We start from the raw sequence: 57,080 nt of genomic DNA on the forward strand, positions 1-57,080 counted from the left end.
ATGAGAACCAGTCTCGTGGGCTCGGAGATGTGTATAAGAGACAGATCAAGTCGCGACTAATAAACATTATTATCGAGTTCGGTGACCGCCTGAGCGATCACCTATAATACGTTGGCAGTTACACAGAATTATTTACAGGCTCTCAATTCCTACGCTTAGATAAATGAATCTTTTGAGGGTGTTTTCTGCTAACGATCTAAAGTTTTCCCGAGCTATCTCATTATCTACCTGGTCAGCATCGAATGCATAGTATTCCAGGATGGCCATACATACCGAGGCAGGATAAGCGCGGATGTCTGTTCCTTTTTTTTCAAGGTTCCAAAATAATTTTGTAAGCTTTAGTCCCTTTTTTCTTAGGATTGAATCTACTTTTTGTCCGCGAGGTTTTTGTCTGACATCAATCCAGTCAGTGCTTAATAAATCAATTGTTCGATGGCTTACTCCGCATAGCCGTTATAGACCCCGCATTGTTAGATATGGAGTTCCGTCATTCAAGACCCCCATTTGGATCCCATCAACTTCTTTTTCTTTTACTGGGAAAAGTGCAATTTCACCCTGGCGATAAGAAGGCATTGATTCTTGATTATCCATTTGATATTCCTGAGTATATAGGTGGCTACCAGCTACCAATTTCCCTTGAAATAATAATCGCCCCGATCTCTCGCCGGGTACGCGCTATAGTCCTTTATCGGCCTTGTCCGCCATACCTTTACCCATCACCGGAACGTCTCTTACGGCCACTAGCCAAAGAAGCAGCCATGTACATCTTCTTTAACCATGTCCAGCGCCTCTTGCAAGGTGGCTGTTTCCTGATAAAGCTCCCACTTCAACGTTCCGCGCATCCAGTACAGCTTCCATTTTTTCTGCGTGCGAAGGTAAGTGATTTTCGCAGACTCTAACTTGCATCGCTCCCCCGGTTCACCCTGCCAGACTGGCCGTTCTTCGGATATCGCGATGGTCTGATCTTTAATGGTGTATAAGATATCAAGCTCATTTCGTACATGCTCTGGTGGCCTGATGCTGGAAACAAATGCATCGACTTTCTTTTTGACTGCATGATATTCAAGATCGTTAAAGGCCATCCATATCTCCTGTTATCCGAACGTCTCTTCTGTCCACAGGATATTACTCAATAATACCCTGAGCTGATATGTTAGAGTTTCTGTGGATTTAATCAGGCTGGATGGGCGTACAGTTAGGCAGGTACAGCCTGGGCTAGCTCACTCTGAGTGTTTGCAAAGCATCCACATATCCACGTCATCGAAAAATTCTTCTATCTCAGCCGCCAGCTTAGCTTTATCGTTCTTGCTGGCATCAGTCTTGATGCGGCTGTATCCATCAGCAGATCTTCCACATTTCGTTTGTCATTGATGAGTTCGACAAACATTTTATACCTCTGATAGATGCTGTCTATATGTGGGTCTTCCCCTGTTGTGGTGGCGTACACTGCCAATCAAGTATAATCCTCTTGACTTGCACTTATCCTCAGGAGGTCTTAAATGCGCCCTACATCCCTTAATCTGACATTACCATCGTTACATCTACCTTCATCTTCGAATTCAGTCTCAGACATTCAATCTCTTGTAAAAATGTCGGGTGTGCGCTGGGTAAAAAACAATCAACAACTTTGTTTCCACGGGACTGACCATAAAATCTACCAGCATCTTGAAGCGGCTCTCGATAAGATCGAATCCACAGACACTGGACGTACTCTTTTGAACTGTATTGAATTAACATCCCGACTCAAATCAGAAAAACTGGCAATACATCTCAATTCAGCTGAGTTAGGGGTGATAGCACACTGCAATATGGATGCTGAAAACTCCCGGGGAACTGGCTCCGACTTTCACTGTAATCTGAATGCCGTTGAATATCCCTGTGGGCAAGGAATTAGCCTGGTAGACTTTCATGCGTGCATTGTTTTCCATGAACTTCTCCACGTTTTCCACAATTTAAATGGAGAGCGCCTGAAAGTTGAGAGCTCTCAACCAGAATCACAAACACACTCCCCACTTTTGCTCGAAGAAGCCAGGACTGTTGGGTTGGGTGCTTTTTCTGAAGAAGTTCTTTCAGAAAATAAATTTCGTGAAGAGATAGGGATACCCCGCAGAACATTCTACCCGCACGATTCATCTCTTATTCATGATGACAATACAGTGACTCTGGGATTCCAACGGAAAAAACTGCATCCATTACTTTAGCTACGTTGCTTATATGAGGACTCATCTGCATATATGGATGAAAAATCGCTATACGCCCACATTCTCAACCTGTCCGCCCCGTGGCAGGTTAAATCACTTTCCCTTGATGAAAACGCTGGCTCTGTCACCGTTGTTGTCGGGATCGCCAAAAATACACTGCTAATCTGCCCGACATGCGGGCAGCAATGCCCTGTTCACGAGCACCGCCACCGCAAATGGCGTCATCTTGATACCTGCCAATTCATGACTGTCGTTGAGGCGAATGTCCCCCGGGTCATGTGTCCGACCCATGGATGCCAGACGTTACCTGTTCCGTGGGCCGGAGCTGGTAGCCGGTATACGTTATTGTTCGAATCATTCGTCCTTTCCTGGCTGAAAATTAGCACGGTTGATGCAGTAAGAAAGCAACTTAAGCTTAGCTGGAATGCCGTTGACGGCATTATGACCCGGGCAGTTAAACGTGGTCTTGCGCGAATAAAAAAGCCGCTATCAGCCCGGCATATGAATGTGGACGAAGTCGCGTTCAAAAAAGGGCACCGGTACATTACAGTGATATCAGATCATGAGGGACGAGCGCTGGCATTAACGGATGATCGGGGAACAGAAAGTCTTGCCAGCTATCTTCGAACCCTCACCGACGGCCAGCTGGAGGCAATCAAAACGTTCTCAATGGATATGAATGCCGGATATATCAGAGCGGCACGCATCCATCTTCCGGGCGCTGTAGAAAAAATAGCCTTTGACCGCTTCCATGTGGCAAAACAACTGGGTGAAATCGTTGATAAGACGCGGCAGAACGAGCATCCCCAACTTCCGCTGGACAGTCGCCGCCAGGCAAAAGGAACCCGCTTCCTGTGGCAATACAGTGAAAAATGGATGACAGAATCCCGACATGAAAAACTGACATGGCCGAGAGAGCAGATGAAACTGACCAGTCAATGCTGGGTACTGAAAGAGCTGGCGAAAGATATCTGGAATCGCCCATGGAGTGACAAACGCCGCGCAGACTGGCAGCAATGGATAGCGCTTGCGAGAAGTAGCGATGTGCCGGTAATGAGAAACATGGCAGGAACCATCATGAAAAGGCTGTACGGAATACTTAACGCAATGCGGTACAGCGTCTCAAATGGTAATGCCGAAGCGCTGAACAGCAAAATAAGGCTGTTAAGAATAAAGGCCAGAGGCTATCGAAACCGGGAACGATTTAAACTGGGGGTAATGTTCCATTATGGGAAGCTGGATATGACGTTCTGAGTCTCCCAACATGATCGGGGAAGACCCCTATATGTACAGTGATTCATGTTGTGTGCCCGTCAATATCTTCATAATAAATGCCATCGTAGGCTTGCAACCCATTGATTTACATCAACAAGAAAGGTTTATGATATTAGGTTTTTTTCAACTATTCTTCTGTTTTTACTGAAAAAACGAGTGATTTAAAACCCCCCGGCTTATGGCTGTGCGGGTTCAAGTCCCGCCCCGGCACCATACTTTTACTACCGATTAAATGAATAAAATCAAAGCAATAAGCAGTGATGTCGTAACCGCTCAATTGAAGTGAACCCCATTTGTTGGACACTTTGTTATGTGGCGGTTTTTTTGTGCCTGAAATTTGGCAGGGGTAGGGTGAAATGACGCTGAGTTGGCAAAGATTCCCCTAAGGCCGACCTGAACTCAGCCCTGGACTGTACGCACAGCTTCAACACCCCCACTGACTCCAGGATATTGATCGTTGGTGACGATCAATACCGGTAAACCGATCGTTTTAAGTGATTGGACTATTAAGGGGCCAGGAAACAGGCTGAACGGCTCCCCGCAGCTGGGCATAGCACTAACCTGATGAAAATTTTGGCCATGAAATATTGTACGGATTGCAGAATAAGACGCCGTTTGACAGCACGCCCGCAGGCAATTAATGATGAACTTTGCGACGACCGCTACTTTGCATTGGTTCAATCAGTGCGTGAAAAGCACCACTGGTCAGCCCCATCAGAAAGCGCTAACTGCCTGTGAGCTAATGCTGTTCTCCCTTAAATGACCGGGTTTAGCCCCGTCCTGACTGATTAGCGTCACAATCTTCTCATCCAGGTTTGCAATCCTCTTTCCATCTTCTGCCATCCATGATTATAATTACCGTAACTGTATAGTTAGAACCCTAATCATCAGGCGTCTACATGTTGAATGTCTCAGAGTTTAACTTCTCCCGTTTGCTGCATATGACCGCCCATGCGTGGCGGCAGGCTATCGATCGCCGTATGAAAGATAGCGGTCTTAGCATGAGTAGCTGGCTGGCGGTGGCGGCAATTGCGGGTGAGGAGGCACCGATGAGCCAGAAGGAGCTGGCGCATCGGCTGGGGCTGGAAGATGCCAGCGTCGTTCCGCTGATCGACAGGCTGGTCAGGCAGCAGCTGGTTGAGCGCATCCAGCCTGAGGAGGATCGCCGCAAGCGGCTGCTGCACTTAACGTCCAGAGGCGCAAAGCTGTACGAAAAGTTGAAGATTGAGGCGGATAATCTGCGCAGTGAGCTGCTGATGGATATCAATCCGCAGGAACTGGCGATTACCGAGCACGTATTACAACGCCTGTTAATAGCTACCGAGGCGAAATAGCATGCGCGGTCCCTCCCACGACCCCTTCGCTCCACGGGAGTGGGCACCCGGCGAAAAACCAACCCTGCCGGGATCGCCCTCCACGCCGCTGCATCCCACTCACAAGCGTATTGCCTTCGGCATTATCGGCCTGCTGATCTCAATCACCGGTGCGCTGAGCAATGCGCTGGTGACCGCCAATTTAACCAATCTGCAGGGGGTGTTTGGCGCGTACAGTAATGAAATCGCCTGGCTTCCGGCGGTGTATGTGATGGGGAATATTTCCATCAACCTGCTGCTGGTTAAATTTCGCCAGCAGTTTGGACTGCGCGCCTTTACCGAGGCGTTTCTGGTGCTGTACGTGCTGGTCTCTTTTTTCCATTTACTGGTAAACGATTTAAGTTCTGCCATCGTGGTGCGTACCGCGCACGGAATGGTTGGCGCGGCGCTCAGCTCATTAGGCATCTATTATCAGATTCAGGCCTGGCCCGCTAAGCATCGGCTTAGGGCGATGGCCATCGGTATCGGCGCATCACAGCTGGCCATTCCGCTCGCCAGGCTTTTCTCAGATGAGCTGCTACAGCTGGAAGAGTGGCGGGGGCTTTACCTGTTTGAACTGGGCCTTGCCATGATTTGCCTGGGAGCCGTACTGATACTGAAGCTGCCGCCCGGCGAACGGATGAAGGTTTTCGAGAAAAAGGATTTCCTGACTTTCCTGCTAATGGCCCCGGGGATGGCGCTGTTTTGCGCGGTGCTGTCTCTGGGCAGGGTTGAGTGGTGGACCAGTACCCCCTGGCTGGGGATCTGTCTGGCTATCGGGCTGGTGCTGGTGATTGCCGCCGTCGTGCTTGAACATAATCGCAGCAATCCCTTAATTAATACCCGCTGGCTGCGCACTGGCGCAATACTCCGGCTGGGAATTGTGATGATAATGCTGCGCGTCACGCTGGCGGAGCAGAACACGGGCGCGATTGGCTATCTGCAACAGATGGGACTGCTTAACGATCAGATGCACGGACTGGCGCTGGCTATTCTGGCCGGGGTGGTCGCTGGCATCCTTATCAGCGCACTCACCATAAACGTTAAGCACCTTAGCTGGCCCATTGTCGTCTCTTTGCTGCTGATTATTGTGGCATCGCTAATGGATGCCCAGTCCAGTCCGCTGACGCGCGCCAACAATATGTACTTCAGCCAGTTTTTACTGGGATTCAGCAGCACCTTCTTTATTGCGCCCGCGCTGCTGATGAATATCGGCAGCGTGGTCACGCAGCCTAAAAATCTGGTGAGTCTGGTGGTCCTCTTCGGGATGAGCCAGAATCTTGGCGGATTGATGGGGTCTGCGATTCTGGGGACATTTCAGACCTGGCGAGAGAAATTTCACTCCAGCCAGCTGGGTGACCAGCTGTCGACCCTCGATCCAAACGTCACCGATCGGCTGAGCCAGTACTCTGGTTTGTTTAGCAGCCAGATTAGCGATAGCGCACTGCTGGCTGCGCAGAGTACCACTCAGCTCCAGAGCGTTGCCACGGTACAGGCGAACGTGCTGGCTTACAACGATACTTATTTGCTTACCGCTGGTATGGCCTTCGTCACCCTGATTTGGGTGCTTTGGCGACTGTCGCGTCAGCGGTACGTTAACTGGCAGCAGGCAAAACGTGAGGCGGAAGCTGAACGTCGGGCAATGCTACCGCCTACCACTTTAACCAGTCCGGGGAAAGAATGAGTCAGCAGGAACAGAACCCGCTTTCGGAACGCGAAAGAAATAATAAGCTGCGTATATTATCCATTGCTTTCGGCGCAGGGATTGCTGTCGTCGGCGTACTGGTTATCCTCTATGCGTGGCAGCTTCCGCCCTTCACCAGTCAAATCCAGTCGACGGAAAACGCCTACGTTCGTGGACAGGTGACGTTTATCAGCCCTCAGGTGAATGGCTATATTACCGCCGTGAAGGTACTGGACTATCAGCCGGTGCATCGGGGCGATGTGATCATGACCATTGACGATCGCATCTATAAACAGCGGGTTCACCAGGCGCAGGCGCAGGTGGCAATGAAAAAAGCCGCTCTGGCAAACAATATCCAGCAGCGTCGCAGCGCTGAAGCGGTGATTGAGCGTAACAAAGCGATGCTGGCCAACGCCCGGGCGCAGGCGGTAAAAAGCGCGCTGGATTTGAAGCGCGTGGAGAACCTGGTGTCGGACGGCTCCCTGTCGATCCGTGAACGGGATGCGTCCCGCGCCAGCAACAGTCAGACCCTGGCCGATGTGCAACAGACGCAGGCCACGCTGGATGTCTCCCGCCAGGATCTGCAAACCGCCATTGTTAATCGCGCGTCACTGGAAGCGGATGTGGCCAGTGCGGAAGCCGCGCTGGAGCTGGCGCAGATCGATCTCGATAACACGCGCATTATTGCCCCTCGTGACGGGCAGCTGGGGCAGATTGCCGTTCGTCAGGGTGCCTACGTTACGGCAGGCACGCGCCTGACGTCGCTGGTTCCCGAACAGATGTGGGTGGTGGCGAACATGAAGGAAACCCAGATGGCCCGCATCCAGCCTGGCCTGCCGGTAACCTTTACCGTCGATGCGCTCAATGAAGAGAAATTTCAGGGTACGGTGGAATATATCTCCCCGGCGGCGGGCTCAGAATTTAGCGCCATTTCACCCGACAACGCCACGGGGAATTTTGTCAAAATTGCCCAGCGCATTCCGGTGCGTATCAGGATCACCAGCGACAACTCGGGGCATTTGCGTCCCGGCATGTCCGTCGAAGTGAGCATTGATACCTCTGCGCCGTCGACCTCCCGGGAGAAGAAATGATGCGCTGGAATATATCGCTTTCGGCGCTACTGGTGGCTGCCACACTGACCGGATGTGCAACGCAGGTCGAAAAGGCGCCTGGCGCGCTTCCTATCCCTCAGCAGTGGCGTAACCAGGTGGGGCCTTCTTCCCCGGTGGAAGCGGGCTGGTGGCGCAACTTTAACGACGACAATCTCAACCGGCTGGTGAGCCAGGCGCTGCGTAACAACCTGGATATCCTGACGGCCCGCTCCCGCGTCGATCAATACCGTGCCCAGCTGCGCGGGGCAGAGGGCGATAATCTTCCCACGCTTAACGCTGGCGTCAGTGCCACCCATGCCCGCGCACTCTCCTCAGTAAGTGGTCAGCCCTATGAGTATGCCGTTTTCCAGGGGCTGCTGCAGGCCAGCTATGATGTGGATATCTGGGGCGCGCGCAGCAGCAGTATTGACGCCGCCACCGCTTCGCTTGCCGCTCAGCAGGCCGCCGCCTCGGCTGCCGAGCTGACGGTTGCCAGCTCAGTGGCCTCAGGCTATATGACGCTGGTCGCGCTGGACGAGCAGCTAAGGGTGACCGAATCCACGCTGGCCTCACGCGCTAACTCGCTTAAGCTCGCCCGGCGGCAATATGAGACAGGCTATACCTCAAAGCTGGAGTGGGTGCAGTCCGCGTCGGAGTATCAGACGGCAAAAGCACAGATCCCGGTGCTACAGCATCAGATTGCCCAACAGGAAAATGCGCTGAGTATTCTGGTGGGCATGAATCCCCGTGAAATTGCCCGACGGCGTGAGTTTGAGCAGGTTGCCCCGCAGACGCTGCCTTCGTTGCTCCCATCCGAGCTGTTACAGCGTCGCCCGGATATCGTCCAGGCTGAGAGGCTGCTGCTGGCGGCGGATAGCTCCCTTGCGGCATCCCGCGCGCGGCTGCTGCCTTCGCTGAATCTGACCGCATCCGGTACGATGCAGAGTTCTGCACTCCACCAGCTGCTGGATAACCCCTTCAGGTTATGGAGTATTGGTGGCAGCGTGCTGGCGCCGATACTCAACCGTGAGGCGCTAACGGCGCAGGTGGATGTATCCATGGCCAGCCGCAATCAGGCGTTGTACAGCTACGAAAAGGTGGTGCGTAATGCCTTCAGTGAAGTTAACAACGATCTCGACGCGATTGAACGCTACCAGCAGCAGCTGGTGGAGCTGCAAAAGCAGGCGCAGGTGGTGAGTGAAGCGCTGCGTATTGCCCGCAATCGCTATCAGAATGGCTATGCATCTTATCTGGATGAACTGGATGCCCAGCGGACGCTTTACAGCACCCAGCTTAACCTTGTGCAGGTTAAGAATAATCTTCTTCAGGCGCAGATTGATCTCTATCGGGCGCTGGGGGGCGGCTGGAAGAAGGCGTAAATACACCCTTCATACTTTCCCTTTGCCGGGATTTCAAACAGACGGGGGAGGGGGATCGCGTGGCGCCTGCGCTTTACAGCGCAGGCTGGGCAGCAGATAATACCCGCTTATGAATGAACATCCTGAATATGAACCCGAAAAAGAACCGCGTTTCCGGCTGGACGATGCTCATTTTGCTATAGTGGTACTTGCAGCCACTTCCGTTACCCTTATAATCTTTGTCCTGATCCTTACCCTGCTAATGATGTAATAATTAACCGGCCACGGTCCGCACGGAGTACGCACAATATGGGATCCAGAGAGGATAAACTGCTGGCGCTGGTGGGTTTACTGTCGGCCTGCCTGATTGCGGTTATGGTTCTGTTCACCCTGACCCTGCTGTCGGACGTGCGTCATCCCACTGACGATATCATTTCGCCCCAGTCATGCTACGCCACGCCGCCTCACTCCGGCTGATTCGCACTTTTTAATTTGATCTGCTGACTGCGTACTGCCAGGGCATAAGGCTCAATAATCGGCCGGGTGCCGTTCGCATCCGGCAGGCCAAACAACCCGTCAGGCGAACGACGGCTGTCTGCCCACGCGGGATAAGCCACCACCGGATAGAGAGAAACCCCTTCTATCTGTACGCCGCGTTCCATTGCTATCCCGACCTGTTCCACCACGTCAGTGAACCAGGGAGCGCATTTATCGCCCTCCGCACCGGTTTCGGCAATCAGCATCGGGCGCTGATAGCGCTGCCAGACCTCCTGGAGCAGGCTGGACAAATCGCGATACTCAGGGTGCGGCGGGGTTAATGGTGCGCCGTCCACCCGCCACTGATTATCCGGATAATAATTCAGACCCACGATATCCAGCAGCGATGCCTCCCCGCCTAATTCCGGCTGCACCCGACCGCTCAGCATATCCCATGCCTCAAACTGGGCTTCATGTTGCCGTAAGGCTTCCTGCCGGGAAGCGGCGGTGTCCTCTGCGGGCGCAATATTTACCAGCGGGTCGGTTAATACGAAGCGTGCGCCGGGCAGCACGTCTCGAATGGCCCGCATCGCGGCGAGGGAGGCTCTGACCAGCTGCTGTTTAAGCTCACGGCCGCGCCCGGTTACGCCGGGGTTAAACAGGGCTGCGTCAGCACCGGCCCAGGACCAGAAGGAGATCTGATTCATTGGCGTAATAAAAGGGTGGGTATGACCTTCCTGCTGCATGACGTGAGCCATTGCCCGGGCAAAAGCGGCAAAGCGGTCAACAAAGGCCGGCTGCCAGATATCCAGATGGGATGGCCAGCCGAAATGGGCCAGTTCCCAGATAATTTCCAGCCCCTGATTTTCGGCAGCGTGCAGCATGGGCAGGAGTGTTGACCAGTCATACTCACCCGGCGTCTCTTCAATCAGATACCAGCGTGCGCCGTCGCGGGCGGTCAGCAGTTTTTCGGCCGCCAGCAGGGCATAATCTTTTTCGAGCAGCGTATCGTGACCGCTGTTGATCACCAGATCGAAGCGTTTGCCTTCGGCACGACGCGCGGTGGAGCAGGCAAAGCTTCCCTGAAAGAAACTTTTAAACAGTGTTGGGCGATGGGGCTGGCGTAACACTTCAAGCATTCCGGTTTTCATGCGCTTTCCTCACGGCATTACCCTGACGCAACTCTCTGCGCTAAGTTTAGCCTATCCGGGGTAACCGCATTTAATCAGAACAGTCGCATCACATTTAGGCCGCTGCGCTGTGAATAAAACCGCTAGAATAGAGCGCTTACGCTTACGCTTACGCTTACGCTTACGCTTACGCTTACGCTTACGCTGACGATCTGAGGATAACGCATGGCCGAAGCTTTAACGCTGGATGAGGATGCAACCCCGGGTATACCGTCGCGACTGACTCGCGCTGTTTCCCCTCGGGTGGAGATGCACCCTGACCATAGCGGTATTCATCCGCTGGAAGAGGGCCTGGACGCGTTTGCCGCGCGCTATTTGTTAACGACGATGGCGGAATACAGTCTGGATATTCAGTATTACATCTGGCAGAACGATATGTCAGGCAGGCTGTTGTTCAGCGCGGTACTGGACGCGGCGGATCGCGGCGTGAAGGTGCGCCTGCTGCTGGATGACAACAATACCATGGGGCTGGACGATACGCTGAGCGAGCTGGCTCGCCATCCCAATATTGCAATCAGGTTGTTTAATCCCTTCTCTTTTCGGACCCTCAGGGCGCTGGGCTACCTCAGTGATTTCGCACGTCTGAATCGGAGAATGCACAATAAAAGCTTTACGGTCGATCGCCAGGCGACGATTGTCGGCGGTCGCAATATCGGTGATGAGTACTTTGGTACGGGGGATGAACCGCTGTTTTCCGATCTTGATGTGCTGACCATCGGGCCGGTGGTCAAAGAGGTCACTAAGGATTTTGAGCGCTACTGGCAGAGCAAGGCCGTAGAACCGCTGAATGCGGTGGTTAAGCGTAAAGAGGGGCACGGACGGGAAGACGTTCAGTTGCCGGATGTATGGCGCAACGATCCTAAAGTGATGCGCTATCTGAATAAGGTCAACGCGTCCACGTTTGTGACTCAGCTTGAGAGTGGAACGCTGCCTCTTACCTGGGCCAAAACGCGGCTGCTGAGCGACGATCCCCGCAAGGGGCTGGGTCGTGCGAAAGCCAGTACGCTGCTGCCCCAGCGCATGCTTGAGGTGATTGGCAAGCCGCAGGTGCAGTTCGATATTATTTCGGCTTATTTTGTACCGACCCGGGCGGGGGTTGCCCAGCTTCTGTCGCTGGTGCGTCAGGGGGTAAAAATTGCCATTCTCACAAACTCGCTGGCGGCAAACGATGTTTCCGTCGTTCATGCGGGCTATGCCAAATGGCGTAAAAAGCTGCTGCGGCATGGTATTGCGCTCTATGAACTCAAGCCCCATAGCGACCCCCGCGAGCCAAGTCATGACCGCGGGCTGACCGGTAATTCCGGTGCCAGCCTGCATGCCAAAACGTTTAGCGTCGACAATGAAAAGGTCTTTATCGGCTCCTTTAACTTCGATCCGCGTTCGGCAATGCTGAATACCGAGATGGGGCTGGTTATTGAAAGTGAAACGCTGGCCTCCAGCGTTCATGAGCGGTTTATCAGCAGCATGCGCGATCGCGCCTGGACTCTGCGGATGGATAAGTGGGGTCGGGTTAACTGGGTTGAGTATCCCGGAGAAGGGGATAAAGAGCGGGTCCATAAGCACGAACCTCGCACCCGCTTTATTCAAAGACTGCTGGTACGCCTGGTCTGGCGGCTGCCGATTGAGTGGCTGCTGTAAACCAGGCGGCGCCCTGTGGGGCGCTACCGCTGCGGCTTCCCGGAGAAGAGAAAGCGCAGAACCGGAATACGTAAATGGATTTCATACAGGATAAAGGCAATGCCAAATACAAATACCAGCCCGGCAAAAAAGCCGAGGGTATTGTTGCCGATCTCGGGCACAAAGAAGATGCCGTACAGAATAGTCAGCGGGTGGTGCACCAGATAAATAAACAGGGAAGCATTCACCAGGTAGGTCACCCGGGGCGAATGCGAGTTTAACAGGCGGTGTCCCAGAGAGAACACCACGTTAACCATCCACAGGCCCATCATCATGGATACAACCGCATCAATTTCATACAGCCAGCCGTCGCCCTTGCTGTAGGTCTGGTTGGCCACGTAGGCAATAAAGGCCAGCAGCGAGCCAATAAAGGTCCAGGGCACCGGGCGGACGCACAGCGCTTTGATCGCCGGATATTTCCAGGCCATTGCCCCCAGCACAAAGAAAGGCAGGAAGAATAGCGACTGCATGACGGCATAGTTAAAGAATCCATTCCCCAGCAGCTGCGGTTCAAAATGGAACAACAGACGGCGAATCGCCCCCCAGGCCAGGCTGCAAAGCAGGATCGCCAGGCTTAATTTTCCCCATGTCAGGTCAGAATAATCTGTTTTTGCGGGCCTGCTGTCCCGCAGCCACTTAAACATCCAGACACCCGCCGTGGTAAGTACCACCAGCACCAGCAGGAACCAGAGGTGGGAGATCAAATCCCATGTCAGGGCATTAAACTTCTCATACAGCGAAAGGTTATGCCAGTCGCCAATTTTAGTGGTCCAGGCTTTGATCATAAAAAACTGGGGAAGCGTCAGCAAGGGGACAGCGGCAAGCATCGGGATGCCAACGCGCTCAAGGCGGACCTTAAGCCAGTGCTGCGGGGTGTATCGCAGAAACAGCATATAGGAAAAATAGCCGGAAATGACGAAGAAAACCTGCATTCGAAAGGCATGAATAAAGTCATTCAAAAGGGTCAGCCATTCTGAGGGGGTCGCACTGTTGACCGACCATGACTGGGTCGAATAGATCAGTGAAACGTGAAAGGGGACGCCAAGCAGCATCAACCAGGCCCTGATAGAATCGAGGAAGTACTCTCTTTGCTGCGTTTTTTTAGTCATATTCATCCAAAAATCAACAAATTAATGCAGTAGTTCGCCCTGAACCACGCTAAAGCTTATCGCTTACTTTAGTTGAACGTTCACGGGTATACTATCAGGGGATTCTGTATCCGCTAAGCACTTGAGAATAGGGCGCTAACGCCGCCAGTATCGGGGAACTAAAAGTGGTGTCAGGCTGTCGGAATGCTGAATTATCCATTAAGATGGATGGAATTAATTTTGGTACTCGAAAGGGGGGGATGTGCTGATTAAAATGAAAAGTAAGCCACAACAGATGACATTGCGCTTACTTGGCGCTGCGGTCTTATTATCAATGTATGCCAGCTCAGGCTGGGCTTTCAGCATTGATGATGTGGCAAAACAGGCAAAAGAGCTGGCAGGAAAGGGGTATGAAGCCCCAAAAAGCAATCTGCCTTCACAGTTGCGCGAAATGAAATACGCTGATTATCAACAGATTCAGTTCAACCGTGATAAAGCCTACTGGGGTAAATTAAAGACGCCATTTAAGCTGGAATTCTATCACCAGGGCATGTATTTCGATACGCCGGTACAGATCAATGAGGTGATTGCCTCTTCGGTTCGCCAGATCAAATATTCGCCTGATTACTTTAACTTCGGCAACGTTAAGCACGATCCTGATACGGTGAAAAACCTCGGTTTTGCCGGGTTTAAAGTGTTGTACCCGCTTAACAGTAAAAATAAAAAAGATGACGAAATTACCAGCTTCCTGGGTGCCAGCTACTTCCGTGTAATCGGTGCCGGCCAGGTTTATGGTCTCTCCTCGCGCGGGCTGGCCATTGATACGGCACTGCCCTCGGGCGAAGAGTTTCCACGATTCAAATCGTTCTGGATCGAACGGCCTAAGCCGTCCGACAAGCATCTGGTTATCTACGCGCTGCTTGACTCCCCGCGCGCGACCGGGGCCTATCGCTTCCTGATCACCCCGGGTAAAGAGAGCACCGTAGATGTTCAGTCTAAGGTCTACCTGCGCGATAAAGTGGGCAAGCTGGGCGTTGCCCCGCTGACCAGCATGTTCCTGTTTGGACCTAATCAGCCGTCGCCGCTGGTTAACTATCGTCCTCAGCTGCATGACTCCAACGGTTTGTCGATTCACGCCGGAAACGGCGAGTGGATCTGGCGTCCGCTGAATAACCCGAAACATCTGGCGGTTAGCACCTTTACCGTTGAGAGTCCGAAGGGCTTCGGTCTGCTTCAGCGCGGACGTGACTTCAACCAGTATCAGGATCTGGACGATCGTTACGACCTCCGTCCGAGCGGCTGGATTGAACCGCAGGGCGACTGGGGCAAAGGGCACGTTGAGCTGGTAGAGATCCCTACTGCTGACGAAACCAATGACAATATCGTGGCCTTCTGGACGCCGGAACAGCTGCCGGAAACGGGCAAAGCAATGAGCTTCAACTATCGTCTGCACTTCACCCGCGACGAAAGCCAGCTGCATTCGCCGGATACTGCCTATGTAAATGATACGCTGCGCTCAACCGGCGACGTGAAACAGTCTAATCTGGTTCGCCAGCCGGACGGTACCCTGGCCTTTATCGTTGACTTTACCGGTCAGGATATGAGCAAGATGCCGGAAAATACGCCGGTTACACCACAGGTGAGCATCGGTAACAACGGCGAGCTGGTGGAAAACAGCGTACGCTATAACCCGGTCACCAAAGGCTGGCGTCTGCTGATGCGTATCCGCGTCAAAGATAATAAACAGCCTACGGAAATGCGTGCGGCGCTGCTTAATGGCGACAAAACGCTGACGGAAACCTGGAGCTATCAGTTGCCTGCCAATGAATAAGTCTACCGTTATACCTACCGAGTATCTCGATGCGCTGCCCCTTTCGCCGGAGCGAAAGGGTGCGCTGCGTGAATCGCTGCCGCTCCAGGGGGATGACGCCTTTAGCCAGCTGCACCAGAATCTGGCTGAGGGCGAGCCCCTGGCTTCCCGTCCTGACGACGCACCTCTGTCGTCGGTTCGCACGCGTATTGATCACACCTGGCCGGACTCCGTGGGCGAACAGGGTGAGCAGTTCGATAAGGACGCACTGGACCGCACCACGCTGAAAGCGATGCCTCCGCACACGCGCTCCTCTATGTATCCGGAAGCCTGGCGCACCAATCCGGTTGCGCGCGCCTGGGATTCGCTGCGTGGCCGTAAAACTGTTCCACGCTTCACCAATGCGGAAGAGAGAAGGTCGGAAGAGAAGTGGCGGCACGTTGGCTCAATCCGCCGCTATATTCTGCTGATCCTCACAATCGCGCAGACGGTCGTAGCTACCTGGTACATGAAAACTATCCTGCCGTACCAGGGCTGGGCGCTGATCGATCCTATGGAGATGATCAACCAGAACTGGCAGCAGTCGCTGCTGCAAATCCTGCCGTACGTGCTGCAAACCGGGATACTGTTCCTGTTTGCCGTGCTGTTCTGCTGGGTGTCGGCAGGCTTCTGGACGGCATTGATGGGCTTTCTGCAGCTGCTGATCGGCAAGGATAAATACAGTATCTCCTACGGAACGGTGGGCGATGAGCCGATCGATCCGGCGCACCGCACCGCGCTGATTATGCCTATCTGTAATGAAGACGTGGAACGCGTTTTTGCCGGGCTACGCGCGACCTGGGAGTCGGTGGTGAGAACCGGGGAGCAGCAGAACTTTGATGTCTATATTCTGAGCGACAGCTACAACCCGGATATCGCCCTTGCCGAGCAGAAGGCGTGGATGGAGCTGGTGCGCGATGTAGGTGGCGAAGGGCGTATTTTCTATCGCCGTCGTCGTCGTCGCGTCAAGCGTAAGAGCGGTAACATCGATGACTTCTGCCGCCGCTGGGGCAGCCAGTACAGCTACATGGTGGTTCTGGATGCGGACAGCGTGATGAGCGGCGAATGTCTGACCGGCCTGGTGCGCATGATGGAGGCGAACCCCAATGCGGGGATTATCCAGTCATCGCCAAAGGCATCCGGTATGGACACGCTGTATGCACGCTGCCAGCAGTTTGCTACCCGCGTTTATGGGCCGCTGTTTACCGCCGGTCTGCATTTCTGGCAGCTGGGGGAGTCTCACTACTGGGGACACAACGCCATCATCCGCGTGAAGCCCTTTATTGAACACTGCGCACTGGCACCTCTGCCGGGGGAAGGTTCGTTTGCAGGTTCCATTCTGTCGCATGACTTTGTGGAAGCCGCGCTGATGCGCCGTGCAGGCTGGGGCGTCTGGATTGCCTACGATCTGCCCGGTTCATACGAGGAGCTGCCGCCTAACCTGCTGGATGAGCTGAAGCGTGACCGCCGCTGGTGTCACGGTAACCTGATGAACTTCCGACTGTTCCTGGTCAGGGGTATGCATCCGGTTCACCGCGCCGTATTCCTGACCGGGGTCATGTCCTACCTCTCGGCGCCGCTGTGGTTTATGTTCCTCGCCCTGTCGACGGCACTGCAGGTGGTGCATACGCTGATGGAGCCGCAGTACTTCCTGCAGCCCCGGCAGCTGTTCCCGGTCTGGCCGCAGTGGCGTCCCGAGCTGGCTATTGCGCTGTTCTCGACCACTCTGGTGCTCCTGTTCCTGCCCAAGCTGCTGAGCGTGGTGCTGATCTGGTGTAAAGGCGCTAAGCCCTACGGTGGTGCGCTGCGGGTCTTCGCTTCTCTGTTCCTCGAGATGCTGTTCTCGGTACTGCTGGCGCCGGTGCGGATGCTGTTTCACACGGTCTTCGTGGTCAGCGCCTTCCTTGGCTGGGAAGTGGTCTGGAACTCTCCGCAGCGTGATGATGATGCCACCCCATGGGGTGAGGCATTCAAGCGTCACGGTTCACAAATGGCGCTGGGTATTGTCTGGGCAGCAGGAATGGGCTGGCTTGATTTGAACTTCCTGTGGTGGCTGGCGCCTATTGTCTTCTCGCTGATCCTTTCACCTTTTGTGTCGGTATTTTCCAGTCGTTCGACGACCGGGAGAGCGTCACGACGGGCGAAACTCTTCCTTATCCCGGAAGAGTACGATCCGCCGAAGGAGCTGCTGGATACTGACCGTTACGTGCAGATCAATCGCGAACGCGCGCTGAAAGATGGCTTTATGCATGCGGTGTTTAATCCATCGTTTAATGCCCTGGCAAGTGCAATGGCAACCTCGCGTCATCTCAAAAGTGAGATACTGGAGTTTGCCCGCGATCGTCGCGTTGAACAGGCGCTGAGCGAGTCTCCGCTTAAGCTGGATCGCGACCGCCGTCTGGCGCTGCTTAGCGACCCGGTGACGCTGTCCAGGATGCACTACCGTCTGTGGCAGAATGCGGATAAATATCATGACTGGTTTGATTACTATCAGTCGCTGAAAATGAATCCGCTGGCTATTCAGAAAGCGAAATAAATAGCGCCGAAATCTTCCTGCGCGAGCGGGGGTGAGGGCAGCAGAGGCCGGGGAGTTTTCCCGGCCTTTTTTAACAAATCGCGCCAGCTCCTCTTTTTTCCGGTCACCGCCCCTGTCAGTTAGCTGTTGTCCTGAATTCAACCCTCTGAAACAGAAAAGAAACCTCCCATTTGCCAGAATATTTTGCTCAGAACGCATTGTCTCTAAGACGGAAAGAACGGGTAATTCGATCCCAAACTTCCACCCGTTCGGCATCGCTGTAAGTCAGCAGGCTATCACTGCCCGCAGGCATGATCTCGTTACTTAACGTGAGGTCAAGATTGGGATGTCTGAAATCCGCTGTTTTCTCATTGGCGATAGCAGTAAACATTAACTGTTTTGACGGATTATTGGATGATTTTCGTGGCGGGGCAGTGATAAGCCTTTCGCTGGTATTAAAACCGGCAATCTGCGTTTGCCCCTTCCGCAGCGTCCGTCCGTCAATACTGCGGATATAAGACTGAATTTCACTGCTTCGTTCCAGCATGGTTGTGCTTTCTTTTGAGGCGTTATTGCCCCAGACAACAAAAGAAAAGGCCGGATTATGGGGATAGTCAAAGGTAATATCTTCCTTCGGCTGCCCGTTCCCGTCACGGATAAACCCTTCCGAAATACAGGTTCCCGGCTGCGTCGGGATTTCATCGTCCTTTCGCCCGCTCAGACGGGACATTACATCCTGAAGCTTTGCCAGTTTTTGCGGCTTGTTATTCGCCATCCAGGCGGGTCTCCCGGCCTCATCCCGCAAATAAAACGCGCGTTCTTCCTTATAACGCGGATCAGAATAATCCGTAATATGCTGGGTGAGGATAAACGCCACCCCATTAACGTACAGGTGTCCTTCCAGAGTGCGCCCAAAGCCCGGCACGCTCTCGTTTTTATTGCGGTCAAATATCACCGCGTTCTCACTCAGCCGGATCACCTGCTTTGGCAAACAGGGTATCAACCATACGTTTTTCCTTGTTCGTTAACGCCGGCGGCGTATGCACAAACGTTACATAGTGGTGAAGATAAAATCCTGCCGCCAGCAGCATTGCCAGCGGGATAAGCAGGAGAAGAGGGGATTTTTTCATGGCGCCGGCACCTGCTGCACGATTTTCACCACCGAGCGCACCGTAAACAGCAGGGCGTCTGACAGGTCACTGTAAACCGAACGGGCGCGGTCCACGGGGTCAGCGGCATAAGCGCCTTCATGATCAACATCCGTGCCCAGAATCCCGCGTATTCGCCCGGCATGCATTCGCACCGCGTTCACCGGCACCGTACCATCACCCGGGCTCCCGGAGGAGACCAGTTCAAAAATGATATCCCCATCATACCGGTACGTCGGTGACGACGGAACGTGATAGCCTCTCCCCGGGAGGGGAATTTTTTGCCATCCGCCCCGTCGTTAAAATCTCCCCGCTGTCGTCAGGGGTTGTGGTCATCGGATCAAGCAGAAGCTTTCTTTTCTCCGGGCTGGCCACCGGCCATTTCATTAACGATGAAGCACTGAACTGCCAGACGTTATTCTTGCCGCTTTTCAGGTTTGTTCACATCACTCCCGGAATAAAAATCACCGGGATCACTTTTTCGGGTGGCTTAAGGCAGACCGCCACGTAATGTTTTTTCTATCGGCTGGGGAATGACCTCGTAATGAAACCGCCCGTTATCATCCCAGATGGGACGATGGTAAGAACGGTTTTCGCTTTTGTCGTCCATGCGTTGAGTTCCTGATATTCTCCGTCGGAAACGGCATCATCTCATAACCCCTCAGGGCCGAACTTAACTCAAATCACGGTTTGAAAGGCGTGGCTGAGGTGATTAACCGGTTTAGAAGTGACAGCCTGCGCCGATATTAATGCCATTAAGCGAAAACGTTTTGAGAACATCACGCTGCTCTGGTGGGGAGGTCGTTTTACGCCAACCTTACGTTTCCAGCAGGGTTTATAGCGGACGGCGCGAACGCGGTTAGGATACAATATGCGGTTAGTATCGCTCTTTTACTTAGCTTTTAGTCAGAGGGTTACGATGAAGAAAATAATATGCGGGTTACTGCTGGGTGCCAGCCTGCTGGTACTGAGTGGCTGTGGCAGCATCATCAGCCGTACTCTGCCCGGACAGGGTCACGGAAAGCAATTTTATCCTGGGGTGCAGTGGGACATTCGCGATACGCCCTGGCGGTTTCTGACGATTATCGACCTGCCGCTGTCGCTGGTGGTTGATACGCTGCTGTTGCCGGTGGACGCCAGCCACGGACCTTATGAATAGCGCACCCTGAAAGGATGCGCCGTATTACATAACTCAGGCCCAGCGATCGGATTCACTGTTGTCGTCTTCCCACTCCTGCGCAGCCGCTTCGCCCTCTTCGGTGTCTGCAGGCGGCTCAAGCTGGAATTCGCCTTCATCCCATTCGTGCAGGGTATTTTCCGGCATCCACTCCTGACGCAGCTCAATCTCATCGAAATCACCGTCAAAAATCGCCTGGGCCGCTTCGCCACTCCGCAGCGACAGGCATTCGCCTTCATCACCCTCGTTGGCAAAGAACTCAGCCTGCCACATGATATCGCCATCCTGCATAACGTATTTTTGCAGATTGAACTGGCTGACGGAGGCATCATCCTCTTCCAGCTCTGGATTGGCCGCCAGGAACTCTTCACGAGCGGCGTCGATGGCTTCTTCCAGCGTTGCGTATAATGACATGCTATTTTCCTTTCCCGGTTAAGACTATCAGCAAAGGATAGTCTAAGTTTTGCAGGGGTAAACCCGTCTCAGGAAAAAAACGCGCTGTTTTGTATACGCGTATCAGTGTGTTACAGAAAAAAAATGAGTAAGGATTAAAAAAAATTCTGTGACATCCATTCTAATTCAACAGCGTAAAGCGATTGCCAGAGGGATTTCCCTGCACCCGATTAAAGGAAGACTGCGCCGCAACAGCCAGCCTTTATTCATGTGTCTGCTCGGGGAGCACGGGCCGACGGCGCAGCACCCGCCATGAGTAGATTGCATTGAACAGCACGATGGTTGCCGTAACCACGAATACCGCGCGAAATCCCCAGTGGGCAGAAACCAGCGCACCCATAAGCGGACCGGTGACATTGCCGATGTCACGGAAAGACTGGTTATAGCTGAAAATACGGCCGGCAACCTGGTTAGAGGCGTTATAGATGAGCAGAGTCTGGACTGCAGGCAGCAGGGCACCATCAGCCGCGCCGAGCAGGAAGCGCAGGATGCCCAACTGCCAGGGGTTCTGCACCAGTGACATCGGAATAAGCAGCAGAACAGAGACCAGCAGCATGGCGATCAGAATGCGTTCGGGACCAATGCGGTCGCCCAGTTTGCCCAGCCTCGGCGCGCTGATAAGCGCTGCCACGCCGGGCACGGAAGCGATAAGTCCGGCAATAAACGCCAGGTTTTGCGTTGTGCCGTTCAGTTCACGGACATAGAGCGTGAGGATGGGGGCAATTGAACCGGTAGCAATCTGAATAATCAGCGTGGTGACGAACAGCGCCAGCACCAGCCTGGGGTTTTTAAGTGAGGTGAAGACCTGACGCGCGTGAAGCATATCTTTCTTTTTTACCGGCACGAAGACTTCCCTGACGGCAAGCAGGGTCATAATAAAGCAGGTAAACAGCACGGCGGCGGTGATGAAAAAGACCGGGCGCAGGCCAAAGCTGTCGGCCAGCAGACCGCCTATCAACGGGCCGATTAGCGCGCCGCTCACGGCGCCGGTAGAGAGCCAGCCCAGCGCCCAGCCACTTTTATTACGCGGTACCTGGGTTGCGATTAACGCGTTAGCATTTGGCACAAAGCCACCCAGCAGGCCCAACAGCGCGCGCAGAGCAAGAAACTGCCATACGGACGTTGCCATGCCCATCAGCATCATCACAATCGCCATCCCCAGGGCGGAGCGCAGCAGCATGATTTTTCGGCCTTTGCGGTCGGCCAGGCCGCCCCAGAAGGGAGAGGCAAAGGCCGAGAACAGAAACGTGACGCTAAAGACCGCACCTGACCAGAGCGTGAGCGCATGGGGATCGCTAACGCCAAGCAGCTCAACGTAAAGTGGCAGAAAAGGCATGACCAGGCTGAACGCCACGCCGGTCAGAAAACAGCCGCACCAGGCGACAAACAGGTTTTTCCGCCAGTTCAGTTGTACCAGGGTAACTTCTGAGGGGGTAGACATAGGGGCGCAGGTAACCTGTCGGCAGTAAATGTTTAATTAGCTTGCTAATTATGCGCTTAAAAAACAGTCATGAACAGGGCGGGACAGCGATATTTTAACGCGCAGGGAGTATCAGGAAGCGGGACAGTCCGATCGCTATCGGACTGTCCCGGCGCTTATTTGTAGAGAGAGGGCTCGCCTTTGGGGCGCGTTTTAAAACGGCGATGCAGCCACATATACTGCTCAGGCGCCATGAGTACGCCGTTCTCCACCACCTTGTTCATCCTGGCCGCCGTGGCCGCTTCATCATCAAGGGGGATGGCTGTTTCTTCCGGCAGAATAACCATTTCATAGCCTTTTCCCTGCGGCAGGCGTCGCGGCACAAAGGGGATCACCGCTGGCTGGCCGCTGCGGATCAGCAGATAGCTGCCCCGGGTTGATGCGGCTTTTTCCACGCCAAAGAAGGGCACGAATACGCTGCTTTTTGGTCCGTAATCGTGATCCGGAGCGTACCAGATAATATCGCCATTTTTAAGCGCCCGGATCATACCTTTCACGTCACGGCGGTCGAGCATGCTTTTATTGGATCGCATCCGGCCCCAGGTTTGCAGCCAGTCCAGCAGGGCATTGTCATTAGGGCGGTAAACGCCGATGCCGGGATTATGAATGCCGAATATTCGGGCGCCCAGCTCCAGCGTCAGAAAATGCATGCCAATCAGCAATACGCCCTTGCCGTCCTGATGCGCCTTATCAATATGTTCCAGACCACTGACCTGAAACCATTTCCTGATGCGCCAGTCTGGCCAGAACCATGCCATGCCGGTTTCGATTAAGCCCATGCCAACAGATTCAAAGTTTCGGACTACCATTGCTTCGCGCTCGGCTTCCGGCATGGCGGGGAAGCAGAGCTCAAGATTGCGGCGCGCGACCCAGACGCGACGGCGCAGAAAGCGCATGGAGAGCCGGCCAAGGCCGCAGCCGGCGTAATAAAGAACGGGGTAGGGCAACAGTACCAACAGGTAAAGTAAACCGATACCAAACCAGGTAAACCAATAACGTGGATGCAGCAACGCACGCGAAAATTGAGGCAGCTGAGTCATGAGTTTCCAGAGTAAAATAAAGGGGCACCATTATGCGGGCCGGACGTGAACAATTATGGCCTATTGTGCCATTTTTTAAGAACAAACTGAAATTATCGCGGTATCGGCAAGGTTATTGTGAATGATGCGGTTAAAGTCCCACCGCAGTGGGACAGTGATCCCGGTCAGGATTTAAACAGGCCTTTTACTTCATGGGGCTCACAACGCCAGTACTGCTCGGGTGCGTTAACTTTTGCCCCCAGTTTCGCGGCGGCGTGCCATGGCCAGCGTGGGTCATACAGCATCCCCCTGGCAAGCGCCACCATATCAGCCTGATTGTCGGCCAGTACGGCTTCTGCCTGTTCCGGATCGGTTATCAGTCCAACGGCGATAACCGGGATAGCTACGGCCTGCTTAACCGCCGTTGCAAAAGGCACCTGATAGTTGGGGCCGACCGCGATCTGCTGTTTTGGCGACAGGCCGCCGCTGGAAACGTGAATGTAAGCACAGCCTTCCTTTTCCAGCGCCTGACTCAGTGCCACAGACTGTTCTGTATCCCAGCCACCCTCTACCCAGTCGGTAGCAGAAATGCGTACGCCCACCGGCTTATTCGCCGGGAACACGCGACGGATCTCACGGAAAATCTCCAGCGTCAGGCGCATACGGTTTTCAAGCGAGCCACCGTACTTATCCTCACGCGTGTTAGACAGAGGTGACAGGAACTGATGCAGCAGATAGCCGTGTGCTGCATGCACCTCGATCAAATCCAGCCCCAGCCGGTCGGCGCGAATGGCGCTGTCGATAAAGCCCTGTTTGATCTCTTCAATGCGCGCGATGGTTAACGCCTCCGGCGTGCCATCCGTATCATTGAAAGGCACAGCTGAAGGGGCAGAGGTCTGCCAGCCACCCTGTTCAGGCTGTAAAAAACCGCCGCCGTGCCAGGGAGCGTCAGTTGACGCCTTACGACCCGCGTGTGACAGCTGAATGCCCAGCGGAATAGAAGAATACTGGCGCACGTCCTTCAGCACATCTGCCAGAGCCTGTTCGGTATCATCGTTCCACAGCCCCAGATCCTGAGGCGTAATGCGGCCCGCCGCCTCGACGGCAGAGGCCTCAAGGATCAGCAAGCCTGCACCGGAAAGGGCGAGGTGGCCCAGATGAATGCGGTGCCAGGCGGTGGCGCGCCCCTGTTCGGCGGAATACTGACACATCGGGGCGACGGCGATGCGGTTTTCCAGGGAGAGCTTACCCAGATTTATCGGGCTGAAAAGGTGACTCATGAATTTTCTCCGGTATTAATCACAGTTCTAAACTGAACAGGCTAACTATAGGCGCTTATTTTTGTGATGTTGATCAGGCTATGCTTTAAACGCTAAATACGTCCTTTTAAGTAACCTGGCAGTCACTGACGAATCTGGTTTGATTTCCGGCTCATTCAGGTATCATAGCCGCCGCAAAATTTCTCTCATGAATGCAGGAACGAACACCATGCCAGTGTTACATAACCTTGTTTCCAATGAAGAGCTGAGGGCGCGCATGCTGGCCGAAACCGAGCCGCGTACCACCGTCTCTTTTTATAAATATTTCACCCTGGACGATCCGAAAGCCTTTCGCGACGCGCTCTATGTGGCGCTGACCCGGCTTAAGGTTTTTGGCCGCGTCTACGTTGCGGCCGAAGGCATCAACGCCCAGATTAGCGTACCTGCCAGCCAGTACGACGCGATGAAAGCGATGCTTTATACCTTCCATCCGGCGCTGGATAACCTGCGAATGAACATCGCGCTGGACGATGACGGTAAGTCATTCTGGGTGCTGCGCCTGAAGGTGCGCGAACGCATCGTAGCGGATGGCATCACCGATGATTCCTTTGATGCCAGCGATGTGGGCGACTACCTCAAAGCGAACGAGGTGAACGCCATGCTGGACGATCCCGAGGCGATATTTGTCGATATGCGTAACCACTATGAGTATGAAGTGGGCCATTTCGAGAATGCGCTCGAGATCCCTGCCGATACCTTTCGTGACCAGCTGCCGATGGCTGTCGATATGCTGCAGGACAACAAGGACAAAAAAATTGTTATGTACTGCACCGGCGGGATTCGCTGTGAGAAGGCCAGCGCCTGGATGCGACATAACGGTTTTGAGAACGTTTATCACGTTGAAGGCGGGATTATCGAATATGCCCGACGTGCGCGTGAGCAGGGGCTGCCCGTACGCTTCAGAGGCAAAAACTTTGTCTTTGACGAGCGGATGGGAGAACGTATTTCAGAAGAGGTGATCGCGCACTGTCACCAGTGCGGCGCGGTGTGCGATAACCACGTCAACTGCAAAAACGATGGCTGCCACCTGCTATTTATCCAGTGTCCAACCTGTGCGGAAAAGTACCAGCACTGCTGTAGCCCGCTCTGTATGGAAGAGCTGATCCTGACGCCGGAAGAGCAGCGCGCGCGTCGGGCTGGCCGTGAAAACGGCAACAAAGTTTTTAACAAGTCGCGTGGCTTATTAAATATGACCTTAAAGATCCCGGAGTCCGATCGTTAACCAGACAATAGCGCCAACGATCCCCGATCCGGACCGCTAACCTGACGATAACGGCGATCCCCGATCCGGACCGCTAACCTGACCATACGCCAGCGCTCCCCGCTACAGGCCGCTGGCGTACAGGAGCCAGACGAACGGCTGGCTCTGTTTAACGCTTGTATCAGCCCTGGACGCGCTGGCCACGGGGTCACCGCATACGCCAAATAATTTGCCATTAAAGCGATAGCTATCACAAACTTGAAATAAATCAGGTCGTCTACTAAAGTAAATATCCGTAAAGAAAACTTGCCTATGCGTGTTAACACCTTCGCCCTGTCGCAATCCGCTGCTTTATAGCTTTCTTTCCCTTTAGTTCGCTCTTCACCGGCAACGAAAGCTATAACGCTGCTCACCCTTACTCATGGAGACTGTATGAGCACCACAGAAAAACAGAAGAAGCATTTCTGGCAAAAGCCAAAGAAGCCAAAAGAGCTGAGCTTCGAAGATATCACTATCGTTGACGGTGATATGCTAAAGCGCGCCGTGGGCGCTGCTGCTCTGGGGAACGCCATGGAGTGGTTCGATTTTGGGGTTTACAGCTATCTTGCCGTCACCATTGGTAAGGTGTTCTTCCCCGGCGGCAGTGCGGCAGCACAGCTGCTGGCGACCTTTGGTGCCTTCGCGGCGGCCTTTCTGGTGCGTCCGGTGGGTGGCCTGGTGTTCGGTCCACTCGGCGACCGAATTGGTCGTCAAAAAGTGCTGGCGATCACCATGATCATGATGTCCATCGGGACCTTTTGCATCGGCATCATCCCCAGCTACGAGAAGATAGGCATTCTGGCACCGATCCTGCTGCTGGTCGCCAGGCTGGTACAGGGCTTTTCTACCGGGGGTGAATACGGTGGTGCCGCAACCTTTATCGCGGAATATTCGACCGATAACCGACGCGGCTTTATGGGCAGCTTCCTGGAATTTGGTACGCTCGGAGGTTACTTGCTGGGGGCCGGGCTGGTCACGGCTCTCACCGCATTTATGCCGGAACAGACGTTATTAGACTGGGGCTGGCGCGTACCCTTCTTTATTGCCGCTCCGCTGGGCCTGTTTGGTCTGTATGTGCGTCTTAAGCTGGAAGAGACGCCCGCTTTCCAGAAGCATATGGAAAAACAGGAAGCGCTGGAGCACAGCAAACCCCGCCTGACGCTGTTTCAGATGTTAAGCAAGTATCGCGCACAAATGCTAAAGTGCATTGGTCTGGTGCTGCTGTTTAACGTCTCTAACTATATGCTGACCTCCTATATGCCGAGCTACCTGACCGGGATTCTGGGGCTGAGTGAAATGAGCAGCCTGCTGCTGATCCTGGTGGTAATGTTTGTCATGATGCCGCTGACGCTGTTCTGGGGGCACTGGAACGATCGTCTGGGCCGTCGACCGGTTATTTGGGGAGGTGCGGTTGCCCTGATAGTGATGGCGATACCCTGCCTGATGCTGATAGGTTCAGGTAATATGCTATGGGTATTCGTGGGCCTGATTATCCTTGGGGCGATTCATACCTGCTTTAGCGGTTCGATGCCTGCCACGCTTCCGGCACTGTTCGCCACCGATATTCGCTACAGCGCGCTGGCCATTGGTTTTAACCTTTCCGTTTCGCTGTTCGGGGGTACCACGCCGCTGATTACCACCTGGCTGGTCAGTACAACACACAATCTGATGATGCCGGCTTACTATTTAATGGGTGCAGGGGTTATTGGCGTCATTACCGTATTTACCATGCGTGAAACGGCGCGGAAACCGCTTAATGGATCGGCTCCGGCGGTGGCTAATGAGGCAGAAGCCCATAAGCTAATTAAGAAGCTTCGTCTGCGGCAGAAAAAGAAAGATGCTGCGCTTAATACGCCGAAATAACGGTACCCCGATAAAAAACCGGGCGTGGCCCGGTTAAATCAGACGGTAAGTCACGCCCTGTAAGCGATGCGCTGGCAGGGCGTTTTTAATAATCGTTACCAGGCTAATCATAAGCGTGAAAGACTAAACGGCGATAAATCAAATTGAGAAGATTTACCCTGGGCAAAATCTGCCGCTATTTCGCCTGACAGGGTTGAAAATTTAAAACCATGTCCGCTCAGGCCGCTAATAATAAGTCGGTCCGGCGAACCGGGTAGCGTATCAATAATAAAGTTTTCATCCTGCGTATTATCGTAAGTGCAGGCTTCTCCCCGCAGACAGACCCCCACGCCCGGTAAGAACTGGCGCAGAAAAGAGAAGAGCTCGCTGCCATCTTCGGCGACGGAGCCGAAAGGTTTGCGTTGTTCAGGTGACGTAATGGGCTGACCGCCGTTGTGTTTGCCAATCTTAATGGCATTGTTATCCGCCGGGAAACCGTAAAACTGCCCGCCGTCAGGCGTTTCAACGGTAAAAGCCGGGAATCGGTTATTTTCGCTGTAGCGTCCATCCGCCTGATGCCAGGCAAACACTTTTCTTACCGGCGTGACGGGTAGTGAGGGTAGCAGGGATTTCACCCAGGTTCCGGCGCTAATCAGCAGTTTGCGCCCGCAATAGTCACCATCAGCGGTGCTAACCCATTGTAACCCATCGCGTTCTTCAAGCGCGTCCACGCCGCAGTTAAACAGCTGCGCACAGCCTGCCTCTTTCGCCAGCCGAATCATATGGCGGATCGCCAGCTCGGATTTCAGGTAGCCGGAATGGGGTTCAAAAATGCCGGTATAGCCAGGTGGAACGCTGAGCTGAGGCCAGCGGCGGTTCACGTCATCAGCGCTAAGCGTTTCTGTTTCAAGAGCAAACTGACTGACGCTGTGGCGGATATTACGCATAAAGGCTGAATCGTCGGGAGCCAGATTAATCACGCCACAGCGATGCATAATGCGCTCGCCGCATTCGGCTTCCAGCTTGTCCCACAGCTGCTGTGCGCGCAGGATCATCGGAACATAGTACGCGCCCTCGCCATAAGCATGACGGATCAGCCGCGTTTCACCATGATGGCTACCCTGCTGATGGGGAGGATGATGCCGGTCAATCATCAGCACCTTCAGTCCGGCCTGCGTAGCGTACAAGCCCGCAGCCGCGCCAACCGATCCGCTGCCTACTACGATTAAATCATAAACCATCTGCATCCGGGTCCTTAGTAATCAGGTGAGGCATGCAGAATAGCAAACTGTCGCAGTAATGAAAAAGGCACCCTGTTGGGTGCCCTTAAGATAAAGCCAAATCAGACTAATGCTTTTTGTAATCGCGATCCTGATATTCCGTGGCTTCTATCTTGGCGATACCGGCTTCAAGGATAGAGATAAATTGTCTGGCGACATCAGTGGTTAACCAATAGGTTTGTCCCACTTCAGCCTCTTCGGACTGCTGCTCGTTTGAGGTAAGGGAATGTAGCCGGATCATCATTGCATCGTAGCTGTCTACGGTACTGATATCCCACCCAACGAGGGGATGTGTCTGGATAACGTCTTTGTTTCTGTCCATTATGATCCCCTTATTATTCGTGTTAATGATGACAACGAAGTGATTTATCGAGGTTCAATGCGGTCTTTTTTTCACAGAGCCGTTTAACTATAACAGGGATTTTGAATTTGGCTGAATGAAAATTTACCCACAGGATGACTGGGTGTTTTAATTGGTTCTTATTTCATCAGGGCATCTTCAGGACATTAATCGCGCCGGCGCGTTTAAAAAGGGGGGATCAGTTATCACTTTGAAGTGGTATATTGATCGGCGCACGATGCTTTTCAACTTCTTCCGCCAGCCGGGAAAAATGCTGCTGCATATTTTCATCACGGTCGTGATTTTGCGCCTCCAGCCGTAAACGCTGCGTCAGTAATAAAACAGCTTTCTCATCCAGGCAAAATGAAAGGGAGGAAAAAGCAATTTCCAATACGCTGAGGCGTCGTTGCTGGTCGGCAATCAGTCCCAGTAATTCACCAAATGTCATCGCTTCTTCGGGGGTTTCAGGCGTCATGACAGGTTCCTCTTCTGAGCCTGGGTCAGGTGATCCAAATCAGTCTACAACGGCAGAGACGTTACGGCGAGGGGAAAAGGTGAAAAACAAAAAGGCCGGATGGCAAAACCCGGCAAGCTACGGCACAAACTTGAATCAGTCGGTGATGGACCAGTCGTCAGCGCTTTCCCAGGTTTCCTGGAGAATTTCCGTGACGCGCTCTCTGGCTTCTTTACCGCCGCCCATAACGGTCAAATTATTGGACCCGGCATAACGGACGGAGACGCTGTTCGGCGATTCCGGAAACTGCTTATCAATGCGCTTGATTAACTCATTTGAGAGCGCATCAATGGCGCCGGCGGGAAGAGAAGTAGTTTTTGCAACGGTAACTTCAACACGCATAACAGCCTCCGATTAAGTTACTGTGAATATATACAGTATTTAACGCAGAGGCAATCACTTTCTAAAACGAAGCCTGGCCGGCGTTAAAGTTCTACCGTCCAGTTAAGCGTCTCGCCCGCCAGGAAGGGGATCAGGCGGTCATTACCCAGCGCAATGATTTCGGCTACTTTCCAGGGTTTGCGAACCAGCTTAATCGTTCCTTCATTGTGCGGCAGGCCGTAAAAGCGCGGTCCGTTTAGCGAGCAAAAGGCCTCAAAATGCGCAAGGGCGTTCATCTCCTCAAACACGGTCGCATAGGCGGACAGCGCGGTGGGCGCATTAAATACACCGGCGCAGCCGCAACTGGACTCTTTGCGGTGTTGCAGATGGGGAGCCGTGTCGGTGCCAAGGAAGAAGCGATCGTTGCCGCTGGCAATCACGTCACGCAGCGCCTGCTGATGAACGTTGCGCTTTAATATCGGCAGGCAGTACAGATGAGGCCGGATGCCGCCGACCAGCATATGGTTACGGTTAAACATCAGATGCTGAGGCGTGATGGTGGCCGCCAGCAGGCGGTCGCCCTCCTGAACGAAGGCGGCGGCTTCCCGGGTGGTGATATGTTCCATCACCACTTTTAATGCCGGAAACTGCCTGCGCAGCGGGATCATCACCGTTTCAATAAAGCGCGCCTCGCGGTCAAAGATATCTATATCCGCACCGGTCACTTCGCCATGGACCAGCAGCGGCATACCGATCTTCTGCATACGCTCCAGCACCGTAGCAATGCTGGCGATATTCGTTACGCCATGGCTGGAGTTGGTGGTGGCATGGGCGGGATAAAGCTTGGCGGCAGTGAAAACGCCGTTGCGGAAGCCGGTTTCCAGTTCACCGGCATCCAGCGTGTCCGTCAGGTAACAGGTCATCAGGGGGGTGAAGTCGTGCCCGGCAGGGCGCGCAGCCAGAATTCGTTCACGATACGCAACGGCAGCCGCCACGCTGGTGACAGGCGGGACCAGGTTAGGCATTACAATCGCCCGACCACACACTTTGCTCGTATAGGGCAGCACGGTTTGCAGCATCTCGTCGTCACGCAAATGGATATGCCAGTCGTCAGGGCGGCGGATCAGGAGTTGCTGGGGAAGTGTTGTCATCATCGTGCTCCGGCAGAAGTGAAATCAGTCAGTGATGGCTGGATTTGGCCGGGTATCAAGCATAGGGATAAAGCGGGCTGAATGCACCAGGTTTGTGTGTCATCGATAAAAAAAACATCTTCCAGCACAAAAGCGCCTGCTGGCGGTAAATAACGACGGTGACAGCCTCTGCGAAGCGGAGAGAATGGGCCGGGGGGCAGAGACGCGCCGGCTTGCGCGGCGGCACAGCGCGCCTCTTAAGTCGCTTAACGCTCGGTGAAGGGGATAACCAGTTCGCCGGGTTTGACTTCAAGTCCTTTAGCGAAACGTTTTGCCAGCGATTCAGCCTTACTGCGATCGGTACTCAGTACCCAGGCCGGTTTCTGATTGAAATAGTCCTTCAGCGACTGGTTAAGATAGGGCGTTAAGGTCTTCAGTACGCCCTGCATCTTTTCAGGCTCGACCTGAACGTTTACCAGCTCCATATCTTTCAGGAATACCGCGCCTTTATCTTTGTCGTAGAACGGCAGCGCCTTCATAGTCAGCTTCATGGTGGCCTGCTGCGGGCCAAACAGCGAGCTGATATTGACCTGTGCATTGCCGGAGAGCGTCACTTTATTCGGTTCTTCACGACCAATCTGACTGCTGAGATCGGTCAGGACGATATGCGCATCAACCAGCCCGGCTACGCCAATCTGCTTTTCATAATTATTGTGTTTTTGCAGGGCCTGATTCACTTCCTGCTCACTGATGGTGTACTGCGTAAGCTGATTACAACCAGCCAGCAGACCGGACAAAAAAAGGGCGCAAAGCGCCAGGGCAATCTTTTTCATAGCTATCCTCCTGGGAGCGTGCAGCCAGTACCTTCTGGCGCAAAACAATAGCTTGCACGACATTCGGGCCGGCGTCACCAGGAGAACTGATTAAGAAGGGGGAAACAGGTAAAAAATGACGCAGGACCGCACGTCGCGGCCCCGATCAATCAGGCGGCTATCGAAGATAACACATTGATTTGGGTCTGTTTAGCCATATTGTCGCGGTAATCCGCTACCCGGCTGGGGTATTCAATACCTGCGATAAGGCTGAGTGAGCGCAGCACGGGGAACAGGTGAATATCATCCAGAGAGAGTTCACCGTTTACCGCGTTCGGCTGGACGATAAGCTTATCGAGCTTGCGAAGATCGTCATTAACGTTCTTGATATAGCCGTCAGCATGTTTTTTAAGTTCATCAAAACTGCCCTGGCTGGCTTCCTTTTTATCATGGAAGTAGCGGCGCGCCTCGGGAGTGGCAAATTCTGCAAAGGATGCCGCAGCAATGCGCGGCAGCAACAGTTTATTGAGATAGCCATTAACGCGGCGCAGCCATTCACCAATGGCGGGATTGGTGGAGCCGGTCAGCAGAGGTTCGCCATGCTTCTGATCCACCCAGGCGACGATATCCAGGCTTTCGGGCATGCAGCTGCCATCTTCTTTCATCAGGATCGGCGCCATTTTCTGACCAATCAGTTTCTTTGGCGTGGCCTCATCGTCACTGAGCATCACTACCAGCTCAACGGGGATGTTTTTCAGGCCGAAAATCATACGGGCTTTGACGCAGAACGGACAGTGGTCGTAGATGTAAAGTTTCAAGTAACTCTCCTCGAATTATGCTGAATTTACAAAGGGTAAGTATGGAAGAGATTAGCGGACAGGGCAAACTAACGGCGGAATAAAGACGCGGCCCGGGTGGGGTACGCCCGCTGCGCCCACCCACAGGCGACACACCACAAGGTTCATAACCTTCCACCCCGTGTATGGCGCACAGTCGGGGCAGGCAATATCGTGTTGCAGTATTGCCCACAGCTCGTACGTGCGAATGTAAAAGTTTAGAGGTTTTTAACGGGATCCAGTTACCTGTCGCGCTGCGGGCGGCTATAGTGGGGTCAGTCATCCCCCCGCCCGACGTTCTTTTCTGAACGGTATCACGGGTGTGGTGTGGCATGACTTTATTAATGTCATCTGGCCAATTCAGGAGAAATGATGTTTGGCTACCGATCCGCTGCGCCGAAAGTGCGCCTGACGACGGACAGACTGGTCGTCCGTCTGGTCCATGAGCGCGATGCCTGGCGACTGGCAGACTATTACGCAGAAAACCGCGCTTTTCTTAAACCCTGGGAGCCGGTACGTGACGAAAGCCACTGTTACCCCTCTGGCTGGCAGGCCAGGCTCGGTCTGATCGCCGAAATGCATCGCCAGGGCAGCGCATTCTATTTTATGGTGATGGATCCGGAAGAGAATGCAGTTCGCGGCGTGGCTAATTTCAGCAATGTGGTGCGGGGGTCCTTCCATGCCTGCTATCTGGGCTATTCGCTGGGGCAGCAGTGGCAGGGACAGGGCATGATGCTTGAGGCGCTACAGTCGGCGATCCGCTATATGCAGCGGCAGCAGCGGATCCACCGCATTATGGCAAATTACATGCCGCATAATCATCGCAGCGGCGATTTACTGACACGGCTGGGTTTTGTTAAAGAGGGCTATGCAAAGGATTACCTGCTGATTGATGGTCGCTGGCAGGATCACGTGCTAACGGCCCTGACCGCCAGCGAATGGACACCTGAACGTCGTGGAAAACCCTCCTGACGCACATAAGCGAGAGGCTACGTAATGAGTCAACTTCGTATAGGCATTGTTGGTCTGGGTAATATTGCGCAGAAAGCCTGGCTACCGGTGGTGACGCAGGCGACGGACTGGCATATTGCCGGGGCATATTCCCCCAGCCAGCAAAAAGCGAAAATTATCTGTGACAGCTACCGAATACCGCTTTTCTCGCAGCTGGATGCACTGGCCGCCAGCTGTGATGCCGCGTTCGTTCACACCTCAACCGAGACGCATTTCGCTATCGTCAAACAGCTGCTGCTGGCGGGTGTGGATGTCTGCGTGGATAAACCACTGGCAGCAACGTTACAGGAAGCGGAACAGCTGGTGGAACTGGCTCATCGCCGGGGGCGCAGGCTGATGGTAGCGTTTAACCGCCGGTTTGCGCCACGCTATCTCCAGCTGAAAAAGCAGTTCAGTCTGCCGCTGGCGTCGCTAAGAATGGATAAGCATCGTAGCAATAGCATCGGTCCGCGCGATCTGTTTTTTACCCTGCTGGATGATTATTTGCACGTGGTGGATACGGCGCTGTGGCTAAGCGGCGGGGTGGGTCAGGTTCAGGGCGGATGTTTGCTGACCAGCGACCAGGGCGAAATGCTGTATGCGGAGCATCACTTTAAGGTGGGGCAGGCAAGGATAACGACCAGCATGCACCGTCGGGCGGGAACCGATCGTGAATCCGTCATGGCCATTACGGATGGCAGCGTCTGGAGCGTCAGTGACATGCGCGATTTTCAGCAGCAAAGCGGCGGCGAGCTGATTGTCGATCCTGTCCCCGGCTGGCAAACCACGTCGCAACTGCGTGGTTTTACCGGTGCGGCGCACCATTTTATCGACTGCGTGCAAAATCAGACGCAGCCGCAGACCTCGGGTGACCAGGCGCTGATGGCGCAGCGTATCGTTGAAAAACTGTGGCGTGAAAGCGAGTGCGAATGATGCATTATCATGTCGCACAGAGTGATGCCGTAAGGCGAAAACACCGCACATAACCAGGCATAGCGGCCTGTAAGTGAATGCCAGTCAGGCGCCGCGCCTCCTCCGCCCTGACCCGATGACACACACAATAATCCGCTGTAACAAACGACGGTGGTTATTTCCTTCAGCATCAGTAGACTATGCCGACCCGAGTGCGAAAGATTTGTGCTCAGCCGTGTTGTACATCGTTATTTATCACCAAGAATCAGGAAGACCATGAACCTGTTGAAATCGCTAGCGGCGGTCAGCTCGATGACCCTGTTTTCGCGCGTGCTGGGATTTGCCCGCGATGCCATAGTGGCAAGAATATTTGGTGCCGGGATGGCAACGGATGCATTTTTTGTGGCGTTTAAACTGCCCAACCTGCTGCGGCGTATCTTTGCTGAGGGCGCGTTTTCTCAGGCGTTTGTGCCGATCCTGGCGGAATACAAAAGTCAGAAGGGGGAAGAGGCGACCAGAATCTTTGTTGCCTATGTCTCCGGCCTGCTCACGCTGGCACTGGCGCTGGTCACGGTGCTGGGCATGCTGGCCGCACCCTGGGTTATTCTGATTACCGCGCCGGGATTTGCCGATACGGCAGATAAATTTGCCCTGACCTCGTCCCTGCTGCGCATCACCTTTCCCTATATCCTGCTTATTTCTCTCGCATCGCTGGCGGGTGCGATCCTGAATACCTGGAACCGCTTTTCGGTGCCTGCGTTCGTTCCGACGCTGTTAAACGTCAGTATGATCGGTTTTGCCCTGTTCGCCGCACCCCATTTCCATCCCCCCGTGCTGGCACTGGCGTGGGCCGTGGTCGCGGGCGGCGTGCTACAGCTGGGTTATCAGCTGCCGCACCTTCGGAAAATTGGCATGCTGGTGCTGCCGCGACTCAATCTTAAGGACGCAGGCGTCTGGCGGGTGATGCGCCAGATGGGGCCAGCGATACTTGGCGTATCGGTCAGCCAGATATCACTGATTATCAACACCATTTTCGCCTCGTTTTTGGTTTCCGGTTCCGTCTCCTGGATGTACTACGCTGACCGCCTGATGGAGTTCCCCTCCGGCGTTCTGGGCGTGGCGCTGGGCACTATTCTGCTGCCCTCCCTGGCGAAAAGCTTTTCCAGCGGCAATCATGACGAATATTCCCGCCTGATGGACTGGGGGTTAAGGCTCTGTTTCCTGCTGGCGTTGCCCAGCGCGGTCGCACTGGGGATCCTGGCAAAACCGCTCACCGTGGCACTGTTTCAGTACGGAAAGTTCACCGCCTTTGATGCCTCAATGACTCAGCGGGCGCTGGTGGCGTACTCAGTTGGCCTGATGGGACTCATCGTGGTGAAGGTACTGGCTCCCGGTTTCTACTCACGTCAGAACATCAAGACGCCGGTTAAAATTGCCGTTGTCACCCTGATAGTGACCCAGCTGATGAATCTGGCTTTTATCGGTCCGCTTAAGCATGCCGGGCTGTCGCTGTCAATTGGGCTGGCGGCCTGCCTGAATGCCTCACTGCTCTACTGGCAGTTGCGTAAGCAAAAAATCTTTCAGCCCCAGCCGGGCTGGACAAGCTTCCTGGTACGCCTGCTGCTGGCGGTAGTCGCGATGGCCGCTGCGCTGGTCGGTATGATGATGATTATGCCGGACTGGGCGAGCGGCAATATGCTCTGGCGGCTGGTGCGACTGGCGGGCGTCTGTGCGGTGGGCGGCGGCGTCTATTTCATCGTTCTGGCGCTGCTGGGCTTTCGCGTAAGCGATTACGCGCGGCGTACGGCATCATAAAAAGACCCCGGCGCAACGTGTGCTGCGCCGGGGTCGGAAGCGGTTCGGTAAGGCAGGGCGGAAACGTTAGTCAGACTTTACGGCTGATAAAACTGCTTGAGGTTGCCTGACCGTCCGGGCCATAGAATTTTTGCGTCTGGTGCGGTTTAAGTACCGCCAGCGCCTGCTCGGTAAAGCCAATCTGGTGATTGAGCAGCAGACCGTTGTGCAGGTTGGTATCCCGCAGCTTAACGGTCTGCTCCTGGATGGCGGCCCAGCGCCTGGCCATCTCCGGCTGGAGGCTATAGGGCGAATATAGCCCGGCTTCTTTCTCCGCATCGCGTCTCAGCTGCTCAATAAAATTGAGCGTGGCCAGCAGGGAGCTTTTATCTTCGGTAATACGCTGGAGTAAGCTGCTGTTGACCTGTCCGGCTGAGAGCTGTTGCTGCTCAGCCATCATGACGTCGGCCAGGTTCGATAGCACTTCAAGCATTTTATCAAGCGCGGTGAGCAGCTTATCCATCCGGTTAGTTACCTTCTATCGAATCTTTTGCCTGTTGAATCAGGGCATCGGCGATTTTGCCGCTGTCCATTTTCAGGTCGCCATTGCGAATGGCGGTTTTCAGCTCTTCCACGCGCGCGGTATTGATATCCTGCGCGCTGGATTTGGTCAGCTGTGACTGCGCGCCGCTCAGTACGACCTGGGTAGCGGACGGGGTGGTTTTCGTCTCGACCTGACGTGCCTTCGGTGCTGCCGTTTCGTTAGTATCACGCGTCTGAACGGTAGCCGCCGGGTTCAAGGGTTGAGTTCTGTCGATGCTCATGTCTGGCTCCTGTATGCTCGGGCCTGAAAGCGGCCAGATAAGATAAGTGTACTATGCCTGTTAATTACACTATCGGCAGAACTGAAGCCATCTTTAGTCCTTTATAGCGTTATCAGAATATTCCCATCCGCGCCAACTTTACCATTCACAATCTGCCCTGAACTCATTCGTACGCGGACCAGCTGGGCGGCGGTGGCATTATTCATCGCCTGCCCTTCGCTGGAGACGTTAAAGCCCTCGCCGCTGGCGGTAACGGTGACGTTCTGGCCCGCCTTAACCCGCCAGGGCTGTCTGACCATCATCAGCGTAACCGGCTGACCGGGCAAAAAATCGCGCAGGGTGACCGCATCAGCTACCTCGTCCGCTGACATCACCGCGCGGGCGGGCAGGGTATCCAGCCGGCCATGTTCAACTTTAACGTCGGCGGGGGTAAGGGACGTACCGCGGGGAACCTGACGGGCGGCGACGATGTAATCGCCGGTCACCTGAACCTGTACCTGAATGTAACGGCGGTTCTGTCCACAGTTTGCGGCGACGCTCATGCTGCCCCACATCCGGCTGTTGCCGGGGAGTGAGAACTGCGGAGCGGCGCAGTCGGGCCATTGTGCCTGCGGCGTTTTCACTACCACGCTAAGGGTATCGGCATGCTGCCCATTTTCCCCATAGCGGGATTTAAAAAATTGATTTAACTGACCGGTCAGGTCTTCGGCGCTGGCCGACAGCGTCAGCAGTCCGGTCAGGCATAATACCAGCAGGCTTAAGGCGCGCATTTTCTCTTCCCGCATCTCAACATGAAAGCCATTGTACTGACTGTTGCCTCAGGTCAAGGCGCAAATTAGCAACGCTTTTAGGCGCTATTCTGACGATAACTCTTTCCCCCACGCGATTATGCTGTCAGCTCTAAATTCTCATTTGCGGAGGACGCATGCTCGACAAACTGGACGCGGCACTCAGGTTTAATACCGAAGCGTTAAACCTGCGTGCCCAGCGGCAGGAAATCCTGGCATCTAACATCGCCAATGCTGACACCCCAGGCTATCAGGCTCGCGATATTGATTTCGCCAGTCAGATGAACAAGGTGATGGAGCAGGGGCGGGCACAAGGATCGGGGCTGTCGCTGGCGGTTACGTCGGCACGCCATATTCCCGCAGAAACGCTGCAGCCCGCCTCCATGGACCTGATGTACCGGATACCGGATCAGCCGTCGATGGATGGCAACACGGTTGATATGGACCGCGAACGTACGCAGTTTGCGGACAACAGCCTGAAATATCAGACCGATCTGACCGTTATCAGCAGTCAGATTAAAAGCATGATGTCCGTGCTACAGGGGCAATAATCGATGTCTTTACTCAATATTTTTGATATTGCGGGATCGGCGATGAACGCGCAGTCGCAGCGGCTAAACGTCAGTGCCAGTAACCTGGCGAACGCCGACAGCGTTACCGGGCCTGACGGTCAGCCGTATGTGGCAAAGCAGGTGGTCTTTCAGACCAATGCTTTGCCTGGCTCACCCACCGGCGGCGTACGTGTTTCCCAGGTGGTTGACGATCCCACGCCAGCAAAGCTGGTTTATGAACCGGGCAATCCCATGGCGGATGCGAAAGGCTACGTAAAAATGCCTAACGTGGACGTAGTCGGGGAAACGGTGAACACCCTTTCGGCCTCACGCAGCTACCAGGCTAACGTCGAAGTGTTAAACACCGTTAAGCAAATGATGATGAAAACCCTGACGATGGGTCAATAAGGAGCTCGCTAATGGGCATTGCTGTAGGCGTAAATGAAAAGCTGGATAACAGCTCAATTACCACCACCTCGACCACCGATACGTCGTCTGCCGATCTTCAAAGTAACTTTTTAACGCTTTTGGTCACACAGTTAAAAAACCAGGACCCGACTAATCCAATGGATAACAGTCAGCTGACCACCCAGCTGGCGCAGATCAATACCCTGAGCGGCATTGAAAAACTGAATACCACGCTGGGATCGATCTCCGGGCAGATCAACAGCGGGCAGTCTCTGCAGGCCTCCGCGCTTATCGGTAAAGGCGTGATGGTTGATGGCTCGCAGGTCTTAGTGGGCAGCAGTCAGACCACGCCGTTTGGCGTCAGTCTGGAGCAGGCCTCTACCGCCACCACGGCCACCATCAGCGATTCGACAGGCAAGGTGGTGCAGACCATCAATCTGGGTGCGCTGACTGCGGGCGTGCACACCTTCTCATGGGATGGCTCGTCATCCGATGGCACGGCAGCGGCAGATGGTAAATACAGCGTGTCAATCAGCGCCAGCAACGCGACCGGTCAACTGGTTGCGCAGCCGCTGAATTATGCACTGGTTAATGGGGTGACTAACGACACGAGCGGTGCCGTTTTAGACCTCGGTACGATGGGTACCAGTACCGTCGCGAACGTTCGTCAGATTATTTAATTAACCCTTTCCAGGAGATTACACATGGCATTTTCACAGGCAGTCAGCGGCCTTAACGCCGCCTCCAGCAATCTTGACGTAATAGGTAACAACATTGCGAACTCCGCGACCGTGGGCTTTAAATCCGCCACCGTCTCCTTTGCGGATATGTTTGCCGACTCCAAGGTTGGACTGGGCGTAAAAGTTGCGGCGGTCACGCAGGACTTCAACGACGGTACTACCACCTCTACCAGCCGTGGGCTGGATGTGGCGATCAGCCAGTCTGGCTTTTTCCGCATGACCGACACCACCGGCGCGGTTTACTACAGCCGTAATGGTCAGTTCACGCTGGATGAAAACCGTAATATCGTTAACGCAGCGGGCCTGCAGCTGACCGGCTATCCGGCAACCGGCACGCCACCAACCGTCCAGACCGGGGCGACGCCGGTCGCGCTGAGCGTACCGACCACCGCGATGTCAGCGAAAGCGACCACCACGGCAGCGCTGGTGGCTAACCTGAACTCAACCGACAGCGTTCCTACAACGACGCCTTTTGATGCAACCAACGTTGATTCCTACAACAGCAAAGCTTCAATGACGACTTACGATTCACTGGGTAACGCCCACACCATGAATCTCTATTTCGTCAAGTCGAGCGATAACAACTGGACCGTTAACGCGCAGGATGCCAGCACGGGAGCTGCCGCCGGTTCGTTTAACATGACCTTTAACAGCAGCGGTCAGCTGACCTCCGACGCCACCCAGACGCTGAGCATGGCCTCGCTGAACGGTTCGGCAGCCCAAACGTTTTCGCTGAGCATGCTGAACAGCCAGCAGCAGAATACCGGCACCAGCACCTTTGGTAACCCAACTCAGGACGGTTACAAGCCGGGCGAGCTGACCAGCTACCAGATCAATAACGATGGCACCGTGGTGGGGAACTACTCAAACGAACAGACCCAGACGCTGGGTCAGATCGCGCTGGCTAACTTCGCCAACCCGGAAGGACTCAAGTCAGAGGGTAACAACGTCTGGTCTGCGACCAACTCATCCGGTCAGGCTCTGGTCGGGCTTGCCGGTACCGGTAACCTGGGCACCCTGACCGCAGGCGCGCTGGAGTCATCCAACGTCGACCTGAGTAAGGAGCTGGTCAATATGATCGTCGCCCAGCGTAACTATCAGTCTAACGCTCAGACCATCAAAACTCAGGACCAGATCCTCAACACCCTGGTCAACCTGCGTTAATTCGGCTAACAGGATCGTCTTATGGATCACGCGATATATACCGCCATGGGGGCTGCCAGTCAGACCCTCGAACAGCAGGCAGTGACGGCCAGTAACCTGGCCAACGCCTCAACACCCGGCTTCCGTGCGCAGCTTAACGCGCTGCGTGCGGTGCCAGTGCAGGGGCTTTCGCTGCCAACGCGCACGCTGGTCACCGCATCAACACCCGGTGCTGACATGTCGCAGGGGTCGCTGGACTATACCGAGCGCCCGCTGGATGTTGCCGTGCGTGAGGACGGCTGGCTGGCCGTGCGTGCGCCTGATGGCAGCGAAGCCTATACGCGCAACGGAAATATGGAGCTGGACCCGGCCGGACAGCTCACCATCCAGGGTAACCTGGTGATGGGCGACGGTGGACCGATTGCCGTACCGCAGGGCTCTGAGGTGACCATTGCCGCTGATGGCTCTATTACCGCGCTGAACCCGGGCGATCCGCCGAATGCCACTGTCCAGCTGGGACGTCTGAAGCTGGTGAAAGCCACCGGCAATGAAGTGACTCGCGGGGATGACGGACTGTTCCGTCTGACCGCGAGCGCGCAGACGCAGCGCGGTGCCGTCCTGCAAAGCGACCCGACCATACAGGTAATGCCTGGCGTACTGGAAGGCAGCAACGTCAAACCGGTAGAAACCATGGTCGATATGATCGCCAACGCACGCCGCTTCGAGATGCAGATGAAAGTGATCTCAAGCGTCGATGAGAATGAACAACGTGCTAATCAGCTGCTGTCAATGAGCTAAGTGCAGAGGAAACCTAAATGATCCGTTCTTTGTGGATTGCCAAAACCGGCCTTGACGCCCAGCAAACAAATATGGACGTCATCTCGAACAACCTGGCCAACGTCAGCACCAACGGCTTTAAACGCCAGCGTGCGGTGTTCGAAGATTTGATGTACCAAACTATTCGCCAGCCTGGCGCGCAGTCCTCTGAGCAGACAACGCTGCCCTCTGGCATGCAGCTGGGTACGGGTGTGCGTCCGGTCGCCACCGAGCGCTTACATACTCAGGGTAACCTGAACAAAACGGATTCGTCGAAAGACGTGGCGATCAGCGGTCAGGGTTACTTCCAGGTACAGATGCCCGACGGCACGCTGGCCTATACCCGCGACGGCTCCTTCCAGACCGATCAGAACGGTCAGCTGGTGACCAACGGCGGTTTCCCGGTGCAGCCCGCGATTACCATCCCGGCTAACGCCCTGAGCATGACCGTGGGACGCGATGGCGTGGTCAGCGTCACCCAGCAGGGCCAGACGCAGCCGGTACAGGTTGGGCAGCTGACGCTGAGCACCTTTATTAACGACGCTGGCCTGGAAAGTAAGGGTGAAAACCTCTATCAGGAAACCCAGGCCTCCGGCGCGCCTACGGACAGTACGCCCGGTAATAACGGCGCGGGTCTGCTCTATCAGGGCTATGTGGAAACGTCCAACGTCAACGTTGCGGAAGAGCTGGTGAGTATGATCCAGACGCAGCGCGCTTATGAGATCAACAGTAAGGCCATCAGCACCTCCGATCAGATGCTGGCCAAGCTGACGCAGCTGTAATATCGCCACGGCAACCCGACTGATGTTGGGGCGGATTTTAAGATGATAGCGGCCGGGCTTGCCCGGCCGTAAATAAAAGAACTTCTGATTATTAAAGGTAGTGATTCCATGGCGAAGCAAATTTCAGTGCCTGGACGTTTATTGGTAGCGACGCTGCTCCTGACGCTTAACGGTTGTGCTTTAGTTCCCCGTAAGCCACTGGTCGATGGGTCGACAACGGCCCAGCCGCTGCCTGCTTCGCCAATGGTGGTTAACGGTTCTATTTTTCAGGGCGTGATGCCGATGAACTACGGCTATCAGCCGCTGTTCGAAGATCGACGCCCGCGTAATATCGGCGATACGCTGACCATTACACTGCAGGAAAACGTCAGCGCGAGCAAAAGCTCGACTGCGTCAGCAGGGCGTGATGGCAGCAGTACGCTGGGCCTGACCGCCTTACCAAGTGCCCTGACCGGGCTGCTGGGCGGCAGCAAAACCAATCTTGACGCCAGCGGTAAGAATGACTTTGCCGGCAAGGGCGGCGCGACTGCGAATAACACCTTTACCGGCACCATTACCGTGACCGTTAATCAGGTATTGCCAAACGGTAACCTGAAAGTCGTCGGTGAGAAGCAGATCGAGATTAACCAGGGGACGGAGTTTATCCGCTTCTCGGGCGTCGTTAACCCGCGCACCATCAGCGGTAGCAATAGCGTGGTGTCGACGCAGGTGGCGGATGCCCGCATTGAATACGTCGGCAACGGCTATATCAATGAAGCGCAGACCATGGGCTGGCTGCAACGGTTCTTCCTGAACCTGTCACCGTACTAAGAGGCTACAATGCGTAAGATTATTTTTCAGTTTGCCCTGCTGTTGCTGGCAGGTATCAGCACCCTGGCTCAGGCAGATCGTATCCGCGATCTGACGACCGTGGGCGGCGTGCGCGATAACTCGCTGATTGGCTACGGACTGGTGGTGGGGCTTGATGGCTCCGGTGACCAGACAACCCAGACACCGTTTACCACGCAGAGCCTGAACAACATGCTCTCGCAGCTGGGGATCACCGTACCCGCGGGCACCAATATGCAGCTGAAAAACGTGGCGGCGGTAATGGTGACCGGCAAACTGCCCGCCTTTGGCCGTCAGGGTCAGGTGATTGACGTAGTCGTTTCTTCTATGGGTAACGCCAAAAGCCTGCGCGGCGGCACGCTGCTGATGACGCCGCTGAAAGGCGTGGATAATCAGGTTTACGCGCTGGCGCAGGGTAACATTCTGGTCGGCGGGGCAGGTGCTTCAGCCGGTGGAAGCAGCGTAACCGTTAACCAGGTTAACGGTGGCCGCATAACCGGCGGCGCGACCATTGAGCGCGAACTGCCGACTAACTTCGGCACGCAAAGCGTTATCAACCTGTTTTTGAATGATGAAGACTTCAGCATGGCGCAGCGGATCAGCGATGCGATTAACGCCCACAGCGGCTACGGTTCCGCTCAGGCGCTGGATGGTCGTACGGTGCAGGTGCAGGTTTCTGCCAACGGCACCTCGCAGGTCCGCCTGCTGGCCGATATTCAGAATATTGATGTCTCGGTACCGATTCAGGATGCGAAAGTGATCATCAACTCGCGTACCGGTACGGTGGTAATGAATCGTGAGGTGATGCTCAGCAGCTGCGCCATTGCTCAGGGCAACCTGTCGGTGACGGTGAATCAGCAGCAGAACGTTAGCCAGCCGAATACGCCTTTTGCCGGCGGTCAGACGGTCACCACCCCACAGACGCAAATTGACCTGCGTCAGAGCGGTGGCGCCCTGCAAAGCGTGAACGCCAGCGCGAACCTGAACAGCGTGGTGCGCGCGCTTAACGCGCTGGGCGCAACGCCTATCGATCTGATGTCTATTCTGCAATCCATGCAGAGTGCCGGCTGCCTGCATGCCAAACTGGAAATCATCTGATGAGCGATTCTCAATCTCTGATGGGGGCGGCGTACGACAGCCGCTCACTCAACAACCTTAAGCGCCAGGCCAGCGGCGACCCGAAGGCGCATGCCCGGGAAGTGGCTAAACAGGTGGAAGGGATGTTCGTACAGATGATGCTGAAAAGCATGCGTGAAGCCCTGCCGCAGGATGGGCTGCTCAGCACGGAGCAGACGCGGCTTTACACCTCGATGTACGATCAGCAGATTGGGCAACAGATCGCCTCAAAGGGGCTGGGTCTGGCTGATATGATGGTTAAGCAGATGGAGCAGGCGCAGCCGCTGGATGAAAAAGCGGGCACCGTGCCGATGATGCTGGATAAAAGCTTTATCAACACGCTGCCGCCGCTGGCGATGGAGCAGATCGTTCGCCGTGCGGTGCCGCGTTTACCTTCGTCCGATACGCCGCTCAGCGGGGACAGCAGCGACTTTATCGCTCAGCTTTCACAGCCGGCGCAGCAGGCCAGCGCCCAGAGTGGGATCCCACATCACCTGATCCTTGCGCAGGCCGCGCTGGAGTCCGGCTGGGGGCAGCGGCAGATCCGCACCGCCGAGGGCAAACCCAGCTATAACGTGTTCGGCATCAAAGCGGGTGCAAACTGGCAGGGCAAGAGCACTGAAATTACCACCACCGAATATGAGAACGGCGAGGCGGTAAAAGTGAAGGCGAAATTCCGCGTCTATGACTCCTATTTCGATGCGCTGAATGACTACGTGAAGCTGATTGCCAATAACCCGCGCTACTCCGCCGTGACCACGGCATCCACCCCTGAACAGGGGGCGCAGGCCCTGCAGGCAGCGGGCTATGCTACCGATCCAAAATATGCACAAAAGCTGGTGGGGATGATCCATCAATTCAAAAGCATGGGTGAAAAAGTGGTTAAAGCCTATACCCAGGATATTGGCGATTTGTTCTGATTAAGTGCTCAAGTTTGTCGCGGTTTAACCGATAACTCTACCAAACCGGATTTGCGTTAAGCGCAGCCGCAGAATCTTCATACCTGCCCGTGCCGTGGCCTGGGTACAAAAGGAACCGAGATGTCTAATTTAATCAATACCGCGATGTCCGGGTTAAGCGCCGCTCAGGCAGCGTTAAACACCACCAGTAATAACATCAGTAACTACAGCGTTGCCGGTTATTCGCGTCAGACGACGATCCTGGCGCAGGCAAACAGCACGCTGAGCGGCGCGAGCTATGTGGGTAACGGCGTCTCCGTTTCCAGCGTTAACCGCGAATATGATGCTTTTATTACTAACCAGCTGCGCAACGCCAGTACGCAGTCCAGCGCGCTGACCACGCAGTACAACCAGCTGTCGAATATCGATAAAATGTTCTCCAGCACCACCAATACATTATCGACCAATATGCAGGACTTCTTCTCCTCGCTGCAGACGCTGGTCAGCAACGCGAGCGATTCGTCCGCGCGTCAGACCGTGCTGGGCAAAGCCGACGGGCTGGTGAATCAGTTCCAGGTAACGGATACCTATCTGCGTAATCTCGACAGCAGCCTGAATACCTCCGTCTCCTCTACCGTAGACCAGGTAAACAGCTACACCAAACAGATAGCCAATATCAACCAGCAGATCACCAAACTCAAGGGCGCGGGTGCGGGCAGCGAGCCGAACGACCTGCTGGACCAGCGCGATCAGCTGGTCAGTTCCCTTAACGATCTGGTGGGAGTGACCGTCAGCCAGCAGGATGGCGGCAGCTACAATATCAGCATGGGCAACGGTATCTCCCTGGTACAGGGTGATACCGCCAGCCAGCTCGCCGCCGTACCCTCAAGCAGCGATCCAAACCGGACCACGATCGCCACCGTTGACGCCATTACCGGCGCGACGACCGAAATTCCTGAGAAGCTGGTAACCACCGGCTCGCTGGGCGGGCTGCTGTCGTTTCGCACCGATCTGGACAATACCCGCAATCAGCTGGGCCAGCTGGCGATGACGCTGGGTGACAGCTTTAACACCCAGCATGAAGCGGGTTATGACGTGAATGGCGATAAGGGCGAGGCCTTCTTCAACCTTGGCAGCCCATCGGTCACGGCCAATACCAAAAATAGCAGCACTGCCTCCGTCAGCGCCGCGTGGACCGATACCAGTAAGGTGCAGGCCTCCAACTATAAGGTAAACTACGACGGATCAAACTGGAACGTAACGCGCCTGTCAGATAATGCCAGCGTAACTGCCACCTCTGCTACCGACAGCAGCGGTAACGCCACGCTGGCCTTTGACGGCCTGAAGCTGACGGTCAGCGGCACGCCAGCGGCGAAAGACAGCTTTCTGGTAAAGCCGGTTTCTGACGTCATTACCAATATGGGCGTGAATATCACCGATGAGTCTAAAGTTGCTGCTGCCGGTGCCGATGATGGAGTGAGTGATAACACCAATGCACAGTCGCTGTTGGATCTGCAAACCAAAAAGGTCATCAACAGCAACAGTACCCTGACCCAGGGCTATGCCAGCATGGTGGCCAATATTGGTAATAAAACCAGTAATCTGGAAACGACCAGTACCACTCAGAGCAACGTGGTGACTCAGCTGACCAATCAGCAGCAGTCGGTTTCCGGCGTTAATCTGGATGAAGAATACGGCAATCTGACCCGCTATCAGCAGTATTACTCGGCTAACGCCCAGGTCCTGCAGACTGCCAGCACCATTTTCAATGCGCTTATCAGCGCCATTAGCTGATAACTGAATTAAGGAATCCGTCATGCGTCTCAGTACTTCCATGATCTACGATCAGCAGATGCGCGGCATCAGCAGTTCGCAGGCGAGCTGGCTGAAGGTCGGTGAACAGCTCTCTTCCGGTAAGCGCGTAGTGACCCCGTCTGATGATCCGGTTGCGGCGGCCCAGGCGGTCGTGCTGGGGCAGGCCCAGTCTCAGAACACGCAGTATAAAACTGCGAGAACCTTTGCGACGAACGGCATCTCGCAGGAAGAGACTACGCTACAGCAGGTGACCAGCGTGATTCAGCAGGCGCAGACCGTTGTCGTTGCGGCGGCTAACGGCACGCTGTCAGATGATGACCGCGCGTCCTATGCGACACAGCTGACCGGGATCCGCGCGCAGCTGCTGAACCTGGCTAACTCTACCGATGGCAATGGCAGCTACATTTTCGCCGGCTACAAGACCAACAGCGCACCATTTACCGCCGATGCCAGCGGCAGCGTCTCCTATACGGGCGGCACCACCGCGATTACGCAAAAAGTGGATGCTAACCGCACCATGGTAACCAGCCATACCGGCAGCCAGGTCTTTATGTCGCTGACCAGCAACGCTAAAGCAGAGCCGGACGGCAGTACCAGCGAAGCGAATATCTTCAACACCCTGGATACGGCAATTGCCTCGCTGAATACGCCGCTCGCCAGCGCCGATGATGCGGCGACGACGGCAGCCAGCGCTGCGATCGACAAAACCAGCCGGGGATTGAGTAACTCGCTAAACAACGTGCTGAAAGTGCGTTCCGAGCTGGGTACGCAGCTTAATGAGCTGGATAACCTGAATTCAAAAGGTGATGACACCGCCACCAATCAGGCCACGGAGATGAGCGGGCTGGTCGACGTGGATTACACCAGCGCTATCTCATCCTACACCATGCAGCAGACAGCCCTGCAGGCCTCTTATAAAGTCTTTACCGACATGTCCAGCATGTCCCTGTTTAAACTGAACGGCTAGTCACTTTATTTTGAACGTGCTTAAACCGGGTACGTTCACTTTCTCCCGCTATTGGGGCTAACCACCTGATAGCGGTTTTTTTTTGTCTGCATTCTCCCTGTTGAGCGATTCAGCATGGCTTAATCTCTGGCCCTGTCAGGAACCGCTTTTCGTTCAGCCCACATCAGCAGAGTCAATCTACTAAGCTGGCCCTCTGTCCGATGACATTCAGTAAACCCCTCTCAGTACTCTCAGCGGTCGGTCTTCCCGGCCGGGTAGCAATGCAGTCGGTCATGCAGTGTGCATATCGCGGGGGGCAAACCGAGAGGGTGAAGATAAAAAAAAGCCCCGGTCAGCTGACCAGGGCTTTTATCAACAGAGCGGATTAATCATGCGGACGCGTTGCCGGCGCGGTGGCCTGATGCGTTGCAGCATGTCCACCTGCCGCACCTTTACCTTCAAAATTATAGGCCGGGCGTATCCAGTCACTCTGGCGTGACGAGTCGGACTCTGGCGTATAATCAGGCGCGGGTGCTTTGGTCATTGGCGCCGCGGCATGGTGCTTCCAGGCGGTAACAGGCACATTCTCAGACACTGCTTCACTGGCCACTGGCTCAGCTGCAGCAGATTCTGCAGCGGGAGCACTGGCCACAGCGGCTGGCTCTGCGGCAGGGGACTGCGCAGCGGCAAATGCCCTGTTACCTGCGTACGCTGGCTGACTTTCGACAGCCTGCGGAGCTGAAGCTGAAACCGACGCCTGACTGAACGGAGCAGATTCACGCTTAGCATCAGGGGTTTCACCCTGCGCAGGCGCCGATTGACTCTGTGCAGCAGCGGTATCAGCCTGCGCTGGTGCTGGCTCACTCTGTGCAGCAACAGCGTCAGCAGGCGCAGCTGTGGCTTCAACCGGTGCCGAAGCAGGCTCATCACGGGCTGGAACCGGTGCATGTGGCTCAGACGTAACTTCCGGCGCAGCGGAACGTTCAGGTACCGCTTTCAGCGTACCGGCGTTCACATCAGCGGCACTCTCGGCAGCCAGCTGGCTGGCAGCATAGGCAATACGCTCTGATGAAGAACGATCGGTGGGCTTTTCTGACGGGCTAACCGATGCTTCTACAGCGGGTTTGGTCTCATCAGCAGCTACGGCCTGTTCAGAGACGCTTTTCGCAGTCTGCTCATCAGCGGCCGAAATAACCGAAGGCTGCTGATTTACCGATGCGTCAATTGCATCCGTTTCGTCGGTGTTAACCAGCGTCACCTGCGGCTTCGCTTCAGGCTGAGGTTCGGCGATATGCACCGGCTCTGCTTCACCCTGGCTCGGGGCTGACTGCGCGGCGCTGTCAGCAACGGCGATAGCATCTGCCGTGTCCCGATCCTGATGGCCATATTCCGGCACAACAGACTGTTCTGGCTCAGCGTGCTCATCCGTAATCTGCGCGACAGGGTAGGAGATCCACACTTTACCTGAAGCCATTTCCGGAGAAGCGGCCGCGAAGGTGAGTGGCATCGGTGACTGATTTGGATAACGCTCGTCACGATAGCGACGGCGGCGCTGCCCGCTGACGCGAAGGTGGCGCGGCGAACGACGTGAGCGACGCGGCATGCTGTCACGTTCGTCTCCCTCATCGGCTTCACCCACTGATTCTACAGCAACCGGCTTTTCTTCGCCGGAAGATGCTGACATGCTCTCTTCGGTGTGGAAAGAGCGCGCAGCAGTCTGTTCTGCAGTTTCAATACGCACTTTCTGGCTCAGCTGGCGCGGTTTTCGGCGCGGCATCACCTCAACGGTGTCGTCGCTGGTTTCCGCGACGTCTTCCACAACCGCTGCTTCTGACAGCTGATCTTCCTGTGGCGTCGGACGCTTATCATCCTGACGACGGCGTGAACGATCGTTACGCTCGCGACGTGGCTGCTGATCGATGGCGGCCTCGTCAGTTAACGAAACTTCTTCACGGGCCTCATCCTGAACGACGTTGCGTTTGTTACGACGGTTATCTTCGCGGCTTTCCGCAGCAGGATCGCGATCGCGCACCATACGCTCGTTGCGGTTGGCGTTACGATCCCCACGGTCATTACTGCGTTCGCCACGGTTGTTATTGCGCTCACCACGGTCATTATTACGTTCGCCACGGTCGTTGTTGCGATCGTTAGTACGCTCACCACGGTCATTATTACGTTCGCCACGGTCGTTGTTGCGATCGTTAGTACGCTCACCACGGTCGTTGTTACGTTCGCCGCGGTCGTTGTTGCGATCGTTAGTACGCTCACCACGGCCGTTGTTACGTTCGCCACGGTCGTTATTACGATCATTACGTTCGCTGCTGTTGCGATCGCCACGCTCACCGTTACGGTCGCGACGATTATTTTGACGGCGATTGTTACGACGCTCACCGCGCGGGGCGGCTGGCGCGGCGGCTGGCGCTTTCTCTTCCACGACTTCTGGCTGAGGTTGTGCCACCGGCGGCTTCTTTTCGCCTGCAAACATCTTCTTCAGACCACGTACGAAGCGGCCCAGCAGGTTACCTTCGGACGCAGCAGCAGGCGCTTTTGGCGCTGCTGGCGCTTCTGAGGTAGCGGCTGCGGGCGCCTCTGCGGCTTTTTCCTGCGGCATAGGTGGAGCATCAGGCATAACAAAGGCAGCCAGAGCAGGTTGCTCCGGGCGTTTGCGCTCAGCGTGATCTTCTTCCGACGGCAGCGCCATCTCGGCTTCATGCAGCTTAGGCAGGTGGTAGCTGAGGGTCTGCGTCTCTTCGCCGGTGCGTACGCGCAGGACGGAGTAGTGCGGCGTCTCCATCTGATCGTTTGGCACAATGATGGCACGAACGCCACCCTGGCGCTTTTCAATCGCGCTTACCGCTTCACGCTTTTCGTTAAGCAGATAAGAGGCGATTTGCACCGGTACGATCGCGTGCACTTCTTTGGTATTTTCTTTCAGCGCTTCTTCTTCGATCAGTCGGAGAATGGAGAGCGACAGGGATTCGTTATCACGAATGGTTCCGGTACCGCTACAGCGCGGGCAGACGTGGTGGCTTGACTCACCCAGCGATGGGCTGAGGCGCTGGCGTGACATTTCCAGCAGGCCGAAGCGTGAAATATGGCTGATCTGAATGCGGGCGCGATCCTGGCGCACGGCGTCACGCAGACGGTTTTCAACCGCGCGCTGATGGCGAACCGGCGTCATATCTATGAAGTCGATAACAATCAGCCCACCTAAATCGCGCAGGCGCAGCTGGCGGGCAATCTCGTCGGACGCTTCCAGGTTGGTATTGAACGCCGTTTCTTCAATATCGCCGCCGCGGGTAGCGCGTGCGGAGTTGATATCAATGGCCGTTAGCGCTTCGGTCGTATCAATCACGATTGAGCCACCGGAAGGCAGGCGAACTTCACGCTGGAAAGCGGATTCGATCTGCGATTCAATCTGGTAGTGGCTGAACAGCGGGATTTCACCGGTATAGAGCTTAATTTTGCTGCTGAAGTCCGGACGGCCGAGCGCAGCGATATGCTGACGGGCCAGCTCCAGTACCTTCGGATTATCAATCAGGATTTCGCCGATATCCTGACGCAGATAGTCACGGAAAGCGCGAACGATAACATTGCTTTCCTGATGGATCAGGAACGGGGCAGGGCGGTTTTCAGCGGCTTTTTTGATCGCTTCCCAGTGCTTCATGCGGAAGCTAAGATCCCACTGCAATGCTTCGGCTGATTTGCCCACACCGGCGGTGCGGACAATCAGACCCATCCCTTCCGGCAGTTCAAGTGCGGAAAGCGCTTCTTTCAGTTCAGTGCGGTCATCTCCTTCAATACGGCGTGAGATGCCACCGGCGCGCGGGTTATTTGGCATCAGCACCAGGTAGCTACCGGCCAGGCTGATAAAGGTGGTCAGGGCTGCGCCTTTGTTTCCGCGCTCTTCTTTATCGATCTGAACAATAACTTCCTGGCCCTCTCGCAGGACTTCCTTGATATTAGGACGACCGTGGGAGGCGTAGTTACCGGGAAAGTATTCGCGGGAAATTTCTTTGAGGGGGAGAAAGCCATGTCGCTCAGCGCCGTAGTCGACGAAGGCGGCTTCAAGACTGGGTTCAATGCGGGTAATTTTGCCTTTATAAATATTCGCTTTCTTTTGTTCGTGCCCCGGGCTTTCAATATCCAGGTCGTACAAGCGCTGACCATCCACAAGGGCGACACGCAACTCCTCTTGCTGAGATGCGTTAATTAACATTCTTTTCATCGTAACTTACTCATTATTCTTACATTAGTGACAAAGCTACGGGCAATAGTAACGCTGGACGCGATCGACCGATGACCCCGAGACTTATCGCAGCGCCGCCAACCTCACGGGTGTCGGCGTCTCCAGGGGTGCTAAATCTCGGCAGCCTGTTTTTCATTTGGAAAAACAGCGCTTTTAAAAGGAGGAACTGCCAGCATAAACCGAGTGAACCAGTCCCGTCTTGTCGTCCAGGCTGCAACCCGCAGCCCGCTAAATGCCTGATTACCCAAAACGTCTTACGCCATTGCTGCGTGTAAGGGCTATCCGGCAAAACTTATTATTACGCTATATCCTTCCTATCGGATAAGGCCCGGAGCGGGTCGCATTAACTCACCCGACTTGCTTACCCTGTAAGCTTATCGCGCTGTTCGCACTCACCGTCCTTAAGACGTTCCCGATAATTTGGTTATATTTACTTGTTTCACAAGATTTAGCGAGGAAACGATTCTCATTATTCCATCGCCAACCCTGTGTTAGCAAGGTGACTTTTCCTGCATCAGGCAGTTTATTGTCCATTTAAACGCGATTTGCCTCACACGAAAACAAATTGCCTAAAAACTGGACGAAAAATTCCCTTACATAAAGAGTCACTGTCAGTTAAGCACATAAAAAGAAGTGGCGCTATGCTGGCGCGGTAATTAGAATCGCCGACCATGAAAACCAATACTCCAGCAGTACGTATCGTGACCATCACCGTCGATGAGGCAGAACAGCGCATTGATAATTTCTTACGCACTCAGCTTAAGGGTGTGCCGAAAAGCATGATTTATCGCATCCTGCGCAAAGGCGAAGTGCGGGTGAACAAAGGTCGAATTAAACCGGAATATAAGCTGCAGGCGGGGGATGAGGTTCGCATTCCTCCCGTGCGGGTTGCCGAACGTGAAGATGCGGCTATTTCGCCGAAGCTGGATAAGGTTGCCGCTCTCGCCAGCGCTATCCTCTATGAGGATGATTATCTGCTGGTCATCAACAAGCCCTCAGGCACGGCGGTACACGGCGGCAGCGGCCTGAGCTTTGGCGTGATTGAGGGTCTGCGCGCGCTGCGGCCTGAGGCGCGGTTTCTCGAGCTGGTACATCGCCTGGACCGCGATACCTCCGGTCTGCTTCTGGTCGCAAAAAAACGCTCCGCCCTGCGCGCGCTGCATGAACAGCTGCGTGAGAAAAGCATGCAGAAGGATTATCTGGCGCTGGTGCGCGGCCAGTGGCCTTCGCATATTAAATCTGTTCAGGCGCCACTCCTTAAAAATATTCTGCAAAGCGGCGAGCGGATTGTTCGGGTCAACAGCGAAGGTAAACCCTCAGAAACCCGATTTAAGGTTGAAGAGCGTTTCGCCAGCGCCACACTGGTGAAAGCCAGCCCGGTAACCGGCCGTACCCACCAGATCCGCGTGCATACGCTGCATTCCGGGCATCCGATTGCCTGTGACGACCGCTATGGCGAACGCGACTTTGATCAGCAGTTAGCCTCAACCGGGCTGAAGAGACTGTTTCTGCATGCGGCCGCGCTTAAGTTTACCCATCCTGATACGGGTGAGGTTATGCGGGTCGAGGCGCCGCTGGATGGCGAACTGAAACGCTGTCTTGAGGTGCTGCGCAAAACGTCTCCCGCGAGATAATCCTCATTATAGGGGCGGGAGAGGCTCGCCCTTAAGATCACTCCGCCTCAGGGGAGGGGCGCTCTGATGCGCTCGTGACGAGCCTTAAAGCGGCCTCTCCCGGTTAACAGCGCGCAGTAAGCAGGTCAGCCGAACGGCGTCACTGCTACTAACCAAGGGGGTCTGTGCCTGCCTGACGCAGCATGTCGCATAGCGCAATCAGCGGTAATCCTACCAGCGCATTAGGATCTCGCCCCGACAGCCGATCGAATAGCGTAATCCCCAACCCTTCACATTTAAAACTGCCCGCGCAATTTAGCGGCTGCTCTCTGTCAATATAATTTCTAATTTCGCGGTCGGTTAACTCCCTGAAATCAACGCTGAAGGGTTCACAAATAACCTGTAAGCGATTATTCCGGCTCTCTAACAGCGCCAGTCCGGTATAAAAGACCACGCTATGACCGCTGGCGCGCCGCAATTGCTGACGCGCGTTTTCCGGCGTATAGGGTTTACCGGTTATTTTTCCGTCAATAACGCAGACCTGATCGGATCCAATAATCAGATGGTCAGAATAGCGCCCAGCCAGCGCCCGGGCTTTTGCTTCGGCCAGACGCATTACCAGTGCAGTAGCGGATTCACCGGGCTGCGGCGTTTCATCCACCTCAGGTGCCGCGGTTATAAACGGCAATGTCAGCTTCGCTAACAGCGCCTGGCGGAAAGGGGAGGTTGAAGCTAAAACCAGTTGAGTCATATTTTTTTCCGGAATAGATAGCGGATCTGAGCGGGGCATTTTAAACTGTGCGCCGCACTGGATGCGAATTATGGGTGAAAGATGCCGTTAAGCGGCCTTTTTCTTTGACTCTATCTCGTTACAAAGTTAATATGCGCGCCCTATGCAAAAGGTAAAATTACCCCTGACTCTCGATCCGGTTCGTACCGCTCAAAAGCGCCTGGACTACCAGGGCGTTTACACCCCTGAACAGGTGGAGCGTATTACCGAATCGGTAGTGAGCGTGGACAGTGATGTTGATTGTAAGATGTCGTTCGCGATTGATAACCAGCGTTTAGCGGTACTTAACGGTACTGCTGCGGTCTCCGTTACGCTGTGTTGCCAACGCTGCGGTCAAACTTTTCCGCAACATGTCCACGTGACGTACTGCTTTAGCCCTGTCGTTACTGACGAGCAGGCTGAAGCACTGCCGGAAGCGTACGAGCCGATCGAGGTCAACGAGTTTGGCGAAATCGATCTGCTGGCGGTGGTTGAAGATGAAATTATCCTCGCCCTGCCTGTCGTTCCGGTGCATGATTCTGAACACTGTGAAGTGTCCGAGGCGGACATGGTCTTTGGTAAGTTGCCTCCTGAGGCAGAAAAACCAAACCCATTTGCCGTATTAGCCAGTTTAAAGCGTAAGTAATTAGGAGTAAGGTCCATGGCCGTACAACAGAATAAACCAACCCGTTCCAAGCGTGGCATGCGTCGTTCACACGATGCTCTGACTACAGCAACTCTTTCCGTAGATAAAGTTTCTGGCGAAACACATCTGCGTCACCACATCACTGCGGATGGTTACTACCGCGGTCGCAAGGTCATCGCTAAGTAATTCCTGCGGAACAGCGCGGCGATACTTTGACACGTCTGACCCTGGCACTTGATGCCATGGGCGGGGACTTCGGTCCCTGCGTGACAGTGCCTGCTGCAATGCAGGCACTGGCCTCCGCTCTGCATTTGCATCTTCTTCTGGTCGGCGATCCCGACAAAATCATGCCATTACTTGCAAAAGCTGATTCAGCCGCACTCGCGCGCCTGCAGATTATCCCTGCCGAGTCGGTTATTGCCAGTGATGCCAAACCCTCCTGGGCTATCCGACATAGTCGTGGCTCCTCCATGCGCGTGGCGCTGGAACTGGTCAAAGAGGGACGGGCAGCGGCGTGCGTCAGTGCCGGCAATACCGGTGCGCTGATGGGGCTGTCAAAACTGCTATTAAAACCGTTGGAAGGCATTGAGCGTCCGGCGCTAATGACCGTTCTGCCTCATCAGATGCAGGGTAAAACGGTGGTGCTGGACCTGGGCGCGAATGTGGAATCGGACAGCGCGATGCTGGTGCAGTTTGCCATTATGGGCGCGGTGGTGGCAGAAGAGTTACTGGCCATTGCTCAGCCACGCGTTGCACTGCTCAATATCGGCCAGGAAGAGAATAAAGGTATCGCCAGCATCCGCGAGGCGGCCGATATTCTGCGTGAATCGGACGATATTAACTATATTGGTTACCTTGAAGGTAACGATCTGCTTACCGGTAAAACGGATGTGCTTGTCTGCGATGGATTCGTGGGCAATATCACGCTAAAGACCATGGAAGGCGTGGTAAGAATGTTTCTTTCGCTGTTGAAATCACAGGGCGAAGGTAAAAAGAGGGTATGGTGGTTGTCGCTGCTGGGGCATTTTTTGAAGAAACGCCTCGCCAGGCGCTTCGGCCATCTCAATCCCGACCAGTACAATGGCGCCTGTCTGTTAGGATTGCGCGGCACGGTGATAAAAAGCCATGGCGCAGCCAATCAAAGCGCGTTCGCTGCGGCGATCGAACAGGCAGAGCAGGCGGTGCGGCGGCAAGTTCCGGAGCGGATTGCTGCCCGCCTTCAGGCTGTATTACCTAAGAGTGACTGAGCGGAAATGTATACGAAGATTATCGGTACGGGCAGCTATTTGCCCGAACAGGTGCGGACTAACGCCGATCTGGAAAAAATGGTGGATACGTCGGACGAGTGGATTGTCACCCGAACCGGTATCCGTGAGCGTCGTATTGCCGCGCCAGACGAAAATGTCGCAACCATGGGTTTCCATGCCGCCCGGCGCGCGCTGGAAATGGCCGGTATTGATAAAAACGATATCGGGCTGATCGTGGTCGCCACCACCTCCTCCAGCCATGCGTTCCCCAGCTCGGCATGTATGATCCAGCAGATGCTGGGAATTGATGATGCTGCCGCATTTGATCTGGCGGCTGCCTGCGCAGGCTTTACCTACGGTCTTAGCGTGGCCGATCAGTACATCAAAAACGGTGCAGTGAAGAACGCACTGGTGATTGGCGCTGACGTGCTGGCGCGCATGCTCGATCCTGAAGATCGTGGCACCATCATTCTGTTCGGCGACGGTGCCGGTGCTGTAGTACTGGGCGCCAGCGAAGAGCCGGGCATCATCTCTAC

Annotated in this window: 56 protein-coding genes (1 of these 56 running past the window's edge); 33 read left to right on the plus strand and 23 right to left on the minus strand. The window is 54.7% G+C overall.

Going from position 1 to position 57,080, the window contains the following annotated elements:
• Positions 1–453: 453 nt before the first annotated feature.
• Both ACLRGG_RS01850 and ACLRGG_RS01855 read right to left on the minus strand, forming a co-directional pair.
• A complete protein-coding gene (locus tag ACLRGG_RS01850; protein WP_416248161.1) occupies positions 454–591 on the minus strand; it encodes a hypothetical protein in 138 nt (45 codons plus the stop codon).
• A gap of 149 nt (positions 592–740) precedes the next feature.
• Positions 741–1,082 carry a DUF3024 domain-containing protein gene (locus tag ACLRGG_RS01855; RefSeq protein WP_416248162.1) on the minus strand — a complete coding sequence of 114 codons (342 nt, stop codon included), beginning with the start codon at positions 1,080–1,082 and terminating at the stop codon, positions 741–743.
• Between the two features lie 417 nt (positions 1,083–1,499).
• On the opposite strand from ACLRGG_RS01855, the gene ACLRGG_RS01860 reads away from it, so the two are divergent.
• From ACLRGG_RS01860 to ACLRGG_RS01890, 7 genes are all read left to right on the plus strand, one after another.
• Positions 1,500–2,201 (plus strand): M91 family zinc metallopeptidase, encoded by a 702-nt coding sequence (locus ACLRGG_RS01860; protein ID WP_416248163.1) that lies wholly within the window; start codon positions 1,500–1,502, stop codon positions 2,199–2,201.
• 33 nt (positions 2,202–2,234) lie between these two features.
• A complete protein-coding gene (locus ACLRGG_RS01865; RefSeq protein WP_416248164.1) occupies positions 2,235–3,455 on the plus strand; it encodes an ISL3 family transposase in 1,221 nt (406 codons plus the stop codon).
• A 923-nt stretch (positions 3,456–4,378) separates the two neighbouring features.
• Positions 4,379–4,810: a MarR family winged helix-turn-helix transcriptional regulator gene (locus tag ACLRGG_RS01870; RefSeq protein WP_416248259.1), complete on the plus strand. Its 432-nt coding sequence runs from the start codon at positions 4,379–4,381 to the stop codon at positions 4,808–4,810.
• 1 nt (position 4,811) lies between these two features.
• Entirely contained in the window at positions 4,812–6,512 is a 1,701-nt protein-coding gene (locus ACLRGG_RS01875) for an MFS transporter (protein WP_416248165.1), read from the plus strand.
• A complete protein-coding gene (locus ACLRGG_RS01880; protein ID WP_416248166.1) occupies positions 6,509–7,603 on the plus strand; it encodes an HlyD family secretion protein in 1,095 nt (364 codons plus the stop codon). The genes ACLRGG_RS01875 and ACLRGG_RS01880 overlap by 4 nt, the downstream gene beginning before the upstream one ends.
• Complete coding sequence (locus ACLRGG_RS01885; protein WP_416248260.1) at positions 7,603–8,982, plus strand: efflux transporter outer membrane subunit; 1,380 nt, start codon at positions 7,603–7,605, stop codon at positions 8,980–8,982. Before ACLRGG_RS01880 ends, ACLRGG_RS01885 begins: the two co-directional genes overlap by 1 nt.
• Positions 8,983–9,270: 288 nt before the next feature.
• Positions 9,271–9,438 carry a hypothetical protein gene (locus ACLRGG_RS01890; RefSeq protein ID WP_416248167.1) on the plus strand — a complete coding sequence of 56 codons (168 nt, stop codon included), beginning with the start codon at positions 9,271–9,273 and terminating at the stop codon, positions 9,436–9,438.
• On the opposite strand, the gene ACLRGG_RS01895 is transcribed toward ACLRGG_RS01890, so the two are convergent.
• The gene (locus tag ACLRGG_RS01895; RefSeq protein WP_416248168.1) at positions 9,426–10,589 is read right to left on the minus strand and encodes a glycoside hydrolase family 1 protein; all 1,164 of its coding nucleotides are present in this window, start codon (positions 10,587–10,589) and stop codon (positions 9,426–9,428) included. The genes ACLRGG_RS01890 and ACLRGG_RS01895 overlap by 13 nt on opposite strands.
• A gap of 204 nt (positions 10,590–10,793) precedes the next feature.
• Here ACLRGG_RS01895 and ACLRGG_RS01900 point away from each other — a divergent pair, with 204 nt between their 5' ends.
• Complete coding sequence (locus ACLRGG_RS01900) at positions 10,794–12,266, plus strand: phospholipase D family protein (protein ID WP_416248169.1); 1,473 nt, start codon at positions 10,794–10,796, stop codon at positions 12,264–12,266.
• Between the two features lie 23 nt (positions 12,267–12,289).
• On the opposite strand, the gene mdoC is transcribed toward ACLRGG_RS01900, so the two are convergent.
• The gene (gene mdoC / locus ACLRGG_RS01905) at positions 12,290–13,414 is read right to left on the minus strand and encodes a glucans biosynthesis protein MdoC (RefSeq protein WP_416248170.1); all 1,125 of its coding nucleotides are present in this window, start codon (positions 13,412–13,414) and stop codon (positions 12,290–12,292) included.
• Positions 13,415–13,688: 274 nt separating this feature from the next.
• Between mdoC and ACLRGG_RS01910 the strand changes: the two genes are divergently transcribed.
• Complete coding sequence (locus tag ACLRGG_RS01910; RefSeq protein ID WP_416248261.1) at positions 13,689–15,224, plus strand: glucan biosynthesis protein G; 1,536 nt, start codon at positions 13,689–13,691, stop codon at positions 15,222–15,224.
• Positions 15,217–17,778, plus strand: a complete 2,562-nt coding sequence (gene mdoH / locus ACLRGG_RS01915; RefSeq protein WP_416248171.1) for a glucans biosynthesis glucosyltransferase MdoH — start codon at positions 15,217–15,219, stop codon at positions 17,776–17,778. Before ACLRGG_RS01910 ends, mdoH begins: the two co-directional genes overlap by 8 nt.
• Before the next feature lie 187 nt (positions 17,779–17,965).
• Here the strand turns inward: mdoH and ACLRGG_RS01920 are convergent, their stop codons facing one another.
• The 3 genes from ACLRGG_RS01920 to ACLRGG_RS01930 are packed head-to-tail and all read right to left on the minus strand — an operon-like array spanning position 17,966 to position 19,069.
• Positions 17,966–18,748 (minus strand): T6SS immunity protein Tli4 family protein, encoded by a 783-nt coding sequence (locus ACLRGG_RS01920; protein WP_416248172.1) that lies wholly within the window; start codon positions 18,746–18,748, stop codon positions 17,966–17,968.
• Complete coding sequence (locus tag ACLRGG_RS01925; RefSeq protein ID WP_416248173.1) at positions 18,720–18,887, minus strand: hypothetical protein; 168 nt, start codon at positions 18,885–18,887, stop codon at positions 18,720–18,722. Before ACLRGG_RS01925 ends, ACLRGG_RS01920 begins: the two co-directional genes overlap by 29 nt.
• Complete coding sequence (locus tag ACLRGG_RS01930) at positions 18,884–19,069, minus strand: hypothetical protein (RefSeq protein ID WP_416248174.1); 186 nt, start codon at positions 19,067–19,069, stop codon at positions 18,884–18,886. The genes ACLRGG_RS01925 and ACLRGG_RS01930 overlap by 4 nt, the downstream gene beginning before the upstream one ends.
• 74 nt (positions 19,070–19,143) lie before the next feature.
• On the opposite strand from ACLRGG_RS01930, the gene ACLRGG_RS01935 reads away from it, so the two are divergent.
• Both ACLRGG_RS01935 and ACLRGG_RS01940 read left to right on the plus strand, forming a co-directional pair.
• Positions 19,144–19,416 carry a hypothetical protein gene (locus ACLRGG_RS01935; RefSeq protein ID WP_416248175.1) on the plus strand — a complete coding sequence of 91 codons (273 nt, stop codon included), beginning with the start codon at positions 19,144–19,146 and terminating at the stop codon, positions 19,414–19,416.
• Positions 19,417–19,824: 408 nt separating this feature from the next.
• Positions 19,825–20,064 (plus strand): YceK/YidQ family lipoprotein, encoded by a 240-nt coding sequence (locus ACLRGG_RS01940; RefSeq protein ID WP_416248176.1) that lies wholly within the window; start codon positions 19,825–19,827, stop codon positions 20,062–20,064.
• A gap of 33 nt (positions 20,065–20,097) precedes the next feature.
• Here the strand turns inward: ACLRGG_RS01940 and ACLRGG_RS01945 are convergent, their stop codons facing one another.
• The 4 genes from ACLRGG_RS01945 to ACLRGG_RS01960 form a co-directional block, all read right to left on the minus strand.
• Positions 20,098–20,496 (minus strand): MysB family protein, encoded by a 399-nt coding sequence (locus tag ACLRGG_RS01945; RefSeq protein ID WP_416248177.1) that lies wholly within the window; start codon positions 20,494–20,496, stop codon positions 20,098–20,100.
• A gap of 241 nt (positions 20,497–20,737) precedes the next feature.
• Positions 20,738–21,976 (minus strand): multidrug efflux MFS transporter MdtG, encoded by a 1,239-nt coding sequence (gene mdtG, locus ACLRGG_RS01950; RefSeq protein ID WP_416248178.1) that lies wholly within the window; start codon positions 21,974–21,976, stop codon positions 20,738–20,740.
• A gap of 155 nt (positions 21,977–22,131) precedes the next feature.
• Positions 22,132–23,055, minus strand: coding sequence for a Kdo(2)-lipid IV(A) acyltransferase (locus ACLRGG_RS01955; protein ID WP_416248179.1), 924 nt, complete (start codon positions 23,053–23,055; stop codon positions 22,132–22,134).
• Positions 23,056–23,219: 164 nt separating this feature from the next.
• Complete coding sequence (locus ACLRGG_RS01960) at positions 23,220–24,314, minus strand: NADH:flavin oxidoreductase/NADH oxidase (protein ID WP_416248180.1); 1,095 nt, start codon at positions 24,312–24,314, stop codon at positions 23,220–23,222.
• A 208-nt stretch (positions 24,315–24,522) separates the two neighbouring features.
• Here ACLRGG_RS01960 and trhO point away from each other — a divergent pair, with 208 nt between their 5' ends.
• Entirely contained in the window at positions 24,523–25,575 is a 1,053-nt protein-coding gene (gene trhO / locus ACLRGG_RS01965) for an oxygen-dependent tRNA uridine(34) hydroxylase TrhO (protein WP_416248181.1), read from the plus strand.
• Positions 25,576–25,986: 411 nt separating this feature from the next.
• Positions 25,987–27,456, plus strand: coding sequence for a glycine betaine/L-proline transporter ProP (gene proP / locus ACLRGG_RS01970; protein WP_416248182.1), 1,470 nt, complete (start codon positions 25,987–25,989; stop codon positions 27,454–27,456).
• A 107-nt stretch (positions 27,457–27,563) separates the two neighbouring features.
• Here proP and solA read toward each other — a convergent pair whose 3' ends face one another.
• From solA to grxB, 7 genes are all read right to left on the minus strand, one after another.
• Entirely contained in the window at positions 27,564–28,676 is a 1,113-nt protein-coding gene (gene solA, locus ACLRGG_RS01975) for an N-methyl-L-tryptophan oxidase (protein ID WP_416248262.1), read from the minus strand.
• 106 nt (positions 28,677–28,782) lie between these two features.
• Positions 28,783–29,037: a biofilm formation regulator BssS gene (gene bssS, locus ACLRGG_RS01980; RefSeq protein WP_067703098.1), complete on the minus strand. Its 255-nt coding sequence runs from the start codon at positions 29,035–29,037 to the stop codon at positions 28,783–28,785.
• 217 nt (positions 29,038–29,254) lie between these two features.
• Positions 29,255–29,530, minus strand: a complete 276-nt coding sequence (locus ACLRGG_RS01985) for a hypothetical protein (RefSeq protein WP_416248183.1) — start codon at positions 29,528–29,530, stop codon at positions 29,255–29,257.
• A 135-nt stretch (positions 29,531–29,665) separates the two neighbouring features.
• Positions 29,666–29,911 carry a DNA damage-inducible protein I gene (dinI, locus tag ACLRGG_RS01990; protein WP_416248184.1) on the minus strand — a complete coding sequence of 82 codons (246 nt, stop codon included), beginning with the start codon at positions 29,909–29,911 and terminating at the stop codon, positions 29,666–29,668.
• A gap of 83 nt (positions 29,912–29,994) precedes the next feature.
• Positions 29,995–31,041, minus strand: coding sequence for a dihydroorotase (pyrC, locus tag ACLRGG_RS01995; RefSeq protein WP_416248263.1), 1,047 nt, complete (start codon positions 31,039–31,041; stop codon positions 29,995–29,997).
• A 245-nt stretch (positions 31,042–31,286) separates the two neighbouring features.
• Entirely contained in the window at positions 31,287–31,853 is a 567-nt protein-coding gene (locus ACLRGG_RS02000; protein WP_416248185.1) for a lipoprotein, read from the minus strand.
• A gap of 149 nt (positions 31,854–32,002) precedes the next feature.
• A complete protein-coding gene (gene grxB / locus ACLRGG_RS02005; RefSeq protein ID WP_416248186.1) occupies positions 32,003–32,650 on the minus strand; it encodes a glutaredoxin 2 in 648 nt (215 codons plus the stop codon).
• 390 nt (positions 32,651–33,040) lie between these two features.
• Between grxB and rimJ the strand changes: the two genes are divergently transcribed.
• From rimJ to murJ, 3 genes are all read left to right on the plus strand, one after another.
• Positions 33,041–33,640: a ribosomal protein S5-alanine N-acetyltransferase gene (gene rimJ / locus ACLRGG_RS02010; protein WP_416248187.1), complete on the plus strand. Its 600-nt coding sequence runs from the start codon at positions 33,041–33,043 to the stop codon at positions 33,638–33,640.
• Positions 33,641–33,664: 24 nt separating this feature from the next.
• Positions 33,665–34,591 carry a Gfo/Idh/MocA family protein gene (locus ACLRGG_RS02015; protein ID WP_416248188.1) on the plus strand — a complete coding sequence of 309 codons (927 nt, stop codon included), beginning with the start codon at positions 33,665–33,667 and terminating at the stop codon, positions 34,589–34,591.
• 255 nt (positions 34,592–34,846) lie between these two features.
• Positions 34,847–36,385 carry a murein biosynthesis integral membrane protein MurJ gene (gene murJ, locus ACLRGG_RS02020; protein ID WP_345831325.1) on the plus strand — a complete coding sequence of 513 codons (1,539 nt, stop codon included), beginning with the start codon at positions 34,847–34,849 and terminating at the stop codon, positions 36,383–36,385.
• Positions 36,386–36,455: 70 nt separating this feature from the next.
• Here murJ and flgN read toward each other — a convergent pair whose 3' ends face one another.
• The 3 genes from flgN to flgA all read right to left on the minus strand — a co-directional run bounded on the left by flgN (position 36,456) and on the right by flgA (position 37,958).
• On the minus strand, positions 36,456–36,887 hold the full coding sequence (gene flgN, locus ACLRGG_RS02025) for a flagellar export chaperone FlgN (protein WP_416248189.1): 432 nt from the start codon (positions 36,885–36,887) through the stop codon (positions 36,456–36,458).
• A 4-nt stretch (positions 36,888–36,891) separates the two neighbouring features.
• Entirely contained in the window at positions 36,892–37,188 is a 297-nt protein-coding gene (gene flgM, locus ACLRGG_RS02030; protein WP_416248190.1) for a flagellar biosynthesis anti-sigma factor FlgM, read from the minus strand.
• Positions 37,189–37,289: 101 nt separating this feature from the next.
• Complete coding sequence (gene flgA / locus ACLRGG_RS02035) at positions 37,290–37,958, minus strand: flagellar basal body P-ring formation chaperone FlgA (protein WP_416248191.1); 669 nt, start codon at positions 37,956–37,958, stop codon at positions 37,290–37,292.
• 155 nt (positions 37,959–38,113) lie between these two features.
• Here flgA and flgB point away from each other — a divergent pair, with 155 nt between their 5' ends.
• The 11 genes from flgB to flgL all read left to right on the plus strand — a co-directional run bounded on the left by flgB (position 38,114) and on the right by flgL (position 48,041).
• Entirely contained in the window at positions 38,114–38,527 is a 414-nt protein-coding gene (gene flgB, locus ACLRGG_RS02040) for a flagellar basal body rod protein FlgB (protein ID WP_067703137.1), read from the plus strand.
• Between the two features lie 3 nt (positions 38,528–38,530).
• A complete protein-coding gene (gene flgC, locus ACLRGG_RS02045) occupies positions 38,531–38,935 on the plus strand; it encodes a flagellar basal body rod protein FlgC (RefSeq protein WP_416248192.1) in 405 nt (134 codons plus the stop codon).
• Positions 38,936–38,946: 11 nt separating this feature from the next.
• Positions 38,947–39,615: a flagellar hook assembly protein FlgD gene (gene flgD / locus ACLRGG_RS02050; protein ID WP_067703143.1), complete on the plus strand. Its 669-nt coding sequence runs from the start codon at positions 38,947–38,949 to the stop codon at positions 39,613–39,615.
• A gap of 24 nt (positions 39,616–39,639) precedes the next feature.
• Positions 39,640–40,839, plus strand: coding sequence for a flagellar hook protein FlgE (flgE, locus tag ACLRGG_RS02055; RefSeq protein WP_416248193.1), 1,200 nt, complete (start codon positions 39,640–39,642; stop codon positions 40,837–40,839).
• Between the two features lie 21 nt (positions 40,840–40,860).
• Complete coding sequence (locus ACLRGG_RS02060) at positions 40,861–41,616, plus strand: flagellar basal body rod protein FlgF (RefSeq protein ID WP_067703151.1); 756 nt, start codon at positions 40,861–40,863, stop codon at positions 41,614–41,616.
• Positions 41,617–41,633: 17 nt separating this feature from the next.
• Positions 41,634–42,416 carry a flagellar basal-body rod protein FlgG gene (flgG, locus tag ACLRGG_RS02065; RefSeq protein ID WP_067703154.1) on the plus strand — a complete coding sequence of 261 codons (783 nt, stop codon included), beginning with the start codon at positions 41,634–41,636 and terminating at the stop codon, positions 42,414–42,416.
• A 108-nt stretch (positions 42,417–42,524) separates the two neighbouring features.
• Positions 42,525–43,226 (plus strand): flagellar basal body L-ring protein FlgH, encoded by a 702-nt coding sequence (locus ACLRGG_RS02070; RefSeq protein WP_416248194.1) that lies wholly within the window; start codon positions 42,525–42,527, stop codon positions 43,224–43,226.
• Positions 43,227–43,235: 9 nt separating this feature from the next.
• Complete coding sequence (locus ACLRGG_RS02075; RefSeq protein WP_067703157.1) at positions 43,236–44,342, plus strand: flagellar basal body P-ring protein FlgI; 1,107 nt, start codon at positions 43,236–43,238, stop codon at positions 44,340–44,342.
• On the plus strand, positions 44,342–45,280 hold the full coding sequence (gene flgJ, locus ACLRGG_RS02080) for a flagellar assembly peptidoglycan hydrolase FlgJ (protein ID WP_416248195.1): 939 nt from the start codon (positions 44,342–44,344) through the stop codon (positions 45,278–45,280). The genes ACLRGG_RS02075 and flgJ overlap by 1 nt, the downstream gene beginning before the upstream one ends.
• Before the next feature lie 120 nt (positions 45,281–45,400).
• Complete coding sequence (gene flgK / locus ACLRGG_RS02085; RefSeq protein ID WP_416248196.1) at positions 45,401–47,053, plus strand: flagellar hook-associated protein FlgK; 1,653 nt, start codon at positions 45,401–45,403, stop codon at positions 47,051–47,053.
• A gap of 22 nt (positions 47,054–47,075) precedes the next feature.
• Entirely contained in the window at positions 47,076–48,041 is a 966-nt protein-coding gene (gene flgL, locus ACLRGG_RS02090; protein WP_416248197.1) for a flagellar hook-associated protein FlgL, read from the plus strand.
• Positions 48,042–48,405: 364 nt separating this feature from the next.
• Here the strand turns inward: flgL and rne are convergent, their stop codons facing one another.
• Positions 48,406–52,248 (minus strand): ribonuclease E, encoded by a 3,843-nt coding sequence (gene rne / locus ACLRGG_RS02095; RefSeq protein ID WP_416248198.1) that lies wholly within the window; start codon positions 52,246–52,248, stop codon positions 48,406–48,408.
• Positions 52,249–52,940: 692 nt separating this feature from the next.
• On the opposite strand from rne, the gene rluC reads away from it, so the two are divergent.
• Positions 52,941–53,903: a 23S rRNA pseudouridine(955/2504/2580) synthase RluC gene (gene rluC / locus ACLRGG_RS02100; RefSeq protein ID WP_416248199.1), complete on the plus strand. Its 963-nt coding sequence runs from the start codon at positions 52,941–52,943 to the stop codon at positions 53,901–53,903.
• Positions 53,904–54,051: 148 nt separating this feature from the next.
• On the opposite strand, the gene ACLRGG_RS02105 is transcribed toward rluC, so the two are convergent.
• Complete coding sequence (locus tag ACLRGG_RS02105) at positions 54,052–54,633, minus strand: Maf family protein (protein ID WP_416248200.1); 582 nt, start codon at positions 54,631–54,633, stop codon at positions 54,052–54,054.
• Between the two features lie 142 nt (positions 54,634–54,775).
• On the opposite strand from ACLRGG_RS02105, the gene yceD reads away from it, so the two are divergent.
• The 4 genes in view from yceD to ACLRGG_RS02125 are tightly spaced (at most 26 nt apart) and all read left to right on the plus strand, a layout consistent with a single transcriptional unit that may run on beyond the window.
• Complete coding sequence (gene yceD, locus ACLRGG_RS02110; RefSeq protein WP_067703181.1) at positions 54,776–55,297, plus strand: 23S rRNA accumulation protein YceD; 522 nt, start codon at positions 54,776–54,778, stop codon at positions 55,295–55,297.
• Between the two features lie 15 nt (positions 55,298–55,312).
• Complete coding sequence (gene rpmF, locus ACLRGG_RS02115) at positions 55,313–55,483, plus strand: 50S ribosomal protein L32 (protein WP_073980962.1); 171 nt, start codon at positions 55,313–55,315, stop codon at positions 55,481–55,483.
• A gap of 26 nt (positions 55,484–55,509) precedes the next feature.
• Positions 55,510–56,544, plus strand: a complete 1,035-nt coding sequence (plsX, locus tag ACLRGG_RS02120) for a phosphate acyltransferase PlsX (RefSeq protein ID WP_416248201.1) — start codon at positions 55,510–55,512, stop codon at positions 56,542–56,544.
• A 6-nt stretch (positions 56,545–56,550) separates the two neighbouring features.
• Positions 56,551–57,080: the 5' portion of a beta-ketoacyl-ACP synthase III gene (locus tag ACLRGG_RS02125; RefSeq protein ID WP_416248202.1), read on the plus strand. Its footprint extends 424 nt past the window's final position; only the first 530 of its 954 coding nucleotides appear in the window; it begins with the start codon at positions 56,551–56,553; the stop codon falls past the right edge of the window.

Origin of the sequence: Erwinia sp. PPS120 (assembly GCF_047918655.1) — a bacterium.
In the GTDB taxonomy this organism is placed as follows: Bacteria; Pseudomonadota; Gammaproteobacteria; order Enterobacterales; family Enterobacteriaceae; genus Erwinia; species Erwinia tasmaniensis_A.

Excerpts from the sequence above, each read along its gene's own strand:
- ACLRGG_RS01985 (WP_416248183.1), bottom strand. The coding sequence starts at position 29,530 with ATGACGCCTGAAACCCCCGAAGAAGCGATGACATTTGGTGAATTACTG.
- ACLRGG_RS01880 (WP_416248166.1), top strand. The coding sequence starts at position 6,509 with ATGAGTCAGCAGGAACAGAACCCGCTTTCGGAACGCGAAAGAAATAAT.
- ACLRGG_RS01865 (WP_416248164.1), top strand. The coding sequence starts at position 2,235 with ATGGATGAAAAATCGCTATACGCCCACATTCTCAACCTGTCCGCCCCG.
- flgN (WP_416248189.1), bottom strand. The coding sequence starts at position 36,887 with ATGGATAAGCTGCTCACCGCGCTTGATAAAATGCTTGAAGTGCTATCG.
- flgA (WP_416248191.1), bottom strand. The coding sequence starts at position 37,958 with ATGCGCGCCTTAAGCCTGCTGGTATTATGCCTGACCGGACTGCTGACG.
- dinI (WP_416248184.1), bottom strand. The coding sequence starts at position 29,911 with ATGCGTGTTGAAGTTACCGTTGCAAAAACTACTTCTCTTCCCGCCGGC.
- ACLRGG_RS02105 (WP_416248200.1), bottom strand. The coding sequence starts at position 54,633 with ATGACTCAACTGGTTTTAGCTTCAACCTCCCCTTTCCGCCAGGCGCTG.
- flgC (WP_416248192.1), top strand. The coding sequence starts at position 38,531 with ATGTCTTTACTCAATATTTTTGATATTGCGGGATCGGCGATGAACGCG.
- ACLRGG_RS01875 (WP_416248165.1), top strand. The coding sequence starts at position 4,812 with ATGCGCGGTCCCTCCCACGACCCCTTCGCTCCACGGGAGTGGGCACCC.
- bssS (WP_067703098.1), bottom strand. The coding sequence starts at position 29,037 with ATGGACAGAAACAAAGACGTTATCCAGACACATCCCCTCGTTGGGTGG.
- ACLRGG_RS02015 (WP_416248188.1), top strand. The coding sequence starts at position 33,665 with ATGAGTCAACTTCGTATAGGCATTGTTGGTCTGGGTAATATTGCGCAG.
- ACLRGG_RS01955 (WP_416248179.1), bottom strand. The coding sequence starts at position 23,055 with ATGACTCAGCTGCCTCAATTTTCGCGTGCGTTGCTGCATCCACGTTAT.
- ACLRGG_RS01885 (WP_416248260.1), top strand. The coding sequence starts at position 7,603 with ATGCGCTGGAATATATCGCTTTCGGCGCTACTGGTGGCTGCCACACTG.
- murJ (WP_345831325.1), top strand. The coding sequence starts at position 34,847 with ATGAACCTGTTGAAATCGCTAGCGGCGGTCAGCTCGATGACCCTGTTT.
- trhO (WP_416248181.1), top strand. The coding sequence starts at position 24,523 with ATGCCAGTGTTACATAACCTTGTTTCCAATGAAGAGCTGAGGGCGCGC.
- flgJ (WP_416248195.1), top strand. The coding sequence starts at position 44,342 with ATGAGCGATTCTCAATCTCTGATGGGGGCGGCGTACGACAGCCGCTCA.
- ACLRGG_RS02060 (WP_067703151.1), top strand. The coding sequence starts at position 40,861 with ATGGATCACGCGATATATACCGCCATGGGGGCTGCCAGTCAGACCCTC.
- flgG (WP_067703154.1), top strand. The coding sequence starts at position 41,634 with ATGATCCGTTCTTTGTGGATTGCCAAAACCGGCCTTGACGCCCAGCAA.
- ACLRGG_RS02075 (WP_067703157.1), top strand. The coding sequence starts at position 43,236 with ATGCGTAAGATTATTTTTCAGTTTGCCCTGCTGTTGCTGGCAGGTATC.
- ACLRGG_RS01850 (WP_416248161.1), bottom strand. The coding sequence starts at position 591 with ATGGATAATCAAGAATCAATGCCTTCTTATCGCCAGGGTGAAATTGCA.
- yceD (WP_067703181.1), top strand. The coding sequence starts at position 54,776 with ATGCAAAAGGTAAAATTACCCCTGACTCTCGATCCGGTTCGTACCGCT.
- flgL (WP_416248197.1), top strand. The coding sequence starts at position 47,076 with ATGCGTCTCAGTACTTCCATGATCTACGATCAGCAGATGCGCGGCATC.
- ACLRGG_RS02000 (WP_416248185.1), bottom strand. The coding sequence starts at position 31,853 with ATGAAAAAGATTGCCCTGGCGCTTTGCGCCCTTTTTTTGTCCGGTCTG.
- ACLRGG_RS02070 (WP_416248194.1), top strand. The coding sequence starts at position 42,525 with ATGGCGAAGCAAATTTCAGTGCCTGGACGTTTATTGGTAGCGACGCTG.
- ACLRGG_RS01960 (WP_416248180.1), bottom strand. The coding sequence starts at position 24,314 with ATGAGTCACCTTTTCAGCCCGATAAATCTGGGTAAGCTCTCCCTGGAA.
- mdoC (WP_416248170.1), bottom strand. The coding sequence starts at position 13,414 with ATGACTAAAAAAACGCAGCAAAGAGAGTACTTCCTCGATTCTATCAGG.
- ACLRGG_RS01900 (WP_416248169.1), top strand. The coding sequence starts at position 10,794 with ATGGCCGAAGCTTTAACGCTGGATGAGGATGCAACCCCGGGTATACCG.
- flgD (WP_067703143.1), top strand. The coding sequence starts at position 38,947 with ATGGGCATTGCTGTAGGCGTAAATGAAAAGCTGGATAACAGCTCAATT.
- rimJ (WP_416248187.1), top strand. The coding sequence starts at position 33,041 with ATGTTTGGCTACCGATCCGCTGCGCCGAAAGTGCGCCTGACGACGGAC.
- ACLRGG_RS01910 (WP_416248261.1), top strand. The coding sequence starts at position 13,689 with ATGACATTGCGCTTACTTGGCGCTGCGGTCTTATTATCAATGTATGCC.
- flgK (WP_416248196.1), top strand. The coding sequence starts at position 45,401 with ATGTCTAATTTAATCAATACCGCGATGTCCGGGTTAAGCGCCGCTCAG.
- ACLRGG_RS01890 (WP_416248167.1), top strand. The coding sequence starts at position 9,271 with ATGGGATCCAGAGAGGATAAACTGCTGGCGCTGGTGGGTTTACTGTCG.
- rluC (WP_416248199.1), top strand. The coding sequence starts at position 52,941 with ATGAAAACCAATACTCCAGCAGTACGTATCGTGACCATCACCGTCGAT.
- solA (WP_416248262.1), bottom strand. The coding sequence starts at position 28,676 with ATGGTTTATGATTTAATCGTAGTAGGCAGCGGATCGGTTGGCGCGGCT.
- mdtG (WP_416248178.1), bottom strand. The coding sequence starts at position 21,976 with ATGTCTACCCCCTCAGAAGTTACCCTGGTACAACTGAACTGGCGGAAA.
- ACLRGG_RS01925 (WP_416248173.1), bottom strand. The coding sequence starts at position 18,887 with ATGAAAAAATCCCCTCTTCTCCTGCTTATCCCGCTGGCAATGCTGCTG.
- mdoH (WP_416248171.1), top strand. The coding sequence starts at position 15,217 with ATGAATAAGTCTACCGTTATACCTACCGAGTATCTCGATGCGCTGCCC.
- proP (WP_416248182.1), top strand. The coding sequence starts at position 25,987 with ATGAGCACCACAGAAAAACAGAAGAAGCATTTCTGGCAAAAGCCAAAG.
- ACLRGG_RS01855 (WP_416248162.1), bottom strand. The coding sequence starts at position 1,082 with ATGGCCTTTAACGATCTTGAATATCATGCAGTCAAAAAGAAAGTCGAT.
- ACLRGG_RS01940 (WP_416248176.1), top strand. The coding sequence starts at position 19,825 with ATGAAGAAAATAATATGCGGGTTACTGCTGGGTGCCAGCCTGCTGGTA.
- ACLRGG_RS01860 (WP_416248163.1), top strand. The coding sequence starts at position 1,500 with ATGCGCCCTACATCCCTTAATCTGACATTACCATCGTTACATCTACCT.
- flgM (WP_416248190.1), bottom strand. The coding sequence starts at position 37,188 with ATGAGCATCGACAGAACTCAACCCTTGAACCCGGCGGCTACCGTTCAG.
- rpmF (WP_073980962.1), top strand. The coding sequence starts at position 55,313 with ATGGCCGTACAACAGAATAAACCAACCCGTTCCAAGCGTGGCATGCGT.
- flgE (WP_416248193.1), top strand. The coding sequence starts at position 39,640 with ATGGCATTTTCACAGGCAGTCAGCGGCCTTAACGCCGCCTCCAGCAAT.
- ACLRGG_RS01945 (WP_416248177.1), bottom strand. The coding sequence starts at position 20,496 with ATGTCATTATACGCAACGCTGGAAGAAGCCATCGACGCCGCTCGTGAA.
- pyrC (WP_416248263.1), bottom strand. The coding sequence starts at position 31,041 with ATGACAACACTTCCCCAGCAACTCCTGATCCGCCGCCCTGACGACTGG.
- flgB (WP_067703137.1), top strand. The coding sequence starts at position 38,114 with ATGCTCGACAAACTGGACGCGGCACTCAGGTTTAATACCGAAGCGTTA.
- rne (WP_416248198.1), bottom strand. The coding sequence starts at position 52,248 with ATGAAAAGAATGTTAATTAACGCATCTCAGCAAGAGGAGTTGCGTGTC.
- ACLRGG_RS01895 (WP_416248168.1), bottom strand. The coding sequence starts at position 10,589 with ATGAAAACCGGAATGCTTGAAGTGTTACGCCAGCCCCATCGCCCAACA.